Source organism: Paenibacillus hunanensis, assembly GCF_014645615.1.
In the GTDB taxonomy this organism is placed as follows: Bacteria; Bacillota; Bacilli; order Paenibacillales; family Paenibacillaceae; genus Saccharibacillus; species Saccharibacillus hunanensis.
The window spans coordinates 57,672-115,342 of sequence record NZ_BMMB01000011.1 but is presented as its reverse complement, the minus strand read 5'-3'; the positions used below and the strand labels follow the sequence as shown (position 1 = coordinate 115,342).

The 57,671-nt window shown below is 45.6% G+C and carries 48 protein-coding genes and 1 riboswitch (2 of these 49 cut by a window edge); of the genes, 43 read left to right on the top strand and 5 right to left on the bottom strand.

The features are described from left to right. Positions 1-930, top strand: the 3' portion of a protein-coding gene (locus tag IEX62_RS20645) for a carboxypeptidase M32 (protein WP_188777827.1). The gene continues 588 nt to the left of window position 1, outside the view; 930 of the gene's 1,518 nt are visible here — the last part of the coding sequence; its start codon lies beyond the left edge, outside the window; the stop codon is at positions 928-930. 421 nt (positions 931-1,351) lie between these two features. Here the strand turns inward: IEX62_RS20645 and IEX62_RS20640 are convergent, their stop codons facing one another. Then, positions 1,352-2,890 carry a hypothetical protein gene (locus tag IEX62_RS20640; protein ID WP_188777825.1) on the bottom strand — a complete coding sequence of 513 codons (1,539 nt, stop codon included), beginning with the start codon at positions 2,888-2,890 and terminating at the stop codon, positions 1,352-1,354. Positions 2,891-3,471: 581 nt separating this feature from the next. Between IEX62_RS20640 and IEX62_RS20635 the strand changes: the two genes are divergently transcribed. The 20 genes from IEX62_RS20635 (at position 3,472) to IEX62_RS20540 (ending at position 32,577) form a co-directional block, all read left to right on the top strand. Beyond that, the gene (locus IEX62_RS20635; protein WP_188777823.1) at positions 3,472-4,446 is read left to right on the top strand and encodes an aromatic acid exporter family protein; all 975 of its coding nucleotides are present in this window, start codon (positions 3,472-3,474) and stop codon (positions 4,444-4,446) included. Positions 4,447-4,638: 192 nt separating this feature from the next. Further along, the gene (locus IEX62_RS20630; RefSeq protein ID WP_188777820.1) at positions 4,639-5,670 is read left to right on the top strand and encodes an ABC transporter ATP-binding protein; all 1,032 of its coding nucleotides are present in this window, start codon (positions 4,639-4,641) and stop codon (positions 5,668-5,670) included. Further along, positions 5,648-6,574, top strand: coding sequence for an ABC transporter ATP-binding protein (locus IEX62_RS20625; protein WP_188777818.1), 927 nt, complete (start codon positions 5,648-5,650; stop codon positions 6,572-6,574). Before IEX62_RS20630 ends, IEX62_RS20625 begins: the two co-directional genes overlap by 23 nt. 18 nt (positions 6,575-6,592) lie before the next feature. After that, a complete protein-coding gene (gene opp4B, locus IEX62_RS20620; protein ID WP_188777816.1) occupies positions 6,593-7,561 on the top strand; it encodes an oligopeptide ABC transporter permease in 969 nt (322 codons plus the stop codon). A gap of 75 nt (positions 7,562-7,636) precedes the next feature. Then, positions 7,637-8,536 carry an ABC transporter permease gene (locus IEX62_RS20615; protein ID WP_188777848.1) on the top strand — a complete coding sequence of 300 codons (900 nt, stop codon included), beginning with the start codon at positions 7,637-7,639 and terminating at the stop codon, positions 8,534-8,536. A 39-nt stretch (positions 8,537-8,575) separates the two neighbouring features. Continuing rightward, complete coding sequence (gene opp4A, locus IEX62_RS20610) at positions 8,576-10,381, top strand: oligopeptide ABC transporter substrate-binding protein (protein WP_188777814.1); 1,806 nt, start codon at positions 8,576-8,578, stop codon at positions 10,379-10,381. A gap of 274 nt (positions 10,382-10,655) precedes the next feature. Further along, the gene (locus IEX62_RS20605; protein ID WP_188777812.1) at positions 10,656-11,540 is read left to right on the top strand and encodes a GNAT family N-acetyltransferase; all 885 of its coding nucleotides are present in this window, start codon (positions 10,656-10,658) and stop codon (positions 11,538-11,540) included. 413 nt (positions 11,541-11,953) lie between these two features. Beyond that, on the top strand, positions 11,954-14,779 hold the full coding sequence (gene mutS / locus IEX62_RS20600; protein ID WP_188777846.1) for a DNA mismatch repair protein MutS: 2,826 nt from the start codon (positions 11,954-11,956) through the stop codon (positions 14,777-14,779). A 168-nt stretch (positions 14,780-14,947) separates the two neighbouring features. Then, positions 14,948-17,332 (top strand): DNA mismatch repair endonuclease MutL, encoded by a 2,385-nt coding sequence (mutL, locus tag IEX62_RS20595; protein ID WP_188777810.1) that lies wholly within the window; start codon positions 14,948-14,950, stop codon positions 17,330-17,332. A 118-nt stretch (positions 17,333-17,450) separates the two neighbouring features. Further along, entirely contained in the window at positions 17,451-18,224 is a 774-nt protein-coding gene (locus IEX62_RS20590) for a class I SAM-dependent methyltransferase (protein ID WP_188777808.1), read from the top strand. Next, on the top strand, positions 18,221-19,225 hold the full coding sequence (miaA, locus tag IEX62_RS20585) for a tRNA (adenosine(37)-N6)-dimethylallyltransferase MiaA (protein ID WP_188777807.1): 1,005 nt from the start codon (positions 18,221-18,223) through the stop codon (positions 19,223-19,225). Before IEX62_RS20590 ends, miaA begins: the two co-directional genes overlap by 4 nt. 229 nt (positions 19,226-19,454) lie before the next feature. Beyond that, a complete protein-coding gene (gene hfq, locus IEX62_RS20580; protein ID WP_188777805.1) occupies positions 19,455-19,694 on the top strand; it encodes an RNA chaperone Hfq in 240 nt (79 codons plus the stop codon). A 211-nt stretch (positions 19,695-19,905) separates the two neighbouring features. Beyond that, positions 19,906-22,611 (top strand): transglycosylase domain-containing protein, encoded by a 2,706-nt coding sequence (locus tag IEX62_RS20575; protein WP_188777803.1) that lies wholly within the window; start codon positions 19,906-19,908, stop codon positions 22,609-22,611. Positions 22,612-22,732: 121 nt separating this feature from the next. Beyond that, positions 22,733-23,281, top strand: a complete 549-nt coding sequence (locus IEX62_RS20570) for a ribonuclease FAU-1 family protein (protein ID WP_188777801.1) — start codon at positions 22,733-22,735, stop codon at positions 23,279-23,281. Positions 23,282-23,401: 120 nt separating this feature from the next. Beyond that, a complete protein-coding gene (hflX, locus tag IEX62_RS20565; RefSeq protein WP_188777799.1) occupies positions 23,402-24,691 on the top strand; it encodes a GTPase HflX in 1,290 nt (429 codons plus the stop codon). 469 nt (positions 24,692-25,160) lie between these two features. Then, positions 25,161-26,414 (top strand): methionine gamma-lyase family protein, encoded by a 1,254-nt coding sequence (locus IEX62_RS20560; RefSeq protein WP_188777796.1) that lies wholly within the window; start codon positions 25,161-25,163, stop codon positions 26,412-26,414. Between the two features lie 1,208 nt (positions 26,415-27,622). After that, a complete protein-coding gene (locus tag IEX62_RS20555; RefSeq protein ID WP_188777794.1) occupies positions 27,623-28,036 on the top strand; it encodes a MerR family transcriptional regulator in 414 nt (137 codons plus the stop codon). A 24-nt stretch (positions 28,037-28,060) separates the two neighbouring features. Beyond that, complete coding sequence (gene glnA, locus IEX62_RS20550) at positions 28,061-29,389, top strand: type I glutamate--ammonia ligase (RefSeq protein WP_188777792.1); 1,329 nt, start codon at positions 28,061-28,063, stop codon at positions 29,387-29,389. A 79-nt stretch (positions 29,390-29,468) separates the two neighbouring features. Continuing rightward, entirely contained in the window at positions 29,469-30,224 is a 756-nt protein-coding gene (locus IEX62_RS20545; protein WP_188777790.1) for an RCC1 domain-containing protein, read from the top strand. Positions 30,225-30,459: 235 nt separating this feature from the next. Continuing rightward, positions 30,460-32,577 (top strand): CBM35 domain-containing protein, encoded by a 2,118-nt coding sequence (locus IEX62_RS20540; RefSeq protein ID WP_188777788.1) that lies wholly within the window; start codon positions 30,460-30,462, stop codon positions 32,575-32,577. A gap of 376 nt (positions 32,578-32,953) precedes the next feature. On the opposite strand, the gene IEX62_RS20535 is transcribed toward IEX62_RS20540, so the two are convergent. Continuing rightward, entirely contained in the window at positions 32,954-33,901 is a 948-nt protein-coding gene (locus IEX62_RS20535; protein WP_188777786.1) for an AraC family transcriptional regulator, read from the bottom strand. A 306-nt stretch (positions 33,902-34,207) separates the two neighbouring features. Between IEX62_RS20535 and IEX62_RS20530 the strand changes: the two genes are divergently transcribed. The 3 genes from IEX62_RS20530 to IEX62_RS20520 are packed head-to-tail and all read left to right on the top strand — an operon-like array spanning position 34,208 to position 37,869. Beyond that, positions 34,208-35,599: a glycoside-pentoside-hexuronide (GPH):cation symporter gene (locus tag IEX62_RS20530; protein ID WP_188777784.1), complete on the top strand. Its 1,392-nt coding sequence runs from the start codon at positions 34,208-34,210 to the stop codon at positions 35,597-35,599. Between the two features lie 35 nt (positions 35,600-35,634). Beyond that, entirely contained in the window at positions 35,635-37,611 is a 1,977-nt protein-coding gene (locus IEX62_RS20525) for a glycoside hydrolase family 127 protein (RefSeq protein ID WP_188777782.1), read from the top strand. Between the two features lie 24 nt (positions 37,612-37,635). Beyond that, complete coding sequence (locus tag IEX62_RS20520; RefSeq protein WP_188777779.1) at positions 37,636-37,869, top strand: hypothetical protein; 234 nt, start codon at positions 37,636-37,638, stop codon at positions 37,867-37,869. 659 nt (positions 37,870-38,528) lie between these two features. Here IEX62_RS20520 and lexA read toward each other — a convergent pair. After that, positions 38,529-39,155 carry a transcriptional repressor LexA gene (gene lexA / locus IEX62_RS20515; RefSeq protein ID WP_188777777.1) on the bottom strand — a complete coding sequence of 209 codons (627 nt, stop codon included), beginning with the start codon at positions 39,153-39,155 and terminating at the stop codon, positions 38,529-38,531. A 298-nt stretch (positions 39,156-39,453) separates the two neighbouring features. Here lexA and IEX62_RS23875 point away from each other — a divergent pair, with 298 nt between their 5' ends. The 4 genes from IEX62_RS23875 (at position 39,454) to IEX62_RS20495 (ending at position 42,132) form a co-directional block, all read left to right on the top strand. Then, complete coding sequence (locus IEX62_RS23875; RefSeq protein WP_229685991.1) at positions 39,454-40,071, top strand: LysM peptidoglycan-binding domain-containing protein; 618 nt, start codon at positions 39,454-39,456, stop codon at positions 40,069-40,071. Positions 40,072-40,323: 252 nt separating this feature from the next. Beyond that, a complete protein-coding gene (locus IEX62_RS20505) occupies positions 40,324-40,524 on the top strand; it encodes a DUF896 domain-containing protein (protein ID WP_188777775.1) in 201 nt (66 codons plus the stop codon). Between the two features lie 159 nt (positions 40,525-40,683). Further along, positions 40,684-41,205, top strand: a complete 522-nt coding sequence (locus IEX62_RS20500) for a methyltransferase (protein ID WP_188777773.1) — start codon at positions 40,684-40,686, stop codon at positions 41,203-41,205. A 132-nt stretch (positions 41,206-41,337) separates the two neighbouring features. Continuing rightward, positions 41,338-42,132, top strand: coding sequence for an HAD family hydrolase (locus IEX62_RS20495; RefSeq protein ID WP_188777771.1), 795 nt, complete (start codon positions 41,338-41,340; stop codon positions 42,130-42,132). 210 nt (positions 42,133-42,342) lie between these two features. Here the strand turns inward: IEX62_RS20495 and mtnD are convergent, their stop codons facing one another. After that, the gene (gene mtnD / locus IEX62_RS20490; RefSeq protein WP_188777768.1) at positions 42,343-42,882 is read right to left on the bottom strand and encodes an acireductone dioxygenase; all 540 of its coding nucleotides are present in this window, start codon (positions 42,880-42,882) and stop codon (positions 42,343-42,345) included. Between the two features lie 432 nt (positions 42,883-43,314). On the opposite strand from mtnD, the gene ybiA reads away from it, so the two are divergent. From ybiA to IEX62_RS20415, 15 genes are all read left to right on the top strand, one after another. After that, the gene (ybiA, locus tag IEX62_RS20485; RefSeq protein WP_188777766.1) at positions 43,315-43,869 is read left to right on the top strand and encodes a riboflavin biosynthesis intermediates N-glycosidase; all 555 of its coding nucleotides are present in this window, start codon (positions 43,315-43,317) and stop codon (positions 43,867-43,869) included. Positions 43,870-44,289: 420 nt separating this feature from the next. After that, positions 44,290-45,210, top strand: coding sequence for a ribonuclease Z (rnz, locus tag IEX62_RS20480; protein WP_188777764.1), 921 nt, complete (start codon positions 44,290-44,292; stop codon positions 45,208-45,210). A gap of 118 nt (positions 45,211-45,328) precedes the next feature. Further along, positions 45,329-46,132, top strand: a complete 804-nt coding sequence (nucF, locus tag IEX62_RS20475) for a 5' nucleotidase NucF (RefSeq protein WP_188777762.1) — start codon at positions 45,329-45,331, stop codon at positions 46,130-46,132. Positions 46,133-46,288: 156 nt separating this feature from the next. After that, complete coding sequence (locus IEX62_RS20470) at positions 46,289-47,113, top strand: Fpg/Nei family DNA glycosylase (protein WP_188777760.1); 825 nt, start codon at positions 46,289-46,291, stop codon at positions 47,111-47,113. A 21-nt stretch (positions 47,114-47,134) separates the two neighbouring features. Next, positions 47,135-47,476: a cyclic-phosphate processing receiver domain-containing protein gene (locus IEX62_RS20465; RefSeq protein ID WP_188777758.1), complete on the top strand. Its 342-nt coding sequence runs from the start codon at positions 47,135-47,137 to the stop codon at positions 47,474-47,476. Positions 47,477-47,509: 33 nt separating this feature from the next. Continuing rightward, positions 47,510-47,833 carry a YbbN family protein gene (locus IEX62_RS20460; RefSeq protein WP_188777756.1) on the top strand — a complete coding sequence of 108 codons (324 nt, stop codon included), beginning with the start codon at positions 47,510-47,512 and terminating at the stop codon, positions 47,831-47,833. 25 nt (positions 47,834-47,858) lie between these two features. Further along, on the top strand, positions 47,859-48,920 hold the full coding sequence (locus IEX62_RS20455; RefSeq protein WP_188777754.1) for an SAM-dependent methyltransferase: 1,062 nt from the start codon (positions 47,859-47,861) through the stop codon (positions 48,918-48,920). A 35-nt stretch (positions 48,921-48,955) separates the two neighbouring features. Then, positions 48,956-49,429 carry a DinB family protein gene (locus tag IEX62_RS20450; RefSeq protein ID WP_188777752.1) on the top strand — a complete coding sequence of 158 codons (474 nt, stop codon included), beginning with the start codon at positions 48,956-48,958 and terminating at the stop codon, positions 49,427-49,429. A 265-nt stretch (positions 49,430-49,694) separates the two neighbouring features. Then, positions 49,695-51,194: a serine/threonine-protein kinase gene (locus IEX62_RS20445; protein ID WP_188777750.1), complete on the top strand. Its 1,500-nt coding sequence runs from the start codon at positions 49,695-49,697 to the stop codon at positions 51,192-51,194. A gap of 387 nt (positions 51,195-51,581) precedes the next feature. Next, the gene (locus IEX62_RS20440; protein ID WP_188777748.1) at positions 51,582-52,508 is read left to right on the top strand and encodes a hypothetical protein; all 927 of its coding nucleotides are present in this window, start codon (positions 51,582-51,584) and stop codon (positions 52,506-52,508) included. 156 nt (positions 52,509-52,664) lie between these two features. Further along, positions 52,665-52,769, top strand: a riboswitch (TPP riboswitch). Between the two features lie 445 nt (positions 52,770-53,214). Then, positions 53,215-53,865 carry a thiamine phosphate synthase gene (locus IEX62_RS20435; RefSeq protein ID WP_188777746.1) on the top strand — a complete coding sequence of 217 codons (651 nt, stop codon included), beginning with the start codon at positions 53,215-53,217 and terminating at the stop codon, positions 53,863-53,865. Further along, complete coding sequence (gene thiO / locus IEX62_RS20430) at positions 53,862-55,058, top strand: glycine oxidase ThiO (RefSeq protein WP_188777744.1); 1,197 nt, start codon at positions 53,862-53,864, stop codon at positions 55,056-55,058. The genes IEX62_RS20435 and thiO overlap by 4 nt, the downstream gene beginning before the upstream one ends. Before the next feature lie 2 nt (positions 55,059-55,060). Beyond that, complete coding sequence (gene thiS, locus IEX62_RS20425) at positions 55,061-55,264, top strand: sulfur carrier protein ThiS (RefSeq protein ID WP_188777842.1); 204 nt, start codon at positions 55,061-55,063, stop codon at positions 55,262-55,264. Positions 55,265-55,266: 2 nt separating this feature from the next. Then, complete coding sequence (locus IEX62_RS20420; protein WP_188777742.1) at positions 55,267-56,034, top strand: thiazole synthase; 768 nt, start codon at positions 55,267-55,269, stop codon at positions 56,032-56,034. Between the two features lie 56 nt (positions 56,035-56,090). Then, a complete protein-coding gene (locus IEX62_RS20415; RefSeq protein ID WP_188777840.1) occupies positions 56,091-57,125 on the top strand; it encodes a MoeB/ThiF family adenylyltransferase in 1,035 nt (344 codons plus the stop codon). Positions 57,126-57,540: 415 nt separating this feature from the next. On the opposite strand, the gene IEX62_RS20410 is transcribed toward IEX62_RS20415, so the two are convergent. Next, positions 57,541-57,671: the 3' end of a thiamine diphosphokinase gene (locus IEX62_RS20410; RefSeq protein ID WP_188777740.1), read on the bottom strand. Its footprint extends 517 nt past the window's final position; 131 of the gene's 648 nt are visible here — the last part of the coding sequence; the start codon falls outside the window, past its right edge; it ends in the stop codon at positions 57,541-57,543.

Below are 57,671 nucleotides of genomic sequence, written 5' to 3'. Positions count from 1 at the left end.
TATACGCCAGAGCATGATTTTCTCAAGCAAAATTATGATCTGCAAAAGCAAGAGGAGATTGGCCTGTTCCTGCTGAAGCAAATGGGTTATGACTTTGAAGCAGGACGTCTCGACGAAAGTGAGCATCCATTCGCAACAGGCTTAAATCCAGGCGATGTACGGATTACAACGCACTATTATCCAGATGATCTGCTCAGTGCGATCTTTAGCTCGCTGCACGAAGGTGGACATGCACTGTATGAGCAAAATATCTCGACTGATCTTGTAGGTACAGGGCTTGCTACAGGTACATCAATGGGAATTCACGAATCCCAATCTCGTTTCTGGGAAAATGTAGTGGGTCGCAGCCGTGTATTCTGGGATCAATACTATGATCGCCTACAGCAACTGTTCCCTGAGCAGCTTGGCACAGTAAATAAGGAACAGTTCTATCAGGCAGCGAATCGGGTGGAGAATTCACTGATTCGTATTGAAGCGGATGAGCTGACTTATAATTTGCATATTATTATTCGTTATGAAATCGAAAAAATGCTGTTCAATGAGAACCTTGCGGTTGCGGATCTGCCGAAGGTGTGGAATGCGAAGTACAAGGAATATCTCGGTATTGAGCCACCAACTGATGCGCTGGGTGTATTGCAAGATGTGCACTGGTCGGGTGGAGACTTTGGCTATTTTGCCTCGTATTCACTGGGTAATATGTATGCTGCACAAATGACGCATACGATGCGTAAGGAGCTACCACAATTCGAAGAATGGATTGCTGCGGGTAATCTGCTGCCGATCAAAGAATGGCTGACCGACAAAATTTATCGTTTTGGTAAGAGCAAAACGCCTTCCGAGCTGATTATGGATATTACGGGCGAAGAGCTGAATCCGGATTATCTGGCGGATTATTTGGAAGCGAAATACGCGGATATTTATAAGCTGTAATGGATTGAAGTAAGTGTTCGTTCGCCCTGGAAATAGCTGATTATGGACTAAACAGAACGTCTTGGCATTTGACGTGAATGGTTTGGAGAAATGAGTGGCGAAGGACGAGAGCACGAGATATTCTTGAGCAAGAGCAAGAGCAAGAGCAAGAGCAAGAGCAAGAGCAGTAAGAGTAAGAGTGGAGTTATGGAGGCAAAAAAGCTCGTATTGAACTACAATAAGCGTAGTTCAATACGAGCTTTTTGTTATGGATTTGAATAGAAACATGCGATTGATGCTATCACATGGTTTGATCCAATATAAAATTCTTTTTTTGAAAGTAGGTCCTATCACATCTATAGGCAGATCATCCATGTGATGGCTAAATCATAGAAGTCTACACGAATAATACGAAGCTTAAATTTTAATACTGTAGTATCATTTAAAACTCTCGCGTACGTTCAAACACGTGTTCTAGCGCTTGCCTATCGATTTCCAGAGTAGAAGCGTGCTGCTCATCTAACTGCTGCTGTAGCCCATCAAGTAGCTCATTGAGAGCAGTAGCGATTTCTTCACGTTCGATCGTATCAATACAGCCTGATTGGGCATCCAGCGTATTAAATGCTTCCGTGTACATCTCGATCATCGCGGTCAGCTGTGACATCAGACTTGTACTATCATGCGTGTGCTGCGCCCAATCGCGAATGTTTTTCAGACATTGCTTATATAGTGTGGCTGCTTTTTTAGCATCTGCGTGCTTGATATGCTCTCTTCCGTCCCAGTCGCGGAAGGGATTATTCAAGTTCTCAGCGAGCCATTCGGGCTTGCGTGGCTTGGTAATTTCCAGATCAAGCGTCGTTGCTGCCAGCTTTTTATAGCGAGCCTTGATTGATTTGGCAGCGTCAGCAGGGAGGCTGGTGAGCCAGAGCGTCTGTAGCTGTGGTAATTGCGATGGATCAGGGAAGTCGTCACCAGCGAATCCGAATAGATCGAAGGTGCTGAAAAATTGCAGAGCTTCCAGACGCGCAATAGAAGATACGCCTGACAGTGTACCTGGCTTGCCCCATAATCTTAATTCGCTTAGTGCTGGATAGGTTGCAGTCACCTCTTGCAGATCTAGCTGTTCGATACCGTGAATAAGCAGCGCTTGAAGCCGATTCAGTCCAGTTAATACGGGTGGTGTTGCTGTCACACTGAGTGTGAGTGCATGACCTTCTCCATCCGCATCGATATGTAATCCACCTGCCTGCTCGCCAACAAGGCTGAGAAATTCCATCTCCCTGTTAAGAGTGAGCTTCTGTAAAGAGCCTTGCCGTATAATCAAACGATTCAGATGAGTATCACTAAAATCCAGCTCAGTCATATCATGCTGGTCAATATGCAATTCGAGAATAAATGGATTGTGCTGTAAAAAAGGGATGATCGCAGCTGTAAAATGGTTTATTTCAATATGTGTCAGGCAATAAAGCTGTTCTAATGCAGCAATATCTGTATCGGAGGTGGGTGAAAAATTACGGAGGGTAGACGTGTTCTTTTTGACCGTCATGCCTGCAATGGTAACGGTACTCTCATCGCTACATGCCTGTTTAAATCGCTGTCTACGTTTCTCGTCAATCGCTTCCCATTTACGCTGCTCATATAGACTGTTGCCGATATCCCAATAGGTATCATAGGAGCGGCAGGGCTCTGTAACAAGTGGGGGAATATTGCCTGTAAGTATGTAATCTGCTGGAATCTCTGCTTCAACAAAGCGATGATCCCAATCATTATTCCAAAAATAAAAGCTACGAATCATCGGCTGGAGCTGATCCAGCTGGTCATGCTGAAGCGGCGTATCGCCTGACCAATCAAGCTGCACAATCGCAGCCAGAGTTTGCGAGCTTTTGCCATCAGACTCTTTAAGCTCTGTTACCTGACAGGCGGTATACTGTCCAAGCAGACTGGAATAAGCGCAATAAATATCTCCTACCGTCGGAATCATAATGATCTCCTTTCATTCCTACATACATAGCATTATAGAGAGCTTGAGCATGGCATACAAGAAAGGATACGCACATCCGAAAGTCTTCCTTACTATATAATAGAAAGAATAATAGAAAAGGGTGGAAGGTGACCGCTATAAGCTAAAAAATGACTGAGAAATTATGACAATAATTCCTGCGCGATGAAGAAGGTCATAGGTGATACTTATACATTAGAATCATAGCGCAACATATAATTATTGTTACATATCGGGCAATGAGGACAATAAATACTCTATCAATGAAGCGTAGGCTATCGATTCTATTGCTTCTATTGAATAGGATAATTGGAAATGATAAAGCTAATATTTGCATAAATTAAAATGGGCATATCGGGCAGTAATGCAGATTTTGGCAATGGATAAGCTCGTTATAGGTGTGTTTTTGCGCTTATTTTCACATTGTCGAATAGTTGAAAATAAAGTAGGATGAAAATGACATATCATTTGATTCGGAAAACGTGTGTAGGATGCGAACGCAGATTCAAATGAATTAAACAAATAGACAAATGGATAGAAGACAGGTAAGGAGAGAAAAACAAATGGGTTTCCGTGTGATCAAGACCGCTATTGCCGCTCTGCTGGCTGTCGTTGTAGCCAGTACGTTAGGGGTTCCGAGTGCAATGTCGGCGGCACTGCTTGCTATTCTGGGGGTGGATGTGACACGCAAGCGTAGCTTGATGACGATCTCGGCGCGTTTTTTTGCATCGTTGATCGGAATGATCTGTGCGTTTGTGTTATTTTCGGTATTCGGGTTTCAGCACTGGGTATTTGCGCTTTACATTCTGATTGCATTTCCGATCATTACGCGTGCAGGCTTTAGTGGAGGAATTGTGACCAGCTCGGTTGTTGTTGTCCATATTTACAACGGCGGCCTGTTAACGATGCATGCGATGCTAGTGGAGGTTGCACTGCTGCTGATCGGCCTTGGTTCGGCAGCTGTTGTCAATCTGGCGTATATGCCGAATCCACATGCGAAGCTTCATGCAATCAGATTGGAGATTAATGATCTGTTATCTCGCATGTTCGCTCAGATTGCACGTACGCTGGAGGACCCGAGTTACGTATGGGACGGCAAGGAAGTGATCGAAGCTGGTAAAAAGGTAGAGCAGGGACTCGTCGCTGCCAAGCGTGAGCAGGAAAATCAGTTTCTACATCCCGATGAATCCTGGATCGTGTACTTCTATATGCGTAAGCAGCATCTGGATTCGATTCAAAATATGATGCAGCTTGTATCTCAGCTCTATCGTAAAATGCCGCAGGCTGCGCGAGCAGGAGGAATTTTCGAGCAGCTTGCCGAAGATGTAAAGACACCGCATTATACAGGCAAAACAGAAGCGTTACTCGTTCGTTTTCAAGAGGAATTTAGTAAAATGGATCTTCCGGTAACACGAGAGGAATTTGAAGTGCATTCAGCGATCTTGCAGCTTTGTCGTGAGCTGGAGCAATATTTGAAAATTTCAAAGCGAGATAAAGCAAGAAACCCCTTGCTAAGTCAGGATAATAAGGTAAAATAAGGATAAGCCTATAGGCAGTAGCTATCACCGTTATAACAAACGGTGATAGCTTTTTTGTTAAAATCTTTTGACCAAATTGAAAAAAAGATAAATTTTATTGACCTATGGAAGATTATGAATATAAAATGATAACAATCTTATGAAGTAAGTTTACATGGCGTTAAAGTTTGAGATGAGGGGGCAACCAGAATTTTGAACACAGAACCGGTATTGCAAATCAAGGGTCTGACGGTGTCTTTTCGGATCAGGGATCAATATTATCCCGCTGTAGACCAGCTTGATTTAACGATTAACAAGAACGAGGTTTTGGCTATCGTCGGGGAATCCGGGTGCGGTAAAAGTGCGCTGGCACTTTCTCTTACACGGCTGCATGATAGCAAGAACACACGCATTGAAGGAGAGCTGCTCTTCAAGGGACAGGACTTAAACAAACTGTCTCCCGGACAAATGAACAAAATTCGGGGCTCTGAGATCGGTATGATCTTTCAGGACCCACTCACTGCTCTTAATCCGCTGATGACGATCGGCAGACAGATTGAAGAGAATCTGGATTATCATACATCGTTATCGAAGAAGGAAAAGACCAAGCTTATTTACGAATTACTCGAACATGTTAACATTGTTAACCCGCAACGTGTGTATGAGCAATATCCACATGAGTTGTCCGGTGGTATGAGGCAGCGCGTAATGATCGCCATTGCGATCGCGTGCCGTCCATCCTTAATTATTGCGGATGAGCCGACAACCGCATTGGACGTTACGATTCAATCGCAAATTCTCGACTTGCTCAAGCAGCTTCAATCGGAAACGGAAGCGGGTATCGTACTGATCACGCATGATCTTGGTGTTGTTGCCGAAATGGCGGATCGTGTTGTCGTAATGTACGCAGGGGAAGTCGTCGAGATCGCCAGTGTATATGAACTGTTTAACAATCCGCTCCATCCGTATACCCGCTCATTACTTGCTTCGATGCCGGCAGCCAATGCCGAGCAGGATCAGCTTCATGTGATTCAGGGACGTGTCCCTTCCTTGCAAAATATCCCGCGCGGTACATGCCGCTTTTCTGAGCGTATCCCGTGGATTCCGCAAACGGCCCATGCTGAGCAGCCAACATTGAATGAGGTTGGTACCGAGCACTGGGTACGCTGCACTTGTTATCAGCATTTTCATTTTGAAGATGAAGGAAAGGAGCACGTACTGGATGGCATTGCTGGAGCTAAATAACCTCAAGGTGCATTACCCGATTCGTGGCGGCTTTTTCCAGCGTGTAATCGATCATGTCAAGGCAGTAGATGGATTGTCCATCAGCATTGAGCCAGGAAAGACATACGGTTTAGTTGGTGAGTCTGGCTGTGGTAAAACGACGACGGGACGCGCCATTATCGGTTTGAACAAAATTACAGATGGAAAAGTAACCTTTGAAGGTCAGGATCTGACCCGAATAGCGCATAAAAATCAGCATCCACTGCGCCGTGATATACAGATGATCTTTCAGGATCCGTATTCTTCGCTTAATGCGAGAAAGCGTGTTATCGACATTATTGCCGAGCCACTGCGTAACTTCGAAAAGCTCAGTCCAGATGAAGAACGTCGTCGCATTCAGGATTTGCTGGAGCGTGTCGGTCTGAACCCGGAAGCGGCTTTCAAATATCCGCATGAATTTTCCGGCGGTCAGCGTCAACGGATCGGTATTGCGCGTGCACTGACGCTCAATCCGAAGCTGATCATTGCCGATGAACCAGTATCCGCATTGGATGTATCGGTACAGGCTCAAGTATTGAACTTTATGAAAGAGATTCAAAAGGAATTCAATCTTACGTATCTATTTATCAGTCACGATCTGGGTATCGTTCGCCATATGTGTGATCAGATCGGTATTATGTATCGAGGACGACTGGTCGAGCAGGGCAATACCGAGGATATTTATGATCACCCTCAGCATGTGTACACACGCCGCCTGATATCGGCGATTCCGAATATCGATCCAGGTCAGCGACAGGAGAGCGCGAAGCTGCGCCGAGAGATTATGTCTTCCTATCAGGATGACCTCAAACAACTACTTGACGCAGAGGGGAAACCGCTTGCGCTGAAAAGTATCAGTTCATCACATCAGGTAGCACTACCGTAACGTAAGGGGGAACTAATAATGTGGAAATTTACGCTTCGCCGTATTCTGATCATGATTCCCCAGCTGTTCGTGCTCAGTGTACTGGTATTTTTCGTAGCCAAAGCAATGCCCGGTGATGCGCTGACCGGTTTGATTCAAAATAATCCTAATTTGAGCCCGCAAATGATCGCTGAACAGCGTGAGCGCATGGGCTTGAATGATCCGGCGATGGTGCAATATGCACGTTGGGTCGGTAATTTGTTCCATGGAGATCTGGGTATATCGTATGTTCACAAAGTGGACGTAACGTATCTGATCGGTAGCCGTCTTGCCAACACCTTTTATCTTGGCGTAGCTATTCTTATTCTTACTTATATCATTTCGATTCCACTTGGTATTCTTAGTGGACGTTATCAGAACAGTTTGCTCGATAAGACTATTACGGGTTATACGTACTTAAGCTTTGCTACACCATTATTTATTTTTGCACTTGTTGTCGTGTTTGTGTTTGGGTTCCAGTTAGGCTGGTTTCCAACGAGTGGTAGTGTAGATGCCGGCGTACAGCCAGGCACATGGGATTATTTTATGAATCGGCTTCATCACTTGTTGTTGCCTGCGTTTGCTGGGGCTTTTGTAAGTACAACAGCGACCATTCAGTATTTACGCAATGAGGTTATTGATACTCGTTTGAAGGACTTTGTTAAAACAGCTCGTTCTAAAGGTGTACCAGAATCGAAAGTATATTCTCGTCACATCCTGCGCAATTCGCTGTTACCAATCGCCGCTTTTCTGGGCTATGACCTGACTGCGGTACTGGCAGGTAACTTGTTTATCGAATCGATCTTTGGTTATCCAGGACTGGGTCAACTGTTCCTACAATCCATTACACAGCGTGACTTCTCTGTTGTTACAGCACTCGTTATGATCTCAGGTCTGCTTGCCCTTATAGGTACATTGCTGTCCGATATCATTTTGAGCTGGGTCGATCCGCGTATTCGGATTAGCTAACACGCGAAGATTACCATAACGGGATAGATCATCCCGGTATCTGAACATGAACGGAGGAAGAGACTGAGTATGGGAATGCGTGCAGAAACATTTGCTCCTGCTGAAACGATTCAAAAGTCACCATCCAGTTGGTCGATTCTGGGCAGGGAATTAATTAAAGATAAGCTGGCAATGAGTTCACTGGTGTTTTTAATTATATTTTTGATTGCAATTTACGGTTCTACCTTCTTTATTGATCAGGCAGCTGTTACCAAGGTCGATCTGATGTCGATTAAGGCGCCACCAAGTAGCGATCACTGGCTCGGTACAGACCTTGCTGGTCGAGATATTTTCGGTCAGGTCGTATTGGGGGCACGTAACTCCTTTACAATTGGCTTTATGATTACCATATTGGCTGCAGCAATTGGCTTGACGATTGGTTTGATCGCTGGATTTTTCGGTGGAATAATCGATAATGTGATCATGCGTTTTATTGATTTCGTGCTTGTATTGCCATTTCTAATGCTCGTTATCGTCTTTGTTACGATTGTGCCAAAGTATGATATATGGGCATTCATATGGATTATGACCGCCTTCCTCTGGGTCGGCAAAGCAAGGCTAATTCGCGCTAAAGTGCTTGCTGAGCGAGAACTGGACTATGTACAGGCTTCCAAAACGCTAGGTACGCCAAACTGGAAAATTATTGCGTTTGGTATTTTGCCTAACCTTAGCTCCATTGTCATCGTTAACATGACGCTCAACCTGGCTGGTAATATCGGTATTGAGACAGGCTTGTCCTACCTCGGTTTCGGTCTTCCGGACGGTACACCAAGTTTGGGTACAATTGTCAGTAACGCAACTGACCCGAACATTTTACAGAACTACTGGTGGATGTGGTTACCAGCATCGCTGCTGATTTTGGTTCTTATTCTGGCAATTAACTTTATCGGTCAAGCTTTGAAACGTGCGACAGATGCCAGACAGCGGTTGGGATAATAAATGTAAGGCATGTTTATCAAAAAAGGAGGAAGGTTTATGTTGGGAAGTAAAAAGAGAAGTCTTAAAACATTATCCATTCTAATGATCGCGCTGGTATTGGTGCTATCTGCGTGCACTAAGAGCACGCCTGCAACGGATACATCTTCAACAACTCCGCAAACAAATGAGGCAACAAAGGACACAGGTAAGTTCCCAAAAGCAGCAACAAATCAAAATCCAGCTATTCAAGGTGGTACGATGACATACGGTCTCGTATCGGATACACCATTTGAAGGTATTTTGAACCCTGTATTCTACAGTGGTAATCCTGACTTTGAGGTTATCCAATTCTTCTATCCTTCTTTGTTTAACAATGATGCAAGCTTTAACATTAAAGACGGTGGTGCCGCTACACTGAGTTTCTCTCAAGATAACAAAACGGCAACTGTAAAAATTGATGACAAGCTAAACTGGACTGATGGTAATCCAGTAACAGCCGAAGATTATGCATTTGCATTTGAAGTCATCGGTAACCCAGACTATGATGGTGTGCGTTACGACTCCACCTTTACAAATATCGTGGGCATGGAAGACTACCATGCTAAAAAAGCAAAAACAATCTCTGGTATTAAAGTTGTAAACGATAAAGAACTGCAAATCTCCTTCATTAGCCCAGATCCAAGTATTAAGGCTGGTCTGTGGTCTTACCCACTGGAGAAAAAGGTATTTGGCGACATTCCAGTAGCTAAAATGTCTTCTTCTGATCCAGTTCGTAAAAACCCAATTGGTTATGGACCATTCAAAATCAAATCGATGGTTACAGGTGAGTCTGTACAATTCGAAGCAAACAAAGACTACTTCCATGGTGCACCGAAGCTCGATGGTGTAAACCTGAAAGTGGTTAATCCAAGCGTTATTGTTGAATCTCTTCGTTCCGGTGATATCGACATGGCTAGCTTCCCAACAAGCGCCTACGATGAAAAAACACTGCCTACGAACATCGAAATGCTCGGTGTACAGGATCTGGCATACTCCTACCTTGGCTTCAAGCTCGGTAAATGGGACAAATCCAAGGGTGAAAATGTAATGAACCCGGATGCAAAAATGGCAAACAAATCATTGCGTCAAGCAATGGGCTATGCGATGAACAATGCACAGGTTGGTGAACAGCTGTATCATGGTCTGCGTACAGCAGCATCCTCGCTGATCATCCCTGCATTCTCTGATTACTATGATCCAAGCATCAAAGGTTATACGTATGATCCGGAAAAAGCAAAACAATTGCTGGATCAAGCCGGTTATGTAGATAAAGATGGCGACGGCTTCCGTGAAGATCCTAAGGGTAATAAACTAGTAATTAACTTTGCTTCTATGAGTGGTGATAGCGTTGCTGAGCCACTGGCACAATTCTACATCCAGAACTGGAAAGATGTTGGTCTGAATGTACAATTGCTGGATGGTCGTCTGCAAGAATTCAACTCCTTCTACGATCGTATTGAAAAAGATGATCCAGACGTAGACATCTATTCTGCAGCATGGGGAACAGGTACAGACGTGAATCCAGCAGGTCTGTATGGACGTACAGCACAGTTTGACTACTCCCGTTATACAAGCGAAGAGAATGACAAACTGTTGAAAGAAGGCGTGTCTGAGAAAGCATTTGACAATGCTTACCGTAAAGATGTGTACAAGCAATGGCAAGAGCTGATGATCGAAGACGCACCAGTTATCCCAACACTGTATCGTTATGGTCTGACTGCAATCAACAAACGTATTAAAAACTTTGATATCTCCTATGGTAGCGGCTATGGCGGTGACGCATTGGCTGGTATTGAATTGACTTCTGAAACTCCGATTAAATAAGCTTTAATCAAGTCCATTGACCAGCTGAATCAAAATTAATATGATTCAGCTGGTTAATTTTGATTATTAAATAGCATATGTTTGAAGCTGTTCCTTTTATGCTGTGTTTACATAACAACGAGGAGTATAACAATTTCGACATTAGTTTAATAAATATATCCTTTCTGGATATTCTTAATTTGTTTGAAAATTCATTTTCATAAGAAATATATTCAAATACTACGATAATTTTGCTAAAAAAGTAATTTAATACATTATTAAAAAGAGGATTATTATGGAAAAAACAATAAGTTTAGAAGAATTATGTGAATTTATATGTAATTTGAACACTATTGAAAGTCATAGTATTGGTTATTGTGGAGATAATTTAATAGATATTAAAAACTCTTTAATGAATGAATTTGAGGCTCCGTACACATGGGATAAAAGTTTCTTTTTAAAAAAAGACGAGAGTGGAATAAAAACTGTCATTGGTCTGAACATTGATGAAAAAGAAAAAGTTGCAGAAGTTTGGGGTCCATATAGCAAAGATATCAACGAAGATTGGGAAAAACAGTACAAAGAGTTATGGAAATTAATTGTGATCAAATATAAGAATATGATTGAGCAGTATTGTTTTTTTTGCAATGTGAAAAATATTAGAGCTCAAGCATTTATCAAATCTATAGGTGCTCAAGAAACTGGTAAACATGTTGTTTTAGAATTAAAAAAAGTAAATCTGAGTAGTATCACTAGACAGACTGATCCCAACATATCCCCTATAAAGTTTGAGGATTATAGCGAATTTAAAGAACTTCATGATGAGCTTTTTGCAAACTCTTATTATACAGGTGAGGAAATAATAAGACTAATCAATAGTGATGACCAGTATAAACTTTTTACGTATACAGACAATGATGTGTTTAGTGGATACTTATTATGCCGTGTAGATGAATTTGAATTATATATAGAATATATAGGTGTAAAAGATGCTTTTAGACGACAGGGCATTGGTTCTAAATTAGTAGAGTATATTCAATTTAAGTTATTTGAATATACTTATATAAACAGCATATTAGTCTGTATTAATTCAAATAATTATAATTCCAAAAGAATTTTTGAGAGGTCTGGATTTTGTTTAAAGGAATATAATATTTCATATGTACTTAAAAATGATTAATGAAATAAAGTTGTAGCTTCCTTTTATTTGTTAAAGGAAACTACAACTTTATTTTATATCACTTATCTAAAGATAGATTAAACAATAAAGTCTTTATCGTATTTTGATTTTAATCATAGAGTGATTTTATGTAATAGATACCTGCAAAATTAAAAATGAATGTTGAAATATTTGTGGTTAAGTTTTCATGTATAATATAAGAAGTGTATGTTCAATGACAATCGGTCTAGGCATATTTTATCATTAACAAATTTATTTCAAGTAAGTTTGAAATGCCTTCATTCTTGATGCTTGAATAAATTTTAAGATAGTATTGTTTATATAGCGACTAGCGACGTTTTAGAATTATTTAATTTTAAAAGTTTAAAATTTAGTAAGCCTTGATTTAATACACGTTTGTCTGGAGGGGCATGATGAATCAATATACACCGATGATGCAGCAGTATCTTAATATAAAAGAGCAAGCACAGGATGCGTTCCTGTTTTTCCGGCTGGGGGATTTTTACGAGCTGTTTTTTGATGATGCGATCCTGGCTGCTAAGGAGCTAGAAATCACACTAACAGGTAAAAATGGCGGTCCGCCGGAGCGGATTCCGATGTGCGGTGTACCCTATCATTCGGCAGAGGGCTATATTCATCGTCTGATTGAAAAAGGCTACAAAGTCGCAATCTGTGAACAGGTCGAGGACCCGGCAACAGCCAAAGGCATCGTCAAGCGCGAAATCATTCGTGTTGTGACACCCGGCACGATGATGGAGAGCAAGGCGCTAAGCGACAAAGCGAACAATTATATGATCTGTGTAACCGAGCTGGACGGTAAGATGGCACTGGCGGCATGTGATCTATCGACAGGAGAGCTACATGTCACCTCTTCGCCAGCTTCACAGGAATGGCTGCGAGACGAGCTTGGATTATATGAGCCATCCGAAATTATTGGTCAGGTAGAGCTAGTGGATGATGCCTATCGTCAAGCCGCTCAGCTTGGACGAAAAATTTTGTATACACCCTGGGAGAAGCAGCGTGAGGAGCTGGCACGTCAGCAGTTTGGCGAAGCGGCATGGGCGCGACTGGATGAAGAGCGTCAAGCCTGTGTAGCGCTGTTAATCGCCTATTTGAGTGAGACCCAAAAGCGTTCACTCGGACAGCTCACCCATATTAATGCATATGAGCCCGAAAATTATATGATTTTGGATCCTTTCACTCGTCGTAATCTGGAGCTGGTAGAGACTGTACGAGAGCGTTCTCGCAAAGGGACTTTATTATGGCTACTGGATCGCACCGAAACACCAATGGGTGGACGGATGCTACGCCGTTGGATCGATAAGCCGCTATTGTCCAAACGACTGGTTGAGGAGCGTCTGGAAGCGGTAGAGAAGCTACATCAGGGACTCATACTGCGTGAGGACTTGAAAGGACAGCTTAAAGGCATCTACGATCTGGAGCGTTTAGTTGGACGGATGGCATTTGGTACGGCTAATGGCCGCGATATGCTTGCTCTGCGTGATTCGCTTATGCGTATTCCAGAGCTACGCATGATGTGCGAGGATTCGCCATCGTCTACGCTACAGCAGATTGCGGCGCATCTGGATGAATGTGCTGATCTGGCAGAAGCGATTGGTCATGCTATCGTGGATGATCCACCGATCTCTGTACGTGAAGGTGGCTTGATCCGCAAAGGCTATCATGAGCATCTGGATGAGCTACGCGAAGCAAGCGTGAACGGTAAGCGCTGGATTGCTGAGCTAGAGGCAGCAGAGCGTGAAGCGACAGGTATTCGTTCGCTCAAAATTGGGTATAACAAAGTATTTGGCTATTATATTGAAGTAACACGTTCTAATCTGGCGCAATTGCCAGAGGGACGTTATGAGCGTAAGCAGACGCTGGCAAATGCAGAGCGATTCGTTACGCCGGAGCTGAAAGAGAAGGAAGCACTCATTCTGGAAGCACAGGAAAAAATGGTCGATATTGAGTATGATCTGTTTGCAGAGCTGCGTAATCGTATCTCGACACAGGTTGCACGTCTCAAGCTACTGGCAGAAAAGGTAGCCGAGATCGATGTGTACCAATCTTTTGCTACAGTGAGTGCAGAGCGTGGCTTTGTGAAGCCTGTTCTAACCGAGCAATATGATCTGCGTATTGCGGATGGGCGTCATCCAGTCGTTGAGGCTGTGATGAATAATACGAATTTTATTTCCAATAGTACGGATATTACAGAGGCAGGCGCGAACATACTGCTTATTACAGGCCCAAATATGGCGGGTAAGAGTACGTATATGCGTCAGGTTGCATTGCTGTCGATTATGGCACAGGTCGGATGCTTTGTGCCAGCAGGTGAAGCGGAGATTCCTATGGTGGATCGCATCTTTACACGGATTGGGGCAGCCGATGATCTGATTGGTGGACAAAGTACATTTATGGTGGAAATGGCAGATATTCAGGTCATGACTGAGCGTGCGACTCGTCGTAGCTTGATCATTATTGATGAATTGGGACGCGGAACGTCCACCAGTGAAGGAATGGCAATCGCTCAGGCTGTTATTGAATATGTGCATCATGAGATTGGCTGTAAAGCGCTGGTGTCGACACATTTTCACGAGTTAGCACATCTGGAAGAGACGCTGGAGCATTTGAGTAATTTCTCTATGGCCGTACGTGAGAGTGGAGATAAGGTACACTTTTTGCGTAAGCTTGTGCCGGGTGCGGCGAGCAGCAGCTATGGCATCTACTGTGCTCAGCTGGCAGGCTTACCAGGTAGCATTATCAGTCGTGCCAATGTGCTATTAGAGCGAATGGAGCAGGCGGCAACGACGACTGTGGTCGCAGGGGATGATACGAACGACTTCACAACCTCCTCCGTAACGACACGCAAGGCGAATGAGGCAACAGGTCTGCGTGAAGAACCAGCCGCTTATGCCGCTGTGTCAGCTAGAGAGCAGATTGCTGTACTGGATGCCGCCGAGCCGGAACCAGCGGCAGACCGCACGATAGCCCGTCAAACAGCAGACAATCAGCAATTATCGCCTACAGCAACAGAACAGTCTGTGACACCGCAACAGGATCAGGAGATTGTCCAGCTGTCTATTTTCGGTGAAGAGGAAGTGAAGCCTACTCGAATCAAAGAAGATCCGCTGACCAAGCAGATCATTAGCCAGATTCAAGGGGCAGATCTGATGAATATGACACCGCTGCAAGCGATGCAGCTATTAAACGAACTAAAAATGAAAACGATGCGTGCGTAAATGAAGGTTATGGCTGCTGTACAGCTTTATATAGTTAATGAAGCATTAGAGTCGTATATCGAATGTACGTACTCCACGCAACTGTAATGAGTAGAGTGTAAATGATCTGAAATAGATATCTTGAGATAGCTATACGATCTATTGCTTTGTCAGAAAGGAGGAAAAAGAATGGGGAAAATTCGTGTTTTGGATGAGCATATTGCCAACCAGATTGCGGCTGGCGAGGTAGTAGAGCGTCCCGCTTCTGTCGTGAAGGAGCTAGTGGAAAATGCGATTGATGCGAAGGCGACCCGGATTGATGTGTATATTGGCGAAGGTGGGCTGGAGTCGATCCGTGTACAGGATAATGGACTTGGCATCGCCGCAGAGGATTGTGAGACGGCCTTTTATCGTCATGCGACCAGTAAGCTGGCAGATGATCGTGACCTGTACCAGATTACAAGCCTGGGTTTTCGTGGAGAAGCATTGCCAAGTATTGCCGCAGTATCCAAGGTTGAGCTGCTCACAAGCGTTACAGACGATGGAGCAGGTCGACGTTTGATTATTGAAGGTGGTACGCTCAAAAGTAATGAGGATGATGCTGCTCCTCGTGGCACCGATTTCCGTGTGAATGCACTCTTTTACAATACGCCAGCACGGCTAAAATATATGAAAACAGTCCAGACTGAGCTTGGACATATTTCCGATATGATGTATCGTATCTCGCTCGCGCATCCTGAGATTGCCTTTACGCTGCGACATAATAATAACCTGCTGCTCCAGACGCCTGGCAGTGGCGATATGTTACAGGTCATTGCAGCTGTCTATGGTACGTCGGCAGCCAAGATGGTGCTGCCGATCAACAGCGATAGTCTGGATTACCGAATCGATGGCTTTATCGGACGCCCCGAGATTGCGCGCGCGAATCGTAATGCGATGTCCGTGATCGTCAATGGACGCTATGTTAAAAATTATGCGGTGAATCAGGCGATTCTACGCGCCTATCACACATTGTTGCCAATTAACCGTTATCCACTAACTGTACTGCGTTTGGAGATGCATCCTTCACTTGTCGATGTGAATGTGCATCCTGCTAAGATGGAGGTACGCTTCAGTAAAGAGCCAGAGCTAATGCAATTTGTTGAGGAAGCCGTGCGGCAGGCTTTACGTCGAGAAATTCTGATTCCGCATGTGACCAAGCAAACGGTCAAGCGTGGCAACAGTGAATCTGTCATTCAGGAGCAGTTTAATTTCACGCGTCCGCAGGCTGATGCTTATGCGGGCAATGATTTATTTTCACCAGCAGGAGAGATGCATTCAGCGTCGAGTGCGGGTACTGGAGCCAGAAACGGTGAAGACATCGGCGAACTGGATGCACCTTATGTACCGCCGCTCACGGATCAGGATATTCCACCCCATCATCCGACTCAGCAGGGGATAGTAACAGATGGGTCTAATCTGCACGGAGCATCCCTAGAGACTGATATCAATGGAAATCACACTGCCAGCCAGTCGGATGCTGGAGCGACTACTCAGCAGCCAACGGTCATTCAGCATAGGGAGCTGGCTTCAAACGCTGCATCACAGCAACCGTCTGTCTTGTCTACAAATAATGGGCAACTATCATATAAGGATAGTGAAAATGGTGGGGCTAATCAGCAACAAGCTCAGACAGGTGATGACCAACAACCATTCACTAACCCTATGCGTGAGACATCGCCTGTAGGGGATTCCGCGGTATCCGCTTCAATCCATAGCCCTTTATCTAATGGGCTATCGTCAACGATGCCGTCTACACCACCTACTGGTACGTCCATACAAAGTAATCCAGCTGCTACGACTGCTTCATCTGGCGTTCGCGAGCGTCCTGCAAGCTATACACCGGATAAGCGCGTATCTGCTCCTCATTCGCGTTCACAGCAGCGTCCTGGAGCAAGTCGGACGATTCCAGCTGAACTGCTTTATGGTACAGCAGATGAGCCGGATGTGCCGGAATTTCCAGAGATGACGCTTATCGGTCAGCATCATGGAACGTATCTGATTGCGCAAAATGATGAAGGCTTATTCCTGATTGATCAGCATGCTGCGCATGAGCGAGTGAATTATGAGTTTTATTATGAAAAATTTGGTCAGCCGGAATCGGCTTCACAGGAGCTATTGTTACCGATCACACTGGAATTTACACGCGCCGAAGCAGATAAATTGAAGGATCGTTTACACTGGTTTGAACGTGTTGGTGTCTATTTGGAGCACTTCGGTGGTCAGACGTTCCGAGTATGTGCCTATCCGTACTGGTTCCCTAAAGGAGAAGAGCAGCGTGTCATTGAAGAAATGGCAGAGTGGGTGCTGAGCGAACGCAAAATTGATCTTGCCAAGCTGCGTGAGCAGGCGTCTACGCTCTGTTCGTGTAAGGCATCGATCAAAGCGAATCAGCGCTTGACAGATATGGAAGCACAGACGTTAATCAAGCGATTATCTGCATGTCGACAGCCATATACATGTCCGCATGGACGTCCAATTGTTGTATCCTTCTCCAGCTACGATCTGGAAAAATTGTTTAAACGGGTAATGTAAGGGGAAGCAGTCTCGTCAGAGGTGATGTACGATCCTAATTTAGTTAAGCTAGGAATCGCTTATACTTTGATGTGTGAGACTGCTACTGGTTACCGCAAGAAGAATGGAGAATGAAGCTATGTTAATAACTACAGGCGATGAGCCTTCGGTAGCCACGCTAGAGCGTGCCCAAAAGCTGGCGGAGGAGTTCGCTGTACGCTATGTCCCGCGCAGAGGACGATCGGTGACACGACTGGCAAGCGATAATGGCAATGTGCCTGTCATGGTACTGGTTGAAAATGAAGTACGACTCGTGCAGCCTGGTGAAAAAGCGATGTTCTTCCATCCGAGTATGGCATTTGTCCGTGCTAAGCGCTTGCTCAAGGGTGAGGAGGATGTGATGGTCAGTACAGCAATGCTCAAGCCAGGAGATCAGATACTGGACTGCACCGCAGGTCTTGGTGCTGATTCGCTCGTATTTGCGCTGGCAACTGGGCCTACTGGCTCAGTAACTTCACTCGAAAGCTCGTTGCCCTTATCGATGCTGTTAACCGAAGGGCTTCGCAGTCATAAAACAGGTCTTTTGCCTTTTGATGAAGCGATGAAGCGCATCGAAGTAGTCAATCAGAATCATCTATCGTATCTAAGCCAATTGCCGGATAAAAGTATGGATATCGTCTATTTTGATCCGATGTTTCGAGAGGCAGTGCATGAGTCGGCTGCTATTGCGCCACTACGTGGCTTTGCGAATGATCATGCACTTCATCCCGATGCGATTGCCCATGCCATACGTGTTGCACGAAAAGCGGTGCTGCTCAAGGAAAAATGGGACAGTCCCGAATATGAACGTCTTGGATTCAAGCGTATCCGACGTAAAAAGTCGAAAATAGAATATGGAGTGATTTACCCATGAATACGCCGTTTGGGCCAACGGGTCACACAACAGACAAGCCCAAGCTGCTTGTATTGATCGGACCGACTGCGGTCGGAAAAACCGCAATAAGTATTGAAATTGCCAAGCGATTTGACGCAGAAATTATCTCTGGTGATTCTATGCAGGTGTACCGTGGTATGGATATCGGTACAGCTAAAATCAAGCCAGAAGAAATGCAAGGCATTCCCCACCATCTGATCGACATTCACGATCCGAGCGAAGCGTTCTCGGCAGCCGAGTTTCAACAACGCTGTCGGGAGCTAATTCCGGATATTAGTAGCCGCGGTAAATTGCCATTTATCGTTGGTGGTACAGGACTATATGTGGAATCGGTCAGCTATGAATTTCAGTTTAGCGAGAGCGGAGCAGATGAGGAATTTCGCCGTGAACAGACGGAATATGCAGAGCAGCACGGCGCACAGGCGCTGCATGATCGCCTCGCTGCTGTTGATCCGCAAACGGCTAATCGACTGCATCCGAATGATCAACGACGCATTATCCGCGCGCTGGAGGTACATCATTTGACTGGAGTAAAGCTGTCTGACCAGCTTGCAGGCCAGACTCGCACCTCGCCATATGAATTGTGTATCGTCGGTTTGACAATGGATAGGGAAATGCTATATAAACGTATTGAAGCACGGATTGATCAGATGCTGGATGAAGGCTTGCTGGATGAGGTGCAGCATCTGCTGAATCAGGGATATACCCCCGGAATGGTGGCGATGCAGGGGCTGGGCTACAAAGAGATTGCTACCTATCTGACTGGTGGCACAAGCCTGAAAGAAGCAGTTGTTTTGCTCAAGCGCGATACGCGGCGCTTTGCCAAACGACAGCTATCCTGGTTCCGCCATATGCATGATATTCACTGGGTGGATGTGACTGATGTGGAAAATAAAGAACAGCACATCGATAAAGTATATGACATTGTAGCAGGAACTTTATACCGCGATAGGGAATATACTTCAACAACTCCAGTGTGAGTGATCTGCTCACACGGTGTAAAATGAGAAAGGGATTTTTGCAAAGCATAAAATCCATACTGCTCCAGTGTGAGTGATCTGCTCACACGGTGTGAAATGAAAAAGGGATTTTTGCGAAGCATAAAATCCACACTACCTAAATCGCATCCAGCACCAACAGGTATCACATTTTTTATCCAATTGAGCATTGAGCCAATGCTGAATTAATAATCACTTGGGGGTACGGTCAATGAACAAATCTATTAACATTCAGGATACTTTTTTAAATCAATTGCGCAAGGAAAATATTCCAGTGACAGTATACCTCGTAAATGGATTCCAGATTCGTGGCACAATTAAGGCATTTGATAACTTCACCATCATGGTAGATAGCGATGGTCGTCAGCAAATGATCTACAAGCATGCCGTATCTACGTTTACTCCGTCACGCAACGTATCCCTCATGCAGGATAATCAAAGCGAGACCTGATCCGCATTGCGATGCGGTACACTGTGCAACTTATCTGCTATGTGATTTGTTGTACATTTGAATTGAAACTTTTATGCTTTGTATATCGTTTAATGAAGAGAAAGAATTGGACAACCCCTTCTCAGGGTTGTTCTTTTCTTTCCAATACCTGTCCAGCATGTTAGCAATGAAATGCACTACATGGTTTACCGAAAGGGAGTCAGAATAAACAATGCCAAGACAGCAACTATCCCGCAGTGACAGAAGCCAGCCAAGTCGTCCAACAACAACGCGTCCAGCGCGTCCGAATCGTAACAGTACATCGGGCTCCGGTGGCGGCGGTAACGGTGGTGGCAATGGCGGTAAAAAGAAAAAGAAGCGGATAACGGGTAAAAAAGTCTTTTGGACGTTATTCGGTGTAACTGCACTGGGAATATTTTGTGCGCTTGCCGCTTACCTGTTCATTATGGTCAGTGGAGAAAAGATCTATGAGGAAAACATCAACAAACTCGCTGTAAGCGAGCCAACCAAGGTCTATGATCGCAACGGAACGCTCATTTTGCAGCGTAGTGTACGCACAGGTGATCCAGTTAAATACGAGGATATACCGAAGGAAGTTGTCGAAGCGTTTGTCGCTACAGAGGACAGACGATTTTTCGATCATCAGGGCGTAGACCTGTGGTCGATCGGGCGTGCTGCCGTGCGTGACGTGATCGCCCGCTCTGCGGTTGAGGGCGGAAGTACGATTACCCAGCAGCTTGCGAAAAACGTGTTTTTGAATACAGATAAGACCTTCTTCCGTAAAGCAACCGAAGTATCGATCGCTCTGGCGATTGAACGTAAAATGACCAAAGAAGCGATTATTACGACGTATTTGAATCGGATTTACTTTGGTTCTGGCGCATACGGTATCAAGGAAGCCGCAGAGACTTACTTTGGCGTGAGTGATCTTAGCAAGCTGAAGCTGTGGCAGATTGCTACGCTAGCAGGCTTGCCAAAAGCACCTTCGCGTTATAGCCCGTTAAGTAACCCGGATCTGTCGCAGCAACGACGTGCCGTTGTCCTACAGCTTATGCAGCAGCAGGGCTACATTACAGCAGCGCAGGAGAAAGAAGCAGAGAGCGTTGTATATGATTACCAGCCACCGAAAAAGGAATCTCAATATGATGCCTTTATCGAATATGCAATGCAGGAAGCAGAAGATGAGACAGGTCTGAGCGCGGATGATCTGAACCGTGGCGGATACAATATCTACACGACGATGGATGCCAAAGCGCAAAAGACACTTGAAGATGCATTCAACAATGATGAATTGTTTGAAAAGAGCTCGGATGATGTGAAGGTACAGGGTTCAATGGTTATCGTTAACAACGATACAGGCGGCATTGTCGCCCTGCTCGGTGGACGCGATTACAAGGCAGGTAACTTTAGCCGTGTAACAAGTCATCGTCAGCCAGGCTCAGCATTCAAGCCGATCATCTCCTATGCACCAGCACTACAAAGTGGCAATTATAATTCCAACTCAATGCTCAACAATGAAAAGCAATGTTTTGGTAGCTATTGTCCAAATAACTTGCATGGCGGCTATTCTAGCTCCATCTCGATGACCGCGGCGCTGGAGGATTCCGTCAATATTCCAGCGGTATGGCTGCTGAATCAGATCGGGATTGATGCAGGTATTAACTATGCGAAGTCTGTAGGCTTCAACCTGACAGCGGATGATCGCAACCTGGCGATTGCGCTGGGCGGTCTGAGCAAAGGTACGAATACCCTGGAGATGGCGCAAGCCTATCGTGTATTCGCCGATGGTGGAACGTACATGCCAGCGTATGCGGTCAAGAGTATTAGTGATAGCACCGGTGCCGAAGTGTACAAAAATGACATGAAATCAACACAAGTGCTGAATAAGCAGGCCACAGACGAAATGACTCAGATGCTGCAAAATGTCGTACAAAACGGTACAGGTAAACGGGCGCAAATCAATCGTCCAGTAGCCGGCAAAACAGGTACGACGCAGCACGGCATTTCCGGTTTGCGTAGCAGTGCCAACCGTGATATCTGGTTTGCTGGATATACGAAGGAATGGACAGCAGCCATCTGGATGGGCTATGACCAGCCAGATCGCAATCATCTGCTCAAAGACGGTAGTGGTCGTGCCGCAGCGATGTTTGCAGCTGTAATGGGACCTGCACTGGAAGGTTATCCGGTGCAAAACTTTGATGCTCCAGATGAGGTCGCTCCACCACCGGTAGAGGAAACACCGGAAGAGCAGCCACAGCAACCACCAGCTGCTGTAACCGGGCTGAGTGCTTCATTTGATCAGAACAGTCAGGCAGTTGCTCTATCATGGAAAGCAGTAGATGGCGCGACTAGCTACACGGTATATCGTAAGGAAAGCACGGCAACTGAGTTTAATGCGATTGCCAATGGAGTATCTGGCAATGCTGCAACAGATGCCGCGGTAACTCCAGGTGCGACCTACGAATATTATGTGACTGCTGTAACGGCGGATGGCGCTCAATCAGATGCCTCCAACACCGCTCGAATTACGATTGAACAGGCAAGCCCTGAACAAACAGATAATCCAGACGGTGTTGTTCCACCGGGAGGAGAGCCTTCCACTCCGCCTACAGGCGAAGAGAATGGCCCGGGTTCTGGAAATGGTCCAGGCAATGGGCCGGGTAATGGAAATGGTAATCAGGGTAACGGCAATGGCAATGGAGGTCCAGCGACTGGTCCAGGTAGCGGTTCAACCGATACTGGAACCGGAACGACGGATGGCGGACAAACGGGTACAGATAGTGGTGCACAAACAGATAACGGTGGTGCAGCTCCGGGTACGACAACACCGGGGACAACGCCCCCTTCATCTGATGGAACAGACAGTACAACCACGTCGCCAGATGGTACAACGACAGCACCGCCATCTACGCCATAAGCCTTCTCGTATCTTCAAAAGCCTCCAATCCACGCGATTGGAGGCTTTTTTGCAGGATTTTTTTGAGCCTGTGCTGTAAATATGCTATTCTGAAGTTACTTTGTAGGAAAGGGACGCTTCCATGAAACGTAAATTTGCAGACCGAGCGAACTGGCGGCGTGTCATTCAACGCAGCTATACTCGCCGCTACGTCAATAACAATATTTTTACAGGATATGTGACACTGTACCATATGAACCGACTACGCGAGCCACTGTACAAAATTTACGGAGGTCGAAGATTCTGCATTGCTGCTGCTGAGTATTCATGGATGCAGTATTACCCCGAAAATGCGAACTATGTAGTCACAGCCATGTTTGATGATCGGCAGGAGATTATCGAATGGTATATTGATATTTGCAAAACACAGGGAATCACGGATCAGGGAGTGCCGTGGTTCGACGATTTGTATCTCGACATCGTCGTGATGAAGGATGGACAGATTTTTCTGCTGGATGAAGATGAGCTGGATGATGCATTACGTCGTCGTGTCATTACGCAGCAGGATTATCAACTGGCGCACGCAACGGCACGCCGACTGCTGAAGCAGATCGATGCGCATGCTTTTCCGCTGTTTCCGCTTTCGCTCAAGCATCGTCGTAGCTTGTTTGGTCGTGAGCATCACTCATAAGCACAGGAAAAGGTAGCGGTAAACAAAGCATCGTTATGATGGAAAGGCAGCATCCTGTTTACGAGGCGATCACTCTTCTGATACAACCCTGAACAACTTCGATTACTAAGGAGAATGCCCATGAAACAGGTAACACATGATACAGGGACAGAGCAGCAGGCACGAGCTGTGCTGGTCAGTCTGATCACACAAATGGACAAACGCAATGGAACCAACACGGAAGGCTCCATTCAAGAGCTGGTGAGCCTTGCTGAGACGGCTGGGGTTGAAGTGCTAGAGCAGATGACACAGAACCGTGAGACACCGGATACACGCTGGTTTATCGGTAAAGGTAAGGTGGAGGAGCTTCGTATCCTGCTGGAAGCACTGGGAGCGAACACCGTCATTTTCGATCAGGAGCTATCCGGCGCGCAGGTGCGTAATCTGGAGGAGCATCTGGATGCGAAGATTATCGACCGTACGCAGCTGATTCTGGATATTTTCGCCCAGCGTGCCAAAACGCGCGAGGGTATTTTGCAGGTAGAGCTAGCACAGTACAGCTATTTGCTGCCACGTTTATCTGGACAGGGGAAAAACCTGTCTCGTCTCGGTGGCGGTATCGGTACACGTGGACCGGGTGAAACGAAGCTTGAAACCGATCGCCGCCATATCCGCACTCGGATCACCGATCTGAAAAGACAACTAGAAGAGGTGATGCGTCACCGTACCCTGTACCGTGAACGTCGTAAAAAGTCTGGCGTTGTGCAGGTTGCACTGGTCGGCTATACGAATGCTGGTAAATCCACCCTGCTCAAGCAGCTCACTGACGCGGATGTATATATCCAAAATCAGCTATTCGCAACCCTTGATCCGACTTCGCGTACACTGGAGCTTCCGGGTGGTAAGGAAATTGTGCTTACCGATACGGTAGGTTTTATTCAAAATCTGCCGCATGATCTGGTCGCTGCCTTCCGTGCCACACTGGAGGAAGTGAATGAAGCGGATCTGATCCTGCATGTTGTAGATGCATCGTCTGAACGTCGTGACGAGCAGATGGCAGTGGTGGATGAGATTTTGCAGGAGCTTGGTGCTGGCAGTAAGGATCAGATTGTACTGTATAACAAAATCGATCTGTGCTCGCCTGCCCAGTTAGAGATGATACCATCGGATCGCCATCATCTGCGCGTTAGCGCCTACACAGAGTCAGATCTGGAGCAGATCAAGCAGCTTATTCAAGAGCAGCTTGGCGGCGGTCAGCGCATCTATCGTATTCCAGCAGATCGTGGTGATCTGATTGCCCAGCTATATAGCTTTAGCAGTGTGATTGAGCAGGACTATGAAGAGAATGATGCCATTTTTAAAGTTGAGCTGAATAAGGTGGATTACGAGAAGTTTGGTTATCGTCTGCAAGAGTATGAGGTGCGCAGCTAGGTTGAAGTAGCGTGTCCCTTATCGCTGTAGGGCGCTACTGAGCTTCAGTAGCGTGATACAGCAGGACGATGAAGAGAACGACGCCATGTTTAAATTCGAGCCCAATAAGCAGGATAGCTTTTACTCGAAAATCATACAGACGAACATTCGTACACGTTATGTTGACGTTCCTGCTCAGGCACGAAACGCATCAAATATAACGCACAAAGTGACAAAATTACGACAATTCGTGATAAGGCTTTTCTTAACCTATCGTAGCATGTAAAATATGAAGCGCGATCAAGAAAGCTATCGACCTGTTTTTTGTGTAATGGCAACTTAGACGTATTAGGCTTATCTACGTCTGGGAGCCATTATAACGTCAGCTTAGAAAATGTAGCCGAGCCATGGTGATCAATCAGGAACGGACATATAAAACGAGCCCGCCCGAGCTGTTTGGGGCGGGTTATCATTGTGGGGAGAGACAAGCATGCCTGTTTTTGATGAACGAATTACAGCGTGGTCTGCGCAGGCAGACGAGCTAATCGATAAAGCCGTTCGCAATCTGGACGGAATTGTAGACAAGAATCAATGGAAGGTGATCGAAGCTTTCCAAAAGCATAAAGTGAGCGATTATCATTTTGCTGGCTCCACTGGCTATGCGTACAACGATCGTGGACGCGAAGTGCTGGAGGATGTGTATGCGGAGGTGTTTGGTGCCGAAGCTGCACTGGTGCGTCCACATTTCGCTTCCGGTACGCATACGATTGCGACGGCTTTATTTGGTGTATTACGTCCTGGAGACGAGCTATTGTACATTACCGGTCGTCCTTACGACACCTTGCATAAGGTGATTGGTAAGCCGGATGATGGTAAAGGCTCATTAGCCGACTTTGGTATTGGTTATGGGGAAGCTGCCCTTAATGAACAAGGACAGGTGGACTGGCCGGAGGTTGAGCGTCTAATGAATGAGCATACACGCGTGATTGGTATTCAGCGCTCGCGTGGCTATGACTGGCGTTCGTCATTTACAATTGCCGATATTGAAGCAATGGTGCAGCGCATTCGTTCCTATAACAAGGATGTTATTATTTTTGTAGATAACTGTTATGGCGAATTCACCGAAACGCTGGAGCCGACTCAGGTCGGCGTGGATCTGATGGCAGGCTCCTTGATCAAAAATCCAGGTGGCGGTATAGCGGAAACAGGCGGCTATATTTGTGGTAAACGTAGCTATGTAGAGCTGGCTTCGTACCGTTTAACTGCACCAGGCATTGGTGGCGAGGTTGGGGCGATGCTGGGAACGACACGCGGCATTTATCAGGGATTATATATGGCGCCGACGATTGTCGGACAAGCGCTGAAGGGGAGTATATATGCGGCTGCCATGTTCGAGCTGGCGGGCTTCAAAAGCAAGCCGGGCTGGGCAGAGCCGCGTACCGATCTGATTCAAGCGGTATCCTTCCAGCAGGAGCAGCAGCTCATTGCTTTTGTACAGGGGATTCAGCGTGCCGCAGCTGTAGACAGCCATGTGGTGCCAGAGCCGTGGGATATGCCTGGTTACGAGCATCCGGTTATTATGGCGGCAGGTACATTTATTCAGGGTGGAAGTCTGGAGCTATCTGCCGATGCACCGATTCGTGAACCATACATTGGCTATATGCAGGGCGGACTTACGTATTCTCATGTGAAGCTGGGAGTATTGATGGCTTTGCAGACGATGCTAGAGCGTAATCTGCTATAGGATAAAGGGTGGATTCATACTGCTAGAATCATTCTTCTGCTAAATGATGATGATTATAAACAAATCTTCAAACTAATCGTGCTATGCTCATGCAGAACATCTAGTCATGCGCATACGGAATTAGAGTAGCAAGTATCCGAATCATAATCCATCAGGCAGTCCATACAATAAAGTACAATATCCGGATAACAGAGGAATTGTTTTCCGGATATTGATATGACTGCATACGCTAATATAGCTACTGACACGCTCAGCTTCTGTAGCAATGATTCCCGTATATACTGTAATCACGGAATTTAATCGAATAATCAAAAATTATATTTAAAGTTAAATGTATACTTTGACATTGCTTATAGAATCGCTATCCGATTGTTTTGCTATATGTCTGGCTAACTGTCAATAAGGGTAAATCATGTAGGATGCTAGCTCGCTTATAGGTATTCGATATAAGTTTATTGATTATGTCTATAAGTAAATTTCAGGATACATTTACCATGTGAAAAGTGAGTCATATTCTACTATATATTCTTTTAAAAAGCCGTGATGTACCTATTCTAGGTGCTGTTATTGCTCACCAACAGAACATGTCAAGTACAGGCGGATCAAGCTAAACGATCAACTCAGCAAGCATGTTCAGTTTATTATCATGGTGATAGATGAATGATCCAAGTTAGCCGTTAGAGGAAATCTGTAATTTGCCCTCTCGCCGACAACTTATGCGATCCTCACATAGATAAACATTTATTGCGAGTGTTCGTTACGCATTCATGTAAACTGTAACGACGAAACCAATGCTAGCTCTGTTACGTTTAATACAATAATGCAAGCGATGTGACATCGCTAGACACAATTGCAACAAAATTGGATTTATAAATCCATCATTTGATACGTATAAGAAAACGGATTACCCAATGGATGATACCTTCATAACAAACCTTGCAATCTTTCAGAAGCGTTGTAACATAATTAGAGAGATTCGCTGTCCCGGCGTGCATTTACAGGGCATCTAATGTTATAATAAATCTGCGAAAAAGAGAGCTTACGGAATTAAAATGAAAATTCAGCCCCAGCATTGTTAAGCACATGTTAACGCAATATAAAATTATTGTGAGTTAAGTTAACATGTTATTGACGCCTTATATCAGGATATGTACAATAGTAGCAAGAGAATCGAATGCTAAAATGCTAATTGGAAGGTTGATGAATACATGGGTGATGAAATTCGGAGAAATATGGCGCTATTCCCTATCGGAATCGTGATGAAGCTTACGGATCTGTCTGCGCGTCAGATTCGTTACTATGAGCAACACAATCTGATCGTTCCGGCACGTACTTCGGGCAATCAGCGTTTGTTTTCGTTTAATGATGTAGAGCGCTTATTGGAAATTAAGGCACTTATCGAGAAAGGGGTAAATATCGCTGGCATTAAGCAAGTGATGAACCCTGTCTCGAAGGAATCTGAGGAAGCGACTGTGATTACACCAGACACGGAAGAGCGTCGTAGGGAATTGTCAGATTCGCAACTTCATCGTATGCTTAAACAGCAGCTGGTTACAGGCAAGCGTCCAGGCCAGGTGTCTCTTATTCAAGGGGAGTTATCCCGATTCTTCAACAAAAAATAATCAGACCACAGAGGAGAGGGTAGCGTGAGTTATACGAAGGAAGATATTCTGCGAATTGCGGAAGAGGAAAATGTACGTTTTATCCGTCTGCAATTTACCGATTTGCTCGGTGCGATCAAAAACGTTGAAATCCCGGTTAGTCAGCTGGGTAAAGCACTGGACAATAAAATGATGTTCGATGGTTCCTCCATCGAAGGCTATGTACGTATCGAGGAATCTGATATGTACCTGTATCCGGATCTGGATACATGGGTTATTTTCCCATGGGTAACGGACATTCGCGTGGCACGTCTGATTTGTGATGTGTACATGCCGGATGGTACGCCATTTGCTGGCGATCCACGCGGCATTTTGAAGCGTAACCTGAAAGAAGCTGAAGCAATGGGCTTTACTGAAATGATGGTCGGACCAGAACCGGAATTTTTCCTGTTCCGTACCGATGCTAACGGTAACCCAACTGAAGAACTGAACGATCAAGGTGGATACTTCGACCTGGCTCCAACCGATCTGGGTGAGAACTGCCGCCGTGATATCGTTATTACGCTGGAAGAAATGGGCTTTGAGATCGAAGCGTCTCACCATGAGGTAGCACCAGGCCAGCATGAGATCGACTTTAAATATGCTAACGCTCTGCAAGCAGCGGATCAGATCCAGACGTTCAAGCTCGTGGTACGCACGATTGCTCGTCAGCATGGTCTGCATGCCACATTTATGCCGAAGCCGCTGTTTGGTATGAACGGTTCTGGTATGCACTGTCACCAATCGCTGTTCAGAGAAGGCACGAATGCGTTCTATGATGAGAGCGATGACATTGGCTTGAGCGAAATTGCACGTCATTATATGGCAGGTATTCTGAAGCATGCACGTTCGATGGCAGCTGTAACGAATCCTACAGTAAACTCCTACAAGCGTCTGGTTCCAGGCTATGAAGCACCTGTATATGTAGCATGGTCTGCAAGTAATCGTAGCCCGATGGTACGTATTCCGGCTTCGCGTGGACTGAGCACACGTATCGAGCTGCGTAACCCTGACCCAACAGCGAACCCTTACCTGGCACTGGCTGTTATGCTGAGAGCAGGTCTGGACGGTATTGATCGTCAATTGAACCTGCCAAAACCGATCGACCGCAACATCTACATAATGACTGAAGATGAGCGTATCGACGAAGGTATCCCAAGTCTTCCAGGCGATCTGAAAGAAGCTCTGCATGAGCTGCTGCGCGACGATATTATGATCACTGCACTTGGTGAGCATGCGACCGCACACTTTTATGAGCTAAAAGAGATTGAATGGGATATGTACCGTACTCAGGTACACCAATGGGAGCGCGACCAGTACATGACGCTGTATTAATATCTGTATTTAATCCCTTATGCCTTATGGCGTAAGGGATTTTTCTTTTTAATGACAATGAAAGTTAAGGAGGAACGATATGAATAATAAGCAATTCCAGCAATCACTAATCCAAACACAATCCATTCCTAATGTGATGGTTGCAGCAGGTAATGTACATATGGCTAAAAATACCGGTAATGCTCACACGGCTGCTCTCAAATCCGATGGTACAGTAATGGCGATAGGATGGAATAAACATAATCAATGCGATGTAAGTGGATGGCGCGATATGGCAGCTATTGCGGCAGGATGGTGTCGCACTGTAGGAGTGAAATCTAATGGTACAGTGATGGCAGTGGGGAGAAACCGCGAAGCGGAATGTAATGTAAGCGATTGGATCGATATCGTAGCAGTATCAGCGGGAGATTGGCATACGGTTGGTTTACGATCCGATGGAACCGTTATCGCAATCGGTAACAATAAATATAATCAGTGTGACGTAAGCGGTTGGAGTGAGATTGTAGCTATTTCAGCAGGATATCTTCATACCGTTGGGCTCCGAAGCGATGGCAGCGTCGTAGCTACAGGTAGGACAGGTGAAGGAGTATGCGATGTGAGCGAATGGAGCGAGATTATAGCCATTGCAGCGGGAAGTTATCATACCGTTGGTCTGAAATCGGATGGTACAACCATTGCTGTGGGATCAAATACATATCATCAATGCGATATAAACAATTGGAACGATATTAAAGCGATTGCCGCAGGCTGTATTCATACGATTGGGATAAAATCTGACGGTACAATCGTTGCTATAGGTAATAATAGTAATGGACAGCGCAATATACGTGTATAGAGGATCAATATGCCAAAACAGGCATTCCCAAAGTCGGTAATCTGCACCCAACCTACGATTTTTGGAGTTTACCCACCTGTGGAAAATCAATAACCTAAGAGTACAAGGTTATTCAAGCGCGTACGCTGGAAGCCTTGAGGATGTTGGCCAACATCTTTTGAAAGCGTTATCTTTAATTGCTTTCCTACTTACTACAAATTCTCAAACAATTCTCAAACTTGAAAGGTGATGACAAATGAAAAAAAGAGCAGCCTTATTAAGTGGAACTTTATTGCTGGGGATGGTACCCGCTTTATTCGCTCCAGCACCAGTCTCAGCAGCGTCTCCATCGCCGTTTACTGTAGATGTATCTAATGCATATCGTCCTGTCACACATGTGGCTTCGGGTTCTTTATATGGATTGGCAGAGGAAGGACGACCAGCGAATGATCTGATCGCACCGACGCATCCAAAAATGTTTACCCAGATGGCACCGGGTGGTCAACAGCTTCCCAATGGGGAAACGAAGCCAGTTGGTGACGCGCTCAAGGTAGCGCCTATCGCCAAACGTAATGGCGCAGAGGTTACCATTCGGATGCCCGACATTTATCCTGATTTTCCATACAAATGGGTGAGCTGGGATGACTGGTACGGCAAAGTAGATCAAATCGTAAAGGCGCGCCTCGACTCAGGTGCAGATAATATTTATGGTTATGAAATTTGGAATGAGCCAGACGGAACATGGGATACGAATAAGGCAGGCTCCTTTAATGAAGGCTGGGAAAAAACCTATTTGCGCATCAAGCAGCAGGATACTACAACTAAAATCATTGGTCCAAGCATTACGCACTACAATGAGGGCTGGCTGAAGGACTTTCTAACGTATGCACGTGATCATCATGTGCTGCCAGATATTATTTCATGGCATGAGCTGGGTGCTCCAGAAGGCTATTATGTGGACGGGCCAGCACCTCAATATATCTCTAGCCATATTAGTGCTTATCGGGCATTGGAAAAACAGCTCGGTATCAGTCCAAGACTGATCAGCATTAACGAATACGGTGTGATCTCTGAACAGGCTGTACCCGGTAATATGACGCGTTATATTGCTCAATTTGAGCGCTCTGGCGTAGATACCGCTAATATTGCGTTTTGGTTCCGACCTGGACGCTTGAGCAATCTGGTTACAGCAAATGGTGAGAAAAATGGTGCCTGGTGGCTGTATAAATGGTATGGCGATATGTCCGGTCAAATGATTATGACTACGCCACCTAATCCCCAAGCACTTGATCTGGACGGTATTGCCAGTGTAAATGATAGTAAGCAACAAGTAGATGTCGTGTTTGGCGGCGGCACAGGGAATCATACTATTGTCATCAAGAGTCTGAATGCGTTATCCGCTTTCTCAGGTACAGCAAGTGTGAAGCTGGAAAGTACCCCATGGTATGGAGTAGATACACCAGTGAGTGAGCCAACGACCGTATTTACAGGCAATGTAGCTATCCAAAACGGTCAAATTACGATTCCAGTTACCGATATGAAGCCATCATCAGGCTATCATGTCACCATTACACCGGGTGCACAAAGCGATATCACTCGCTATGAAGCCGAAAAAGCAAACGTACAGGGTGCCAGTGTATTAAGTAGCAATCATGCTTCCAGTAGCAGTTATGTGGGTCGGATCGATCATCCAGATAGCTATGTAGAGTTTACAGTGAATGCCCCAGCCGCTGGCAATTATAATCTGACAGTTGGCTATGCGAACGGGGGTTCAAGCACCTCCCAGCAGTCGCTGAGTGTCAATGGAGCAGAGGCAACTACGCTGAATTATCCAGCCACAGGGGGCTGGCTTGATGCCGCAGATGGCGCTGCCATTCAACAACAGATTGCTTTAAAAGAGGGTAGCAATACGATTCGTCTGACCAAAGCTGGATCGGGTTATGCGGAGCTAGACTATATCCAGCTACAACAGCTGGGAAGCTTCAAGCAAAGAGTAGAAGCGGAAGATGCAAAAGTGCAAGGCGCACGTATTGTGAACAGCTCGTTTGCCTCTAATGATCGATTTGTCGGTAACATCGATAATAACGACAGCTCGGTAACCTTCAGCGTTTATGCGCCAGCAGCAGGCACGTATAAAATGGATGTTGGCTATGCTAACGGTACAAATGCGACATCCACACACACATTGACCATTAACGGTCAAGCTCAAGATGCAGTGTCGTATCCGACAACCGGAGGATGGACAGCGAATGTGCCGAACTTTGGCACCCGCCAGATCGTGACTGTATCGGTTAATCTGAAGCAGGGCGATAATACCATCGTATTGGGCAAAGGGAACGGTTATGCGGAGCTGGATTATATTGAGGTCTATTGATCAAGCGAAGTAGAGCTGTAAAATGAATCAAATCGACGAGTTTAACCATGCATTATACATGCAGTATGATCTATACACACGATCCTAAGATTGCTTTATGCTGTACAATCGCCTGATTTTCAGTCTGTTAAGGATAATCCTATAAAAATAGCCCGAAGTGCACGTCAAGCAACAGAACGTGATGCTTCGGGCTATTTACTTACCATTTTGCCTAATAGCTATATTACGCATAGTCTAACCAACCACACTCAATTACAATCAACTACACTATAAAATCAAACTGATCTATATTATAGAACCACACTGTACTAAAAATGAAACTAACTACACCAGCAAAGCACCCAATTGTATTACATAGCCTAACAGTACATGCGCTTTACGGCTCCTGCAAATGCTCAGGCAATGGAATATCTGGATCTACAGTCATACTATTCAAATACGTGTTTGTATATGTGTCTCGAAACTGGGTCGGTGTCATACCAATATAGCTCTTAAATAGCTTCATCAAATACTTCTCGTCACGAAAATGAAGCTCATACGCAATCTCCTTGATCGACTGATTGGTCGTACATAATCTTTCTTTCACGAGGCTTAATTTGAGCGTGTTAATATAACGAATCGTACTCATGCCCAGATTCTTTTTAAATAAGCGGGTCAAATGGTCAGCGTTAAAGCAAAACGTATCCGCAATCTTTTGCACAGTCAGATCATGATAAATATTCACTCTAATCCACTCCACGATCTGCATAAACTTCTGGTTATGCTCCTTATTCAGCCATTGCTGCTGGAGTAGCTGCTGTATATATTTATCGGTCAATTCGAGCATCAGCTCGGTTACAAGATAATCGACTGCATAGGTGCTGTAATACGACGTATGGGAGATATCGAGAATTTGCTTCATCAGCATGACGGGTTTATCCAAATAAGGCAGTGAGAAAAAGGGTGGCAGGCAGACGTAGGCACCTAGCTCTTTTCGCTGTTGCAGCTCGGCACTGGCAAGCAGCAGACTCATAAAGGTATCGTTAGAATCGATAAGCACGTCCTGACGCGGAATAAAATGTAGCCAGAAAAAGCTAACCTCGTCGTTGGAGGGAGCGTAGCCCACGTACTTTACTTCAGGAGCGATCAACATAATATCGCCATGCTTGATCTCATAATGCTCGTTGCCAACCTGTAGATAGACCGTCTCCTTGAGTCCGATGATTAGCTCGTAATCCTTTTCCAGCTTCATCGGCTTATGCTTCCAGCCCTGATTTCCTACAAATTGACCGCATTTGTAATACGCGAGCGGACGCTCAATATTGATTCTCGTTACCGGCTTCATCCGTCAATCACCGTCACTCTCTGCTGTAATATCAGTTTTCACTACGAAAAGTCGTTTTTGTGCACCTTAGTTGGCAGATACATAACGAAACAAGCTATTCACACGTATTATAACACGAATTTAAATGAATTTAAGTCATTAAAATAATTGGTAAAGATCGGAAATATACACTTAAACTACGAAAACTTAAGTTTATTCCACTTCAGAAAGCGCTTACGATAAATGTAACGGCACGGTGCACCCCTATTGCCGATCAGGTGGATTCGTTTTCGCTAACTGCTTATTTATAGATTGGAGGTTATACCTATGGAGCATTCATCATCGTCTTCTTCATCCCAGCAACACCCATCTTTACAGACAGACAAGGTGCCATTTCATCGCAGAATTAGTTATGCGCTTACAGATACGGGTGGCAACCTGTTATATAGCATCATCGGTGCTTACTTACTCTACTTTTATACGGATGTGTTCGGGCTATCGGTAGCTGCAGCAGGTACATTATTGCTCGTGACAAGATTGATCGATGCAGTGGATGCCCCGATGTGGGGGATCATCGTCGATCATACCAAGTCCAAATATGGGCAGAGTCGTCCTTACTTTTTATGGCTATGTGTACCGTTTGCCGCATTTATGGTACTAACCTTTACTACACCGAATCTGGATGGAACGTGGAAAATTGTATACGCCAGTGTCACCTACATTCTGGCAGGAATCGCCTACACTGGTATTTCCACACCGATCACTTCAATTCTGCCTAACCTGAGTCGTAACACGAATGAACGAGTTGTGTTGAACTCCTTCCGTATGGTAGGTGGGAATATTGGTAACTTCGTGGCAGTTACATTCACGCTGCCGCTCGTCGCTCTGCTTGGTGGGGGTAATGATCAGCGGGGCTTTTTCTGGACATTGTGCTTGTTTGGTATCCTTTCCATCACGATGTTCCTGATCGCATTTGCGGATCTCAAAGAGATTAATATCGAGAAGATTAAGACCATTCCACTTCGCCATAGTATGAAAGCGATCGCAGGCAATTGGCCATGGCTCTTACTCGTCATAGCTAATTTGCTGTTCTGGATCGCCCTCACCATTCGTACCTCAACACTGGTCTATTATTTTGAATATGATCTAGGAAAAAAGGATCTCGTTCCGCTCATTAACGGAATTTCGATTATACAGGTGCTCGGTATGATGTCGATTCCTTGGATTGTCAAATATACAAGCAAGCAGCTGACGATGATTCTTGGATTTGTACTGGCAGCGATCGGTCAGTTCATTTTGTTCAGTGCAGGTATGCATATGCCGCTATTGATCGTCGGCTGGAGCATCGGCTGTATCGGCTCTGGTATTGCCTGCTCCATGCCATTTGCGATGCTGTCTGATACGGTTGATTATGGCGAATGGAAATCTGGCTTACGAGCAAGTGGCATGCTAACGGCAATTGGCAGTGCATTTTGTATCAAAGCAGGCTCCGGTCTAGGTGGGTTCATTCCAACGCAATTTATGGCGGCATTTGGATATGTACCGAATGCAGTGCAAAGTGCACAATCGATTGATGGCATCCGACTCGTATTTATCTGGCTACCTGCCATCGTATTTTTACTGGGCATTATTCCGATGTTATTTTATCGCCAGTTTGAGAAGAAGGAAGGCTATATTCGCAAGCAATTGCTGCAAAAGGAAGCGAATGCTGAAGTATAAACCTATCTACTTATGTATGAGGAGGAATCATTCCTATGCCATTTCAGCTTCAATCATCCCATATTACTGATTCATTCTGGTCTCATTACCGCGAGCTTGTACGTACAGAGATGATTCCCTATCAATGGGACGTACTGAATGACAACGCCGATATTGTGATTGAAAAGGAACGCAATGACGACAATATTCCCTCTGAGAAAAGCCATGCCATCGAAAATTTTAAAATTGCTGCTGGCTTGAAGGAAGGTCACCACTATGGCTGGGTATTTCAGGACAGTGATGTATACAAGTGGCTGGAGGCGGTAGCCTACTCGCTATCGATTCATCCTGATGCACAATTACAGGAGCTAGCTGACGGTGTAATTGATTTGATCGGGCTGGCACAGGAGCAGGATGGCTATATCAATACGTACTTTTCTATCGAAGAACCAGAGCGTCGCTTCAAAAAGCTAGCAGAAAGTCATGAGCTGTACTGTGCAGGTCATTTTATTGAAGCAGCTATCGCTTATTACGAAGCAACGGGTAATGAGAAGGCACGCACGATTGCCTGCCGACTTGCAGATTGTATTGATGCTCACTTTGGAAAAGAAGCTGGCAAAATTCAAGGCTACGACGGGCATGAGGAAATTGAGCTTGCTTTGACCAAGCTGTATACACTGACAGGAGAGCAGCGTTATTTGGATTTGAGTCTCTATTTTTTGTATGAACGTGGTACAGATCCGACTTTTTTCGCAAGACAGCGTGCCGAGGATAAAGGGACTACCGCTGTGATCGAGGGCATGAGCCATCGACAATTAACGTATTATCAGGCACACCAGCCTGTATTGGAGCAGGAGACTGCCGAAGGGCATGCGGTTCGTCTTGTCTATCTGTGTGCAGGGATGGCAGACGCAGCCTACCTCGCTAATGATAGTAAGATGCTGGAAGCGTGTCGCCGACTGTGGAGTAATATAGTGAGTAAACGAATGTATATTACAGGCGGTATTGGCTCGACTGTGGATGGAGAAGCATTCACCACCGATTATGATCTACCCAATGATACGATGTACTGCGAAACCTGCGCTTCGATCGGACTTATCTTTTTTGCCTTTAATATGCTGAAAAATGAAGCAAAATCACAATATGCAGATGTGCTGGAGCGAGCGCTCTATAATACGGCTATTGGTGGAATGGCGCTGGATGGCAAGCACTTCTTTTACGTGAATCCACTGGAGGTGCGTCCAGATAGCAGCCTGCATGATCCGGGAAAAAGCCATGTAAAGGTTACACGTCCTGCTTGGTTCGGTTGTGCATGCTGTCCACCGAATCTTGCACGGCTACTCACTTCGTTGCATCAATATGTGTACACCATCCATCCCCAGCAGCGTGCGGTGTATACGAATCTGTATGTGACCGGTACAGCCGAACTCAAGCTAGACGATCAGACTGTTCAGCTTGAGCAGACGAGTGAGCTGCCATGGGAAGGGAATGTAGCGTTTCAAGTGCATACTGATCAGCCGATTGATTTCACATTAGCGTTACGCATTCCTTATTGGTCAGGGGAGCCTGTGTTAACTGTGAATGGTGAGTCGGTGTCTTTGGATATAAAGGATGGTTTTGTTAGCTTGAATCGTACGTGGCAAAAGGGTGATCAGCTCAAGCTGACCCTGCCGATGGAGATCAGGCAATATAGCGCGCATCCACTCGTACGAAGCGATTGGGGCAAGCTGGCGATTGGACGAGGGCCACTCATTTTTTGCGCAGAGCAAGAGGATAATGGAGCCAATCTGCATCTGATTCGAGTTTATAGTAATCAGCAGGCGACCTATCGATTTGATCCTGAGCTGCTAGGTGGTGTCGGAACGATCGAATGGCAGGTAGAGCGTCAGCAGGTAGGGGCAGAATGGGAACAGGTGCTGTATAGCTCTGTAGCGGAGCCAACGTATGCACCGCATACCTTAAAGCTGATTCCATATTATAGCTGGGCAAATCGCACACCTGGAGAAATGCAGGTCTGGCTAAATAAAGCATAAGGCGGTAGCAAAGGAGAATGAAGGATGAAAAATAAAGTCAACATTAATCCCGAAGCTTTTGCTCATAGTGTGATCGCAGGCTATACCTCCAATAAGGAGCATCTCGAAGCGATTGCTAAGGAATATCTGGTGCTATATTTAAATGCGTATTTTCTGGCAGAAAAGTTTAATGCAATGGAGGAGCGGTTAGCAGAGAAGGCGGATAGTAAGGATTTTAAAGAGCTGATGGCAAAGGTACTGGAAACGAAGCTGTTCTAAACATGATTACGAAACGGTTAGCGAACAAAATCATGGAGTACGCATATGCACAGCAAATTGCAAATAATATCAATGAAACAAAAAATAAAATGTGAAAAATGATATAAAATACTCACAATAACAGCTATATTACTAAAATATTTTCCGTATACTTCCAAAAGATGCGACAATAATCTCCTGTCTGTATAATAAGACAGGAGATTATTGTGGAGGTGGTAAAATGATAAAATTGCTGTTAGGTTGTACATCTATTGTATGTGCGACTATTATACTTTGTACCGGATTCATACTTGCTGGTCTAAGAGGAGCAGCGTACTCTTCACAGATCAACGGTGGAGCTTTTCAATATCAATTATTTGATATCGGAATCATTTGGTTCATTATACCATTGTTCCTACTCGTAGTAGGAGGCATACTTATCTATACTTCAAGGTATGATTTTAATGAAGCTTAGTCATGTGAATGTCTGTTTATGTAATATTAGCGTTTCAAATGGCTAAGCAATCTGATGTGTATCAGCTGGCTAGTCTACATATGAGTAAAGTCGTATTACAGAAGTTTTACCATTTTTAAAAATGAATAGTCCATTAAAAAAGACTCTCACATTATGCGAGAGTCTTTTTTAATGGACTATGACCAGGCTCATCATCAGCAAGCCCTTAGTGCAGATTACGGAACAGACCAACTACTTTACCGAGAATCGTTACACGAGTAAGGCGCAATGGCTCATAACGTGGATTCTCTGGCTGCAAGCGGATATGATCCTTTTCCTTATAGAACGTTTTCACGGTAGCTTCGTCGTCCTCAGTCATCGCTACAACGATATCGCCATTGTTGGCTGTCTGTTGCTGACGAACGATAACGAAGTCGCCATTGTGAATGCCTGCTTCAACCATACTGTCACCGACAACGGAGAGCATAAACACTTGATTGTCACCGGTAAACTGCTGTGGCAATGGGAAGTAGTCCTCAATATGCTCAGTAGCAGTAATCGGTACACCAGCAGTAACCTTACCGATAATCGGTACGCGGGATACTGTCTGTGCAAACATCAGATTGTTTTCCGATTCCTCTTGACCGAGCAGCTCAATGGCGCGCGGCTTCGTAGGGTCACGGCGAATCAATCCTTTTTTCTCAAGGCGGTCCAGGTGTCCGTGAACCGTCGAGCTGGAAGCGAGGCCAACAGCTTCACCGATCTCACGAACGGATGGCGGATAGCCTTTCAATTTTACTTCATTCCGGATAAATTCCAGAATCGCCTGCTGGCGGTTAGAAATCTTGGACATACTGTATCAACCCCAATACTGTAACGTTTGGCAAAATTATAACATAGAACTTCCGTTCGTACAAACATAAGTTCTAAAAGTAAGTTAGAATTTACAGCAAACAAAGTAGCATGTATCACGTAGCACTTCTATAAAGTTGGATTCACGATTTTCTATATACAATCAGCCTTCTCCAATGCACTCTAAAACACTCCTGAAAAAAAGCGAACAAAAGTTCGAAAAACCTATTGATCAAAACATATGTTCGTGCTATATTCTTTTCAGGAAAACAAGAACAAACGTTTGGAGTGTGAAGCACATGCTTAAATATACTACATACAAAAGTATCCACGACACGAACTCAACTCAGGATGACGCTGCTTCGTCGACAGCAAGCACATCTACTCATACATCCACTGGATCTACACCATTATCAGCATCCAAGATGCAAGCATCGACGAAGAAGGCAGCATCCAGTGAGCCTTCAGTGAGCGAATGGGTATACGTGGATGGAGATACAGCAGGCACAGGACGTCACAAGCCATTAGCTAAACGCGCTGGACGCTCTTTCCGTCGCAAGACACTGGATCTGATCCAGATGACCGCTCGCAAAACGATGGGCAAGAGTAAGAAGTCGGCACGTCCATCCAAGAAGCGCAGATCCGGATGGAACTCTACAGGTCGCTTAATGGTAAGTATCTTGTTTGCAGGTGTACTGTTATATGGAGGATTTCAGCATTTTGTCACTGCGGATGAATCCCCTGCAATGAAGCAGCATGTGATCGTGACTGAAGGAGATAGCCTCTGGGCGATCGCTTCTCAATACAAAGCACCGGATACAGACATACGTGATTATATTGCCGAAATACGAGATGAGAACAATCTGAATACTAGCGATATTCGCAGTGGTGATGTGCTCGTTATCCCACACAACTGAATCTTTTAGAAATATGATGTTTCATATGTAGCAGGTCGCTAGCCTATACAAAAGTTCATTATTATGGATTGGACTATACAATATCTCATAAACATCTATCGTTGTATTTTGTTATTTTATTATCGTTATGATCTAACCGGATCTCCTCCGGATTTATATATTGTTCTATCGTTTGCTTGTCAGGTGCGAATAGCCTTGACAAGCTTTTTTTTACATGTCAAAGTTAGAAAAGATAGATTTGGGAGGGTAGTTATGGACATCGACGTAATCATTGCAAGAATTAACGAATTAGCACGCAAGAAAAAGGAAGTTGGACTTACTGCGGAAGAAGTAGTAGAGCGCGACGAGCTACGTCAGGTTTACCTGGGCAATATCCGCCGCAATTTCCGTCAGCAGCTCGAAACGATCGAATGGGTCGAGGACGCTGAGAACGAACAAAAAGGCAACGCATAAATAGCTGTGCTGTATTCACAGCTTTTTGTTATGTACAGTCTCATCTGATGATCATCGACGCAATAACCATACAGGGATGTCGCTACTGATCAACGATCAGGACACGGCATCCTGTTTTGTTATAACAGACTTACATTACAGATTATAGGGGGAAAAGCGATGTCCCGTTCCTGGGAAAGGCAAGTCAAGCGCAATACGAAGCAGTTGAATGATCGCCGTAAAAAGGCAGGTCAAGATCGTCTGGGCACAACAAAAGCCAGCTCTGAATTCACGGTGTACAAAGGACGCAATATTGTGTTCCCGGCAACACTTGTACTGCTCGGTCTTGTATACGGTACCATGGGGATTATGTATCCGGCTGCATCGACAAGCGTTATCCTGTTTGTCGTAACGGTACTGTTGTATGTGTTCCTTGGGGTGATTTTGTTCCTGCGCCGTCCATATCTAAAAGTAGGCAAGGATTCCTTAATTACAACAAAGTTTAATCGTGATCGTATTTTGACAGCTGCTAATGTGAAAAAGATTCGTTTACAAAAAGGTTATGTAGTTATCGAGCATAGCACAAAAGGCGGTGCATGGCTGTTCGCTCGTACACTCAACCGTTATGATACCGATGCAATGGCTGAACACCTGCGCAAATTTGCAGCAACTCACAATATCACAGTTGAAGATAAGCTGTAAGGATCGCTTGTCGTTAGCTAGTTGAGTAGCGCAGTATGATATACGTTATAGCTGTAAAAGGGCATGAGCTTCTCTTTAGCGATCATGCCCTTTTCACCAATATACTTGAACAATAACCGGGAGGGTTTGGACTTGAGTATTGAAGCCGTTTTGTTTGATCTGGATGATACATTGCTGTGGGATGAGAGAAGTATTGAGGAAGCGTTCCATTATACCTGCCTGACAGCAGCGAACCGCGAAGGCATTGATGCTGTCGAGCTGGAAAAGGCGGTACGCAAGGAAGCGCGCGCATTGTATGAATCGTATGAGACGTTCCCCTTTACACAGATGATCGGAATTAATCCATTTGAAGGCTTGTGGGCACAGTTCACGGCTGGAGAGCAGCCTGAATTCCGCAAGCTGGAGCAGATTGCGCCAGTTTATCGCAAGGAAGCCTGGAACAGAGGGCTACGTGCACTGGGAATCAACAATGAGGAGCTGGGCAATGAGCTGGCAGAGCAGTTTGTTCGTGAGCGTCGTAATCGCCCGCATTTCTATGAAGAAACCTTACAAATTCTTGGCGAGCTCAAGGGTAAAGTGAAGCTACTACTATTAACGAATGGTTGTCCAGCACTGCAACAGGAAAAGCTGGATGGTGTGCCTGAGCTGGCACCCTTCTTCGATCAGATCGTCATCTCGGGTGCATTTGGTCGCGGAAAGCCAGACCCATCGATTTTCCGTCATGCGCTGGAGCTGCTGAATGTGCAGCCAGAGCAAGCCTTAATGGTTGGCGATAAGCTGACTACCGATATCAAGGGTGCGCTGGCTACTGGCATCACTTCAGTCTGGCTGAATCGTAATGGCAAAACAAATGATAGCGATATTAAACCGGATCATGAGATCAAGCATTTGAGCGAAATTCATGAGATTGCTGCGCAAGCCGTCTAAAAGTAGCAGTCAAGCTTACTGAACGTGTACTAGCTGTATGTTTAATTTAGCGTTGTATACGACGTCAAGCAAGCCAACATGATATCAGCTCTAAAGTTAAAAAAACAAGCCTGCCTTATTCCTGTAGTAGGAGTAAAGCGGGCTTGTTTTTATATTTATGCAATTTAATATTGGAATTGAAATCCGTATTATTCAATAAAATCCAATCGCTTAAGCCTTCTGGAAAGAAGAATCCTCAAATGGATGAGCAACCCAGCCATCAGTTTCTACAAACAGGCGTACCGCAACAATTTTACGATTGTCGACCAGTGTGAAGAAGTGAGGTGTATTTTCAGGTACAGAGATGACATCGCCTGGCTCAAGCTCAACATCGAAGTAGCCGTGTTCAGGACTTTTAATAATGAAGATACCGTTACCAGAGACAATGGCGCGAATCTCGTCTTCTGTATGAGTATGGATTTCCTCGAATTTTGCCAGCTTCGCTTCCAGATCAGGAGTTGCTTCGGACAGGGTAATCACATCCCAAGTACGATAGCCACGGCGTGCAGCTAGATCTTGAATCTCAGGCTCAAACGTATCAAGCACCGCTTGCTTTTGCTCATCTGTCAAAGTGAAGTTCTCGCTCAGCTCGTCGGAGAGCTTGGATACATCCCACTTTTCGTATACAACCTCATGCTTGTTCAGAAACTCCAAAACCTGATCGTCACCGGAAATGCGCTCGTTTGTATTTCTAATTCTGATTTCAGCCATCGGATTACCCTTCTTTCTATGTTTTTAGAAGTATTATAAAAGATATGTCTACTATTGTCGATACTTTCACCAAAAACTCATTGAATGGAATCGCCAAATCATAGCTCCAGAACACGTAGGATTGATATTGAATATTTATGCGGAATTATAACATGAATATGTGATCTAGTTCCATATGATTCTATGATCACTGTAGCAGGTGTGTATGTTTTAAATAGGATATGGACTTGAGCAAACGGTACATCATAGTACATACTATTTAAGCTTTGTTACATGAGAGTCTTACACTAGAGCCGTAAATGAGCATCGATAAGCTGATTAGCCATAATGTATCTTAATATTTCTATCTTATTAATATATTGATAATAACTAAATATTAATATAAAATAAATACTATAGATATTGCTAAATACATACAAAGGAGTCATTCCCATGATCTATACATTACAAGCATTACAGCAGGACTATAATGCAGGCAAAAAGATAAAATATCTCTTCTTCTGGGGACATACACCAAAAGCTGTCGATCGAGTGGATCAGAGCTGCTTTAGTCAGTGGTGGCAAAGTGAGTTTACGATCGACGGCATAACGTATTCCTGTACAGAACAGTATATGATGGCAGAGAAGGCAAGATTATTTAACGATACCGAGATGCTGACGAAGATTATGGAAGCCAAGCATCCTAAGCAGATGAAGATGTTTGGACGCTCGGTACAGCATTTTGACAATGACATCTGGCAGGCACATAGCTATGAGATTGTGAAGCAAGGGAATATTGCCAAGTTCCAGCAGAATGAGGAGCTGGGGCAGTTTTTATGTAATACAGGTAAACGCGTGCTTGTTGAAGCAAGTCCGTATGATAAAATATGGGGAATTGGAATATCGAAGGATCATCCTGATATAGAGCGGCCTATCCACTGGAAAGGAACGAACTGGCTGGGGTTTGCATTAATGGAGGTTCGTGATGAATTGAATGCTCAGGTATGATTATCATTTACTCGTTCATAAAGCTATAAAAGCTACAAATAAAAGCTGTAGGAATCGATGAGTCTACTACACTCTATCATCGCTCCCTATGGCTTTATTTGTATAGTGTTCGAGAAAAGGGAGAAGATATGCAGTATCTGTATCGTTTCATGCACAGACTTCTATCTGCGTTCATATATCGATATCAAGGAATCCCTTTTGACAACGGCGTTTACGTGATATGATAAAGGATATTATCATTTTGCATAATCCTGCATGACAGGAAGCGGTCTGAGCGATGGAATAGGAAGAGATGCGTTTCAGATCTGCGCTCATATCTTTATTTATATAGTATGTTTATTTTGCTATAGAAGGTCATGCACAGCACGGGATACTATAGATTAACCGGACTGTGATGCATAGAGAGAAGGTTGTTGAAGGATGGAATTATATTTTCTTGGAACAAATGCCGGTGTGCCTACATTGCAGCGCAATGTGACCTCGATCGGCTTACGATTGTATGAAGAACGCAAAGCGCTTTGGCTGTTCGACTGTGGCGAAGGTACACAGCATCAGATTTTGCGCTCCCAGCTCAAGCTAAGCAAGCTGGAAAAGATTTTTATTACACATCTACATGGTGATCATCTGTTTGGCTTGCCTGGTCTGCTGTCCAGTCGCTCGAATCAAGGTGGATTGTCGCCATTAACCGTATATGGGCCTCCGGGATTAAAGCAATTTGTGGACATGGCGTTGGAGCTGAGTCAATCGCGTGTAGAATATGAGCTGAATGTAGTGGAGCATGAAGGGGGCGTCGTTTTTGACGATGATACCTTCCGTGTGGAAGCGGCATTGCTAGAGCATCGTATCGACAGCTATGGCTATCGGATTATCGAAAAGGAGCGTCCGGGGCAGCTTAATTTTGAATTGTTAAAGCAGCATGGCATTAAGCCAGGCCCTATTTACGGACAATTGAAAAATGGTGGTAGTGTTCAGCTCGACAATGGCGAAATGCTACATTCGCATCAAGTTGTAGGCGAACCCAAAAAAGGTAAAATCGTGACTATCCTAGGGGATACGCGACCATGCGGTAATGTGCTCGTGTTAGCACAGGACGCTGATCTGCTGGTGCATGAAGCGACATTTTTGCATGATATGCAGGATACGGCACGTAAGTACTATCATAGTACAGCGTATCAGGCTGCCGTTGCTGCACGGGATGCTGGTGTGAAGGAACTCATTTTAACTCATTTTAGCTCGCGTTATAAGGATGACCAGCAGATAGAGCAGCTACTAGATGAGGCGAAAACGGTATTTGCACATACCGAGCTAGCGCTGGAGCATCAGTTATTTCCAGTGCAATAAGCATATAATGGCAGATGAAAAACGTTCAGGGTTGCGGTAAGGTAAGCAAATCGTTTGCCTTATGCCGCAACTTTTTTTACAATGAGGATTGTGAGTAATAGAGAGGATGGCAAATGCAATGGCAAATGGAAAAGGATTACTGATTGATCTGGATGGCACATTGTATCATGGTAACCGGGTAATTCCTGGTGCGGCTGATTGGATCGCGCGTCTCAAGCAGGCGGGCATACCGTATCTGTTTGTGACGAACAATTCGTCACGTACTCCTGAGGGTGTGGCTGCGCATATGCAGGAGCTTGGTATTGAAGCCGAAGCAGATCAGGTGTGTACCTCAGCATTGGCTGCTGCTGCCTATATTGCTGGTGAACAGCCAGGTGCCTCCGTATATGTGATCGGTGAGCCTGGACTTGTAGCTGCTGTACAGGCTGCTGGATTAAAGGTGAGCGAGGAACAGCCGGATTATGTGCTGCAAGGGATTGATCGTTCCTTTACATATGACAAGCTGACGATAGCGCTTCGTCTGATTAGTGGGGGAGCGCGCTTTGTGCTGACCAATCCAGATTTGCAGCTTCCATCGCATGATGGTCTGTTACCCGGTGCAGGTACACTGGGCGCAGCGATCACAGCCGCAACGACTGTAGAGCCTGTCGTAATCGGTAAGCCTTCCTCAATCCTGATGGAATATGCATTACAACGAATCGGTCTGTCTGCTGAGGATGCCATTGTCGTTGGTGACAATATGCTGACGGATATTGCTGCTGGTGCAGCCGCTGGCTGTCCAACCATTCTGGTGATGACCGGTGTGACGACCGAACAGAATCTATCCCAGCATGAGGCACAGACAGGTGTACGTGCTGATCAAGTATGTCAGTCATTGAGTGAGATCGATCCTGCGCAGTTAGATCAGCTATCTCGTTTGTAATCATAATTAGAGATGACAGGCGGTTGCAGGGCTAAGAAGCTCGGCAGATGATAATGAATAAGGTGCCTGCATCTGGTATAAAATGATCACAGTGAATACATGAACGATAGAACGGTTAAAGCTGTTTTTTATTAATAGAGAGAGAGGGACAACACTATGCCTGAATTGCCAGAAATTGAAAATTATAAAGTACAACTGACTCATTATATTTTGAACACATCGATTGAGAAGCTGGTGATCCATCGTGCGCGCGTAGCGAATGTAGAGGCAGATCCAGTAAACCTGATGCTTAGCGGTAATCGTATTGCCTTTATTGAACGTCGGGGGAAATATCTGAATTTGCACCTGCATAGCGGACATCGTTTGCTGATTAGCATCGTGGCAGGTAGCTCGCTTTATTATGGTCTGCGTGAGCAAAATGAAGATCGCAAATGCGATGTAGAGCTGCAATTTGAAGATGGTAGCTCCCTGTATTACACCGCCGGGCGTCAGGGCGTATTCCACTATTGCTCTGCGCGGGAGTCGCAGGAATACTTTGCCGGTCTAGGTCTGGAAGCAACGGATCGTAAGCTGACACGCGAGCAATTCATCAAGCTGTTAAAAGGACGCCGCAGTGCACTGAAAACAGCGCTGATGAATCAGTCGCTGATCGCAGGGATTGGCAGCTATTATGCTGACGAGATTGCCTTTACCGCAGGTATCCTGCCTTCTGCAAAGGTGCAGGAGCTGGAAGAGGAATCACTGGGCAAGCTATATGAAGCCATGCGTAATGTGCTACAGGAAGCGATTGATGCAGGAGGGCATATGGAAGGGCAACCGCTGACAGCGAATGATTCGTTAACAGGTGGCTTCCATGCGCTGCGCCGTGTATATGAGCGTGAAGGTGAGCCATCCGTGCGTTCTTCAGATGATAAGGTGACCAAAATGGAAGTGGCAGGTAAAAAAGCGTACTACTGTCCAGCTTCCCAATTTGAAAACTAAGCGTGGATGGAGGAATCCGCTATGATCCATCTGTATTTAGATGATTATCGTCCCTGTCCGACAGGCTTTGCACTTGCTCGAGATGGCGAGGAATGTCTGATGATGCTGCGCGAATGCGAAGTGGACATTTTATCGCTGGATCATGAGCTTGGATGGGGACAGATGGATGGTACAGACGTGGTGAAGGCCATGATTCACGAAGGGCTGTATGCACGGGAGATTTATTTGCATACGTCCAGCATGTCTGGCAAAAAGAGCATGTATGAGCTGCTGTATCAGGCGAAGCCAGAGCATGTGATTTTGCACAATGGCCCGATTCCGGCTGAGCGTCTGGAGCAGATTGCACGTACAGCTCAGAAGTAAGCAAGATGGCTCGCTCGTACAGGAGGTAGAAATATGATACAGGAACTGAATGAACAGCAGGCGATGCAATTGGCTAAAGAGTCGGGTGAATCGGTTGTGCTCTATGCCTATACGCCGCTGTGTGGAACATGTAAAATGGGCAGACGTATGCTGGAAGCGGCATTGCCGTTATTGCCCGAACAACAGGTGTATGCGCTGAATATTAATTTTGCGCCGCGCTTTGTACAGGAGCTACAGCTGACCAGTATTCCGTGCCTGATCGTATTTGAGGCATGGCGTGAACGTCAGCCACGGCTGCTGTATCGGCTTGAATCGGTACAACGTATGATCGAGCATGTACGTGGTACTGCGGTATAAATGACTGGAGGCTAAAGATTATTTCATGAACGAACAGGAAACGATTCAACCAGCGGAATCACGCTGGATTGGTACAGCCAATCATGGCTTTGCTGCTTATGCGCAGGAGGAATTGAAGCGAGCATTTGGCTCGGTAAAAAGCTCGGTGCTTGTACCGGGAGAAGTGCTGTTACTAACACTGCCTGCGGATGCAGAGCAGGTGCTCCATCGTCTGCAAGCACAGCCGCTGATGTTTTTACGACATATTCAGCCTGTACGCTATGATCTTGTGTTAGAGCAACTGACAGAGCAGGAGCAGCAACCGCTGGATGCACTGGCGGCACTGCTGCTCAAGCGTGAGGAGCTATATGGTAAAACGATTGCGTTACAGGTTCGCAAAACAGGGGATGCCGAGACGGATGATAGCAATGCCTCTGAGCTTCGTCATCAGCTAGAGGAAAGACTTGCTGAACTGCATGCAGAATTTACAGTGCAGCAGCCGGAGCTGATCGTGTCGGTATTATGGACAGCGGATCGACTGTATGCAGGGATTTCCAAGCCTGAGGACAATCTGTCCGATTGGAACGGTGGAGCGATTCGTTTCCAGCGTGAGGAAGGTCAAATTTCGCGTGCCAAGTTTAAGCTATTAGAAGCGGAAAAGGTATTTGGCATCGACTTTACAGCCTTTCGTCGTGCACTGGATGTTGGTGCAGCACCAGGAGGCTGGACATCGTTCCTGCTGGAGCGTGGTCTGCAGGTGACTGCTGTAGACCCTGCCAAAATGCACCCTAGCCTGCAAAATCATCCGCAGCTCAAAACGGTTCGCCGTAATGCCGCTGATGTGAAATTCAGCGCAGGTGAATTTGATCTGCTCGTATGTGATATGAGCTGGAGTCCAAAGCTCACAGCACGTCTGGTCATCGATTTGCTGGATGCAGTGCAGCCAGGCGGAACAGTTATTGTAACGGTGAAGCTAATGCACAAAAAGCCACTTGCTGTTATCCGCGAGGTCATGGAATCGTTTGAAGAAGCACGTCTGCAAATTCAGCGTGCCAAACAATTATTTCACAATCGTGATGAAATTACGTTGTATATGGTAAAATATTAATATGTAGTTGCTGTATATCTTGAAGAAGGATGTGCATGATGCAAAATTCAATTTATCGTTATTTGCCTGATATGGAACGTTTTGTTGAGATGATTCGTGCTTTGCCAGAGGCTGAAGTTACATTCAAGCCTACGGAGACCGCCTGGAGTATTCATGAAATTGTTGTGCATTTGGTAGATACGGAAATTGTACTACAGCATCGTCTGAAGGCGGTACTGTCTGAAGAGCGACCTACGCTGATCGCATTCGATCAGGATGCGTGGGCGCGCAGATTGACTTATGCGTCGCTTGATCTGGAGCATCATTTGCAGGCGTTGCTTGCGCTGCGTCGTGCATTTGCACCGGTGCTGGAAACGGTAACGGAGGATGATCAACAGCGGATCGGCATGCATAATGAGGATGGCGAAATTACAGCACGTATGCTGATCGACAAGCTATGCATCACGCATCTGGAAGCTCATGTGAAGCAGGTACAGCGTAACCGTGATGCTTTTGCAGCACAAAAGTAAGCCAGGGTTAAGTTAGAATGTAGCTGTGTACTTCTAACGGATAGCATCATAATGCATGAGTGATGTTTTATCCTACGATATGGAAGACGTAGGCGTCAGATAACAGTCTTTACTTTGCTAGCTGTATCTTTTATAATTCGATTAGATTCATATTAATGGACAGGGAAAGCATCCCGTCTGCACTGCAGGGCTATCGTAGCTCGATGTGCAGACGAGATGCTTTTTTTATTATATTGAAATGGCGACAAAGAAAGGGGACTATGCGATGGCATTTCCAACGACTTTACATGAAGGCATGATTCTGGATGATCGTTATCAAATTGTGCGCAGGCTGGGGCATGGAGGCATGAGTCAGGTGTATCTGGCGCATGATCTGAAGCTGCCCGGCAAGGAATGGGCGATTAAAGAAACGATTGCAATCTCTAATAAATATCGGGAAGCAGCAGCGGAGGCGGCAATGTTAACTACGCTCAGTCATCCGTTTTTACCGCGTATTGTTGATTTTATTAATGGAGATGAAGTGGGATATACGTATATGGTCATGGATTATATCCGTGGCGAGACATTGGAGGAGAAGTTTCGCACTCATCCAGAGCAGGTAGATGTACCTTTTATTTTGCGTTGTGGTGATCAGCTACTCCGTGTACTGGAATATTTGCACCAGCATGAGCCGCCCATTGTTTTTCGGGATATGAAGCCGTCTAATGTGATGATTACACCTGATGGTGATGTACGGTTGATCGATTTCGGCATTGCACGTACGTTTAAGCCAGAGGAAAGCCAGGATACAATCAAGCTAGGAACAGTGGGCTTTGCGGCGCCAGAGCAATATGGGGGAGGACAGACGGATCATCGCTCTGATCTGTATGGATTGGGTGCATTGTTGCTCTATCTGGCAACTGGCGGCATGTATAGTGAATGGCTAGCTGGGATGGAGGGGCTGATACGGACAGATATGCCTCAGCATGCTGTACAGGTGCTACAGCGTTTATTGCAGCCCGATCCATCGCATCGTTTTCAGTCTGCCAGTGAGGCAAGACAGGCGCTTTATGTGAAGCCGCTTCAGCGCTCACATGGTCAAGGTAGAGCATCGACTCAGATCATCCAGTGGAATAAAACAACCCAGGTGATCGCATTGCTTGGAGCCAGCTCAGGCACAGGCACAACTCATACAGCGATTATGCTAGCTCATTATCTGGCGCGAATGAATCATACTGTAGCACTGGTAGAAATGAATAGTGACCCGGGAGCCTTTGCCCGTATTCAGCAGGTCGCGGTAACAGGTATGAATGAACAGCAGCGACTGCGTGAATCGCGTCAGTTTGAGCTGGAAGGCGTGCATTACTGGCGTGAGGCTGCACGTGCAGAGGTAGTTTCCCTGCTGAGTGGGAGCTACCAGTTTATCGTGCTTGATCTAGGTCGATATAGACAAAATGATCGACTGGAGGAGTTCCTGCGTGCAGATATGCCGATTATTATTGGCTCTGGTGCAGAATGGCGCTATCAGGATGTGATCGAGATGATGACAGCATTAAAGCAATACTCACGGGAAAAATGGCATTATTGTCTGCCACTTGCACAGGATGAAGCAGTACGAAGACTGCGCAAAGAGCTGGCTACTGACCAGGTCTATGCGTTACCTTGGCAGCCCGATCCATTTGATGAGGATGAAGATATTGCTATGCAGCTAGCTGTACTGCTACAGCGTTATCTTCCGATTGTCCGTAAAAAGCGCAAATTCCGATTCGGGTTACAGTTATTTTGATTCGTTTGTACCTGTACAAGCGAAGAATGAGACGTTAGACATAGAGCAAAAAGATGAACTTTCAAATTGCGCAAATTTTTGACTAAAATTGATGCAGTTGAAGGGGCTATAGGAGCAGGTAAGACTCGTCCTTTTATCCCTTTAAAGCTGAAGTCGATATAGTATAAGCTTAATGAGTAGGCAACTTGTAGTGAAGAATACCACTACATATGATATTACAAGTAATCTAGCAATGAATGATTAGATGGTGTGTTAAGCCGTTGTTATACTTTCTCATAACGTTAAGAAAGTGAATCAGATGGTAGAAAGCAAGCTGGTGTACGGACGATTGCGGAGGGCATTATATTCAGATCAGGAGCCTATCGATATGCCAAAGGGGGAGCAAATATGACAACGGTAATGTTTTGGAGTCCTGATGCCGGTCATGGTAAAACCTCGTCACATACAGCGATTGCAGCTATAACGACAGCCCTGCAATATAGAGCGCGTTTATTGCTTTGTCATAATGGACATCGAGGACATGGAGTGGAATCTGCCTGTGTAGAGGATCTGGCAGAGAAGGCTGCTGAAGTCTGGATGGAAGGCCCTGGTATTGATCGTCTGCATTATTTGCAGCAATCCGGTATTTTAAATGGTCATAATGTGTCGGATTACATGGTTCCGCTAATCCGTGGACGACTGGATCTATTATCCGGAACACGGCACAGTCATGAGGATGCTGGCTTTGGAGATGGCTTCTGGCGCTCCTTGCTTGCTGCTGCTGGTGAGGCGTACGATCTAGTTGTACTGGATGCAGGGGCAGGCGAGGATAAGCTGCCGTTACTGGAAATGGCTGATCTGGTCGTTGTGAATCTCAGCCAACATATGGAGCAGCTTCATCATTTCTTTGCTCATCCAGCTTATGCAGATTGGGCAGCCTCTTCCTGCTGGATTCCAGTTCTGGGGGCTTACCGGGCAGAAAGCAAGATTAATCTTGCACATATTAATCATACGTTTGGATTGAAGCGTCCGCTCTATGCGATTCGCGATTGTCAGCCATTTCATGATGCCTGGAATTCGCGCCGCTTGTTATCCTTTATGCGCTACAGGTTAATGCTGGATTGGCCGGAGGAGCAAGCTGGTGAATTTTTCCGTCAATCTTTTGAGCTGACGACTGCGATTCTGGAAGGGCTTGAGCAGCTAGAAGGAGCACCGCAGCCATCGCTTCGTACCATTAGAGAATATAACAGAGTTCAGCATATTCAATATACAGATCAAGCAGCGCAGGCATTAGCCACTCGACTTTCGCATTCGATGCATGAAAGCATGAAGTAAAGAATAGGAATTAAAGCGCATGAACCAAAGCATAGATCGAATCGTATCTATGCTAGATCAAGCGATGACTATGCGATGAAGCACTCTGTAGCAGTTGCTTTATCTGTTATGTTTTGCTAAGATGGGAATGCTTAATGAAGTGAGAGCATTATATATAATTTGCACTGGGGGAGCCTTTAAGGCTGAGATGACAGGTGATCTGTCGAACCCTTTGTACCTGATCTGGATCATACCAGCGTAGGGAAGTGGAAGAAGCATATCTCCATTTGCGTATAGTTCGTATGTTGACGTACTCGTCTGTGCCCATTTTGATCGGGAATGGCGATCATGGATAAAGTTTGTATCGTTGCAGGTTGTAATGACGGCGTTATCGCTTATGGCGAGGAACCCATTATGACCCGTACATACTGTCAATCATGCAAATACGTAACTGAGTTTGACTTCAATCATCATTGGGAAATACATATACGTGTATGCCTGATGTGGACGATGTTTATACGTAACGATACGATAAACAGCCACTTTCCTGAACGGGGAGGTGGCTTTTTTGCGTTTCATTAGCCGGCTGAGTCGCTATCAACGCAGCTTCATAAACAGAAGTGAACGGACACGGTAGCCCAGTACATGACCTTTCGTACATGATCTTGAGCAGGTACATCCTGTGTGAGGGTTCATACAGACGTAGTAGAGGGGGCATAGTACGCTGATGGAAATACATGTGATCACACCAGAGCAGCTGCATCGTCAGCGTCTGATCGACGTTGCCAGCTGCGTTTATCCCTATGTGAATGCTATTCATATTCGTCAGAAGAGCTGGTCTTCGCAGGAGATGAAGCGATTTACTCATCAATTGCTGGAGCAGGGAATACCAGCGTCTAAGCTGGTACTGAATGGGCATCCTCTGCTGGCACTGGACATGCAGCTTGGTGGTATTCATTTACCAGAACAGGTACAGCTAGCTGAATCTGCTTCTGAACACGAGTGTACGAGAATCCGTTCGTCATTACGTGTGGGGCGATCGGTTCATAGCATGGATAGTGGGAAACGGGCAGAGCAGGAAGGCTGCGATTATGTGTTTTTTGGTCATGTGTATGCGACAAGCTCCAAGCCTGGTATTCCTCCGCGTGGGCTTGTAGCAGTGAAGGAGTTGTGTAACACGCTGCACATCCCTGTTATTGCAATTGGAGGCATTCAGCCGCAGCATGTGCGCGAATTACATGCAATGGGTGTAGCAGGTATCGCTGTGATGTCTGGTATTTTCGAGGCAGAGCAGCCCGAGCGCCAGCTTGAGCGTTATCAAAAAGAGCTTACTAAGGCGGAAGCAACTAAAATCCAAATAGGAAGTGACCCAGAATGAGAAGTAATGGTCATTACGATGTGATCGTAGTTGGCGGTGGAGCAATCGGTGCAAGCATTGCATATGAACTGGTGCAAAAGGGTATGCGTGTAGCATTGATTGAAAAGCATCAGCCTGCGTCCGGTGCATCCGGTGCAGCAGGAGGAATGCTGGCAGCCAGCTCCGAGCATTTTGCTGCACCAGAGCTGTATGAGCTTGCTCTTCAAAGTCGAGCATTGTATTCACAGCTAAGCGAACAGCTGCATGAGCTGACAGGTATAAATATCGGCTTACGCACGGAAGGGTTTCTACTACCTATTCATCATCAGCAGGATATGGATTGGGAAAGCCGTCAGCGCCGCATTAGCGAAGCTCAGGCCAAGGGAATGGAATGGTGGGATAACGAGCGTTTAGCGACAGAAGAACCGAATGTGCGCGCTGAGGATGGTATGCTATACAATCCTGCCGAGCCACAGCTTGTTCCTTCCTTGTTGACTGAAGCTTATGTGGCGGCATTTATTCGATTGGGAGGTACACTTCATAGCGATCAAGAGGTGATTCGTCTGTTACGTGAGCCTAATGGTCGCGGCCTTGTCCATGGTGTAATTACAGAGCATGGCATTCTGTATGCAGATCAGGTAGTGCTTGCTTCTGGTCTGGGCACATCGCGCTTACTGGCTGCTGAAGGATTACGATTGCCCTTTTTGCCTGTAAAAGGGGAATTGATGGAGATTCGCACGCCGATACCTTGGCTGCATCATACGATTTATAGCGATACCATTTATATCATACCGAAGCATCCTCATCGTATATGGGTGGGAGCGACAAGTAAGCCCGGACAGCATAGCACAATTGTTGAGGCAGGTGCCGTTGTCGAGCTATTAATGAGGGCACAGCGCTATGTTCCGATTCTGACAAAAGGCGAGCTGGTACGCTGCTGGGCAGGGATTCGCCCGGGTACACCGGATGAGCTTCCTTATATTGGTCCCGTGCGAGAGCTGCAAGGGCTTTGGGTTGCAGCCGGACATTATCGCAATGGCATTTTGCTATCAGCTGGAACGGCCAAGCTCATGACAGAAGCGATCACAACAGGGAAAGATACGTTCATCCCGCATGCTTTCCGTCCTGAACGAGCATTATATCAACTATCCTCTGCATCGAATAGATATCAGCGTGGAGGTATAGCAACAGGTCATAACGTAAGGGAGTCCTGATGATGAGGCTAATTATTAATGGAGATGAACGCTTATTCCCTACACCCGTGCAAACCGTAGATGAATTGTTAAACGAGCTGAAGCTAGCGAATAAAATGGTCATTGTTGAGCATAACGAACACATTTTGCAAAAGCATGAGCATCAGCAGACCGAGCTGCAATCGGGAGATCGGTTAGAAATTGTACATTTTGTAGGAGGTGGCTGAACATGTTAACAATAGGACAGCATCACATTGCATCACGACTGCTACTCGGTACGGGCAAATTTACCGATCTGGATGTACAGGCACGCGCCGTGGAGGCATCAGGCACAGAGGTGTTAACCTTTGCTGTACGTCGCTTGAATCTGGATCAACCGGATGAGCCTAATTTTTTGGAACGACTTGACCTGAAAAGGTATAAGCTGCTGCCGAATACAGCTGGAGCGCATACCGCAGAGGAAGCGGTGCGTATTGCACGCCTCGCCAGAGCATCTGGATTATGTGATATGATAAAGGTCGAGGTTATTGGAAATGATCAGCTTATTTTACCTGATCCATTGGAAACGTATAAAGCATGCGAGATATTGCTAGCCGATGGCTTTACGGTGCTGCCTTACATTTCCGATGATTATATGCTGGCAAAAAGGCTACAGCAGCTGGGTGTACATGCCGTCATGCCAGGTGCCTCACCGATCGGCTCAGGGCGCGGAATTTTGAATCCGTCTGCACTGGAATGGATTATTGGTGATGCAGAGGTGCCTGTTATTGTTGATGCAGGGATTCGATCTCCTGTCGATGCTGCCTACGCGATGCAGCTCGGAGCGGACGCAGTGCTGCTCAATACCGCAGTATCCGGTGCGACTGATCCGGTGCAAATGGCAACTGCAATGAAGCTCGCCGTTGAAGCTGGGCGTCTGGGCAGAGAGGCAGGCATGATTCCGATCAGGCAGTATGCGGTGGCAAGTAGCCCTACAGAAGGGATGATAACAACTTGATTCGCAACAACGATGAACAGACGGAAGCGCGTCTGTCGAATAATACAGATCCTATAATGACCGATCCGCATCGCCGATATTCACGTCAGGAATTATTTGCACCACTAGGAACGAGCGGACAGGAGCAGCTTGGACGCTCCTCTGTACTAATCGTTGGCGCAGGAGCACTTGGTTCCAGCTCGGCAGAAACGCTCGTACGTGCGGGAGTCGGTCATGTGACGATCGTAGATCGTGATTATGTAGAATGGAGTAATTTGCAGCGTCAGCAGCTGTTTAGCGAGGAGGATGCGGCAGGGCGTGTACCCAAAGCGATCGCTGCTCAGCAGCGTTTACAGCAAATTAACTCGACCGTACGTATTGATGCACATATCGCAGATGTCACCGCCGATGAGCTACAGGAGCTGATCGAGGGTGTAGATCTGATTATGGATGCAACAGACAACTTTGAGACGCGATTGCTCATTAACGATATGGCGCAAAAAAACAATATTCCATGGATCTATGGTGGTTGTGTAGGAAGCTACGGGATTACGTTTACCATCATTCCGGGTGTGACGCCATGTCTGCAATGTCTGATGGAGACAGCGCCGCTTGGTGGAGATACCTGTGATACATCGGGCATCATTCCTCCAGCTGTACAGATGGTCGTTGCTCACCAGACGACAGAAGCGATCAAGCTACTCAGTGGCAAGCAGGAGCAGCTACGCGGTACTTTGCTATCCTTTGATCTATGGCGCAACGAGCAGGTATCGATCAAAATGAACAGCGCTCGTCGGCCAGGCTGTCCGTCATGTGGACAGGAGCCAACGTATCCGCATTTGAGCCGCGATGCGCAGAGCAAGTCCGAGGTACTATGCGGTAGAGATACCGTGCAGATTCGTCCGGCACAGCGTCAGGCGCTTGATCTTCAGCAGACAGCGAGTCGATTAAAAGGGCTTGGACAGCATGAGATTACCGTCAATCCGTTTTTGCTATCGATGACATTGGAGCAGGGAAGACGGATGGTTGTTTTTGGAGATGGTCGCGTGATGGTTCACGGTACAAAGGATATAGCAGAGGCACGTACAATTTACCATCGTTATTTTGGCTAAACGTATCGATATATGGAGAGCGAAATGAATTTTATATGTTTAAAATGACCATTGCTCCTATGGAATAAAAAATTTTTGAATATAAAAAATGGCTCATTAAAAGCTATTTTGAAAAACAGTGGAAAAACCACAAAAAAACGATGTAAGCGTTATTAGGCTTACATCGTTTTTCATAGTTTTCTTGAAGTTTAAATTAAAATAAATACAAAAAGTTGATCTTCTCTTCTCTCAAGCAAATAACGAACAAAAAGGAAGATGTATAAAAGATCATACGGAATTGTAGTCAGATAATCTATACTGAATTATCAAGCTAGTAGAACAGCCAGAGCTGATTGAAATAAGGCAATAAAGCAAAATGGTCATCGTCCATCACAATACGGATACCTGTTCTAATCTGAATCCAAAGCAGCTATAGCTAATCGCGACTCTGAATAATAAGCAGCAATCCGCCTTCAATAGATACCGTACCTTGCTCTGCGGCAAGCTTATTGCTAATCCCGAGCGAATGTCCCATCCGCAGCGTTGCATTTTCAAGCGGATACTGGA

Bases quoted from the DNA above. Each gene is read 5' to 3' on its own strand.
- IEX62_RS20640 (WP_188777825.1), bottom strand. From the start codon at position 2,890: ATGATTCCGACGGTAGGAGATATTTATTGCGCTTATTCCAGTCTGCTT.
- IEX62_RS20635 (WP_188777823.1), top strand. From the start codon at position 3,472: ATGGGTTTCCGTGTGATCAAGACCGCTATTGCCGCTCTGCTGGCTGTC.
- IEX62_RS20625 (WP_188777818.1), top strand. From the start codon at position 5,648: ATGGCATTGCTGGAGCTAAATAACCTCAAGGTGCATTACCCGATTCGT.
- opp4B (WP_188777816.1), top strand. From the start codon at position 6,593: ATGTGGAAATTTACGCTTCGCCGTATTCTGATCATGATTCCCCAGCTG.
- IEX62_RS20615 (WP_188777848.1), top strand. From the start codon at position 7,637: ATGCGTGCAGAAACATTTGCTCCTGCTGAAACGATTCAAAAGTCACCA.
- opp4A (WP_188777814.1), top strand. From the start codon at position 8,576: ATGTTGGGAAGTAAAAAGAGAAGTCTTAAAACATTATCCATTCTAATG.
- IEX62_RS20605 (WP_188777812.1), top strand. From the start codon at position 10,656: ATGGAAAAAACAATAAGTTTAGAAGAATTATGTGAATTTATATGTAAT.
- mutS (WP_188777846.1), top strand. From the start codon at position 11,954: ATGAATCAATATACACCGATGATGCAGCAGTATCTTAATATAAAAGAG.
- mutL (WP_188777810.1), top strand. From the start codon at position 14,948: ATGGGGAAAATTCGTGTTTTGGATGAGCATATTGCCAACCAGATTGCG.
- IEX62_RS20590 (WP_188777808.1), top strand. From the start codon at position 17,451: ATGTTAATAACTACAGGCGATGAGCCTTCGGTAGCCACGCTAGAGCGT.
- miaA (WP_188777807.1), top strand. From the start codon at position 18,221: ATGAATACGCCGTTTGGGCCAACGGGTCACACAACAGACAAGCCCAAG.
- hfq (WP_188777805.1), top strand. From the start codon at position 19,455: ATGAACAAATCTATTAACATTCAGGATACTTTTTTAAATCAATTGCGC.
- IEX62_RS20575 (WP_188777803.1), top strand. From the start codon at position 19,906: ATGCCAAGACAGCAACTATCCCGCAGTGACAGAAGCCAGCCAAGTCGT.
- IEX62_RS20570 (WP_188777801.1), top strand. From the start codon at position 22,733: ATGAAACGTAAATTTGCAGACCGAGCGAACTGGCGGCGTGTCATTCAA.
- hflX (WP_188777799.1), top strand. From the start codon at position 23,402: ATGAAACAGGTAACACATGATACAGGGACAGAGCAGCAGGCACGAGCT.
- IEX62_RS20560 (WP_188777796.1), top strand. From the start codon at position 25,161: ATGCCTGTTTTTGATGAACGAATTACAGCGTGGTCTGCGCAGGCAGAC.
- IEX62_RS20555 (WP_188777794.1), top strand. From the start codon at position 27,623: ATGGGTGATGAAATTCGGAGAAATATGGCGCTATTCCCTATCGGAATC.
- IEX62_RS20545 (WP_188777790.1), top strand. From the start codon at position 29,469: ATGAATAATAAGCAATTCCAGCAATCACTAATCCAAACACAATCCATT.
- IEX62_RS20540 (WP_188777788.1), top strand. From the start codon at position 30,460: ATGAAAAAAAGAGCAGCCTTATTAAGTGGAACTTTATTGCTGGGGATG.
- IEX62_RS20535 (WP_188777786.1), bottom strand. From the start codon at position 33,901: ATGAAGCCGGTAACGAGAATCAATATTGAGCGTCCGCTCGCGTATTAC.
- IEX62_RS20530 (WP_188777784.1), top strand. From the start codon at position 34,208: ATGGAGCATTCATCATCGTCTTCTTCATCCCAGCAACACCCATCTTTA.
- IEX62_RS20525 (WP_188777782.1), top strand. From the start codon at position 35,635: ATGCCATTTCAGCTTCAATCATCCCATATTACTGATTCATTCTGGTCT.
- IEX62_RS20520 (WP_188777779.1), top strand. From the start codon at position 37,636: ATGAAAAATAAAGTCAACATTAATCCCGAAGCTTTTGCTCATAGTGTG.
- lexA (WP_188777777.1), bottom strand. From the start codon at position 39,155: ATGTCCAAGATTTCTAACCGCCAGCAGGCGATTCTGGAATTTATCCGG.
- IEX62_RS23875 (WP_229685991.1), top strand. From the start codon at position 39,454: ATGCTTAAATATACTACATACAAAAGTATCCACGACACGAACTCAACT.
- IEX62_RS20505 (WP_188777775.1), top strand. From the start codon at position 40,324: ATGGACATCGACGTAATCATTGCAAGAATTAACGAATTAGCACGCAAG.
- IEX62_RS20500 (WP_188777773.1), top strand. From the start codon at position 40,684: ATGTCCCGTTCCTGGGAAAGGCAAGTCAAGCGCAATACGAAGCAGTTG.
- mtnD (WP_188777768.1), bottom strand. From the start codon at position 42,882: ATGGCTGAAATCAGAATTAGAAATACAAACGAGCGCATTTCCGGTGAC.
- ybiA (WP_188777766.1), top strand. From the start codon at position 43,315: ATGATCTATACATTACAAGCATTACAGCAGGACTATAATGCAGGCAAA.
- rnz (WP_188777764.1), top strand. From the start codon at position 44,290: ATGGAATTATATTTTCTTGGAACAAATGCCGGTGTGCCTACATTGCAG.
- nucF (WP_188777762.1), top strand. From the start codon at position 45,329: ATGGCAAATGGAAAAGGATTACTGATTGATCTGGATGGCACATTGTAT.
- IEX62_RS20470 (WP_188777760.1), top strand. From the start codon at position 46,289: ATGCCTGAATTGCCAGAAATTGAAAATTATAAAGTACAACTGACTCAT.
- IEX62_RS20465 (WP_188777758.1), top strand. From the start codon at position 47,135: ATGATCCATCTGTATTTAGATGATTATCGTCCCTGTCCGACAGGCTTT.
- IEX62_RS20460 (WP_188777756.1), top strand. From the start codon at position 47,510: ATGATACAGGAACTGAATGAACAGCAGGCGATGCAATTGGCTAAAGAG.
- IEX62_RS20455 (WP_188777754.1), top strand. From the start codon at position 47,859: ATGAACGAACAGGAAACGATTCAACCAGCGGAATCACGCTGGATTGGT.
- IEX62_RS20450 (WP_188777752.1), top strand. From the start codon at position 48,956: ATGATGCAAAATTCAATTTATCGTTATTTGCCTGATATGGAACGTTTT.
- IEX62_RS20445 (WP_188777750.1), top strand. From the start codon at position 49,695: ATGGCATTTCCAACGACTTTACATGAAGGCATGATTCTGGATGATCGT.
- IEX62_RS20440 (WP_188777748.1), top strand. From the start codon at position 51,582: ATGACAACGGTAATGTTTTGGAGTCCTGATGCCGGTCATGGTAAAACC.
- IEX62_RS20435 (WP_188777746.1), top strand. From the start codon at position 53,215: ATGGAAATACATGTGATCACACCAGAGCAGCTGCATCGTCAGCGTCTG.
- thiO (WP_188777744.1), top strand. From the start codon at position 53,862: ATGAGAAGTAATGGTCATTACGATGTGATCGTAGTTGGCGGTGGAGCA.
- thiS (WP_188777842.1), top strand. From the start codon at position 55,061: ATGAGGCTAATTATTAATGGAGATGAACGCTTATTCCCTACACCCGTG.
- IEX62_RS20420 (WP_188777742.1), top strand. From the start codon at position 55,267: ATGTTAACAATAGGACAGCATCACATTGCATCACGACTGCTACTCGGT.
- IEX62_RS20415 (WP_188777840.1), top strand. From the start codon at position 56,091: ATGACCGATCCGCATCGCCGATATTCACGTCAGGAATTATTTGCACCA.